The sequence below is a fragment of the Pseudomonas sp. NPDC089392 genome (assembly GCF_044749595.1).
In the GTDB taxonomy this organism is placed as follows: Bacteria; Pseudomonadota; Gammaproteobacteria; order Pseudomonadales; family Pseudomonadaceae; genus Aquipseudomonas.
This window is the reverse complement of sequence record NZ_JBIVIF010000001.1, coordinates 284396-340390: the sequence shown is the minus strand read 5'-3', so window position 1 is coordinate 340390 and position 55995 is coordinate 284396. Positions and strand designations below refer to the sequence as shown.

The following is a 55995-nucleotide window of genomic DNA, read 5'->3' as shown; positions in this document are numbered from 1 at the left end:
TGGCACGATTTACCCGGTCAAAACCACTAGACGTCGAAAAAAGCAAGTGTTACATTCGGCCTCGCACTGCTTCTCCAGTGCCCTCTAAATGCCGTCGCCGAAGCATCCCTAATTCGAATCAGTACGCGATCTTGTCGCCATCTAGCGGCGCGGCCTCATTAAGCCAGAAGCTTAATTCTCCCTTCTTACATGATTACGTCACTCCCCTTATGAACCTGACTGAACTCAAGCAAAAGCCGATTACCGATCTTTTGGAAATGGCCGAACAGATGGGCATCGAAAACATGGCCCGTTCGCGCAAACAGGACGTGATTTTCGCCCTGCTGAAGAAGCACGCGAAAAGCGGCGAAGAGATCTCGGGTGACGGCGTGCTGGAGATTCTCCAGGATGGTTTCGGTTTCCTGCGTTCGGCTGATGCGTCCTACCTGGCCGGCCCCGACGACATCTACGTCTCGCCTAGCCAGATCCGCCGCTTCAACCTGCGTACCGGCGACACCATCGTCGGCAAGATCCGCCCACCGAAGGAAGGGGAGCGTTACTTCGCCCTGCTGAAGGTCGACACCATCAACTTCGACCGCCCGGAAAACGCGAAGAACAAGATCCTCTTCGAAAACCTGACGCCGTTGTTCCCGAACAAGCGCCTGAAGATGGAAGCCGGTAACGGCTCCACCGAAGACTTGACCGGCCGCGTTATCGACCTGTGCGCCCCGATCGGCAAAGGCCAGCGTGGCCTGATCGTCGCTCCGCCGAAAGCCGGTAAGACGATCATGCTGCAGAACATCGCGGCCAACATCACCCGCAACAACCCCGAGTGCCACCTGATCGTCCTGCTGATCGACGAGCGCCCGGAAGAAGTGACCGAAATGCAGCGCACCGTGCGCGGCGAAGTGGTTGCCTCTACCTTCGACGAGCCGCCAACCCGCCACGTGCAGGTTGCCGAAATGGTGATCGAAAAGGCCAAGCGCCTGGTCGAGCACAAGAAGGACGTGGTCATCCTGCTGGACTCCATCACCCGTCTGGCGCGTGCCTACAACACCGTGATCCCGAGCTCCGGCAAGGTGCTGACCGGTGGTGTCGACGCCCACGCCCTGGAGAAGCCGAAACGCTTCTTCGGCGCCGCGCGTAACATCGAGGAAGGCGGTTCGCTGACCATCATCGCCACCGCGCTGGTCGAAACCGGCTCGAAGATGGACGAAGTGATCTACGAAGAGTTCAAGGGCACCGGCAACATGGAGCTGCCGCTGGACCGCCGCATCGCCGAGAAACGTGTGTTCCCGGCCATCAACATCAACCGCTCCGGTACCCGCCGCGAAGAGCTGCTGACCGCCGACGACGAACTGCAGCGCATGTGGATCCTGCGCAAGCTGCTGCACCCGATGGACGAAATCGCCGCCATCGAGTTCCTGGTCGACAAGCTCAAGCAGACCAAGACCAACGACGAGTTCTTCCTGTCGATGAAGCGCAAGTAAGCTTCGTTCGATCAAGCAAAAAGCCGGGGAAACCCGGCTTTTTGCTGTTTGTCACAAAAGACCGTTCGCCAGCACCCTGAACGCAGGCCACCATGCTGCCTGCGGGCTGCCATGCCCCTCGTGGCACTCTGCCTTCCGCCGAAAATCAGCTCGCCTAGCCGGCTGACCAAAAATCGACACGGAATTGTCTCTTTTAAGGTACAGTATGGATGTACGCAGTTCATCACGTTTTATCCGCCAATGGCGTGGAAAGACCGGCAGCAGGCCGACATTGATCAAGCCAGATCACTTTGGCGCAGGCACAAGGTAAAACTATGACCGGCACACGTCCCCATGAAGAAAGTGTTCTCGAAATGCTCCGCAACGACGAATCCTTCGCCATCGATTATCTCGCCGTGGCGCTTGAGGAGATCGATGAGCCTGGTGGCGCTGCAGGGTTTTTGACGGCGGTTCGGCGTGTGGCTGAAGCGCGTGGAGGCATGGGCAACCTTTCTCAGGCTACCGGGCTTGCTCGTCCCAACCTTTATCGGGCGTTGGCGGCGGACGGCGACCCAAAGTTGTCGACTGTGCTGAAGGTGCTGCAAGCGCTTGGCATCGGGCTGTCGAAGGTGGTTGCGCATAATCGGTGAAGCGCAAGTAAGCGTTTCAAGCCGGTATTGGTTGGGGCTGCTTCGCAGCCCATCGCGACACAAGGCCGCTCCTACAGGATTACGCATTCCCTGTAGGAGCGGCCTTGTGTCGCGATGGGGCGCGAAGCGGCCCCAAGTCATTTTTGGCCATTGGACACCGAACGGCGCTACACTCTGCACCCCCGACCGATACGGCCAACACGAGGCTCTTGCATGCAGTATCGCGATTTGCGCGACTTCATCCGTGGCCTGGAGCAGCGCGGTGAACTCAAGCGCATCCAGGTTCCGATTTCCCCTGTCCTGGAAATGACCGAGGTCTGCGACCGCACCCTGCGCGCCAAAGGTCCGGCCTTGTTGTTCGAAAAGCCTACCGGCTTCGACATCCCGGTACTGGGCAACCTGTTCGGCACGCCAGAGCGCGTGGCCATGGGCATGGGCGCCGAGTCGGTCGACGAACTGCGCGAGATCGGCAAGCTGCTGGCCTTCCTCAAGGAGCCCGAGCCGCCGAAAGGCCTGAAGGACGCCTGGTCCAAGCTGCCGATCTTCAAAAAGGTCGTGTCGATGGCGCCGAAAGTGGTCAAGGACGCGGTGTGTCAGGAAGTGGTGGTCGAGGGTGACGACGTCGACCTCGGCGCACTGCCGATCCAGCACTGCTGGCCGGGCGACGTGGCGCCACTGATCACCTGGGGCCTCACCGTGACCCGCGGCCCGAACAAGGACCGCCAGAACCTGGGCATCTACCGCCAGCAGGTGATCGGCCGCAACAAGGTCATCATGCGCTGGCTCAGCCACCGTGGCGGTGCCCTCGACTACCGTGAGTGGTGCGAGAAGAACCCCGGCCAGCCGTTCCCGGTCGCCGTGGCCCTGGGTGCTGACCCGGCCACCATCCTTGGCGCCGTGACCCCGGTGCCGGACACGCTTTCCGAATACGCCTTCGCCGGCCTGCTGCGCGGCAACCGCACCGAGCTGGTCAAGTGCCGTGGCAGCAACCTGCAGGTACCGGCCACTGCCGAAATCATCCTTGAAGGCGTGATCCACCCGGGCGAAATGGCCCCGGAAGGCCCGTATGGCGATCACACCGGCTACTACAACGAAGTCGACAGCTTCCCGGTGTTCACCGTCGAGCGCATCACCCACCGGCAAAAGCCGATCTACCACAGCACCTACACCGGTCGCCCGCCGGATGAGCCGGCGATCCTTGGTGTGGCGCTGAACGAAGTGTTCGTGCCAATCCTGCAGAAGCAGTTCCCGGAAATCACCGACTTCTACCTGCCGCCTGAAGGCTGCTCGTACCGCATGGCGGTGGTGACCATGAAGAAGCAGTACCCAGGCCACGCCAAGCGTGTGATGCTGGGTGTGTGGTCGTTCCTGCGACAGTTCATGTACACCAAGTTCGTTATTGTTACCGACGACGATATCAACGCCCGCGACTGGAACGATGTGATCTGGGCCATCACCACGCGCATGGACCCCAAGCGTGATACGGTGATGATCGACAACACCCCGATCGACTACCTCGACTTCGCGTCGCCGGTATCCGGGTTGGGGTCGAAGATGGGCCTGGACGCCACGCACAAGTGGCCGGGCGAGACTACACGCGAATGGGGACGGGTCATCGTCAAGGACGAAGCCGTCACCCGCCGTATCGATGAGCTGTGGGATCAGTTGGGAATAGATTGATGCAGGTAACGTTGCAGCCGTCCGGGGCGGTGCTGGCGCTCGAACCCGGGGAACGGATCCTGGATGGAGCGCGGCGGCTGGGCTATGACTGCCCGAACAGCTGCCGCAATGGCAATTGCCATGTTTGCGCCGCGTTGTTGGTCGAAGGCCGGGTATGCCAGGGCGGCGAAGTCCGTGACCATGGCGAGTTGTTTACCTGCATTGCCGAACCTCTGGAGGACTGCGTGTTGCTCTGGGATGGTGTGCTCGCCCTGGGTGAGCTGCCGGTACGCAAGCTGGCATGCAGTGTCAGCGAGTGCGTCGACGTCGGTGGCGACGTCTGGCGGGTGCGTTTGCGCGCCCCTGCCGGCAAGCCGCTGCGCTACCACGCCGGGCAATACCTGATGATCGAGCGTGAGGGCGGCAAGCCGGCCGCCTTCTCGCTGGCCTCGGCGCCGCATGCCGGGCGCGAGCTGGAGCTGCATGTGCTGGCGCGTGAGCCCAGTGCGCTGCAACTGATCGAGCAGCTCAAGCGTGACGGCCTGGCGCGCATCGAAATGCCGTTTGGCGATACCCACCTGGCCGAGTTGCCCGACGGGCCGCTGGTGCTGATTGCCGCTGGCACGGGCATGGGCCAGATGCACAGCCTGGTCGAGCACTGCCGAGCCCAGGGCTTCAAGCACCCGGTGCACCTGTACTGGGGCGTGCGCCGGCCCGAAGACTTCTACCAGATCGAACACTGGGACGAATGGCAGCGCCTGCCCAACCTGTTCCTGCACCAGGTGGTCAGCGACCTGTGCGGCTGGGAAGGCCGTTGCGGCATGCTGCATGAGGCGGTCTGCGAGGATATTGCCGACCTGAATACCGTGCATGTCTATGCCAGCGGCTCGCCGAACATGGTCTATGCCACCCTTGATGCGCTGGTCGAGGCGGGGATGGATGCACACCGCATGCGTGCGGATGTGTTTGCCTATGCCCCGCGCGGTTAATAACCGAAGTTTGAAAGTATGGGTATAAGGCGGTAATTGTTACCGCCTTGGCTAATAACTTTCACAGTTGCCGAAACAGTATTCCCCAGTCGTCGGAACCGCGCATGAAACACTGGCGCGGGGGCTTGAGTATTCCTGCAGTAATGTCCTATGGTTACTGAAAGCGCCCTTGGTACACAGGCCTTGGGCCACATCGTTATCGGATTTCGCTACATCCGTAGTTCACAGGGATAATGGCGGCAGCTTATGTCGGCAATTGAAAGTATGTCCTGGGAAGTTTCATATCCTCCGGCACTCGACTTCGGTCAACAACATACGCGCGAACAACTGTTCAACTCCATGAAGACGACCATGTCTCGCCATCAGGGCGGGCCGGTGTGGCTATTCGCCTATGGTTCGTTGATCTGGCGCCCCGAGTGCAACTCTGTGGAGCGTCAACGCGCGCGGGTACATGGTTATCACCGTGGCTTGTACCTGTGGTCACACGAACACCGCGGCACACCGGAAACCCCCGGCCTGGTGTTTGGCCTGGACCGCGGTGGTTCCTGCAGTGGCTTTGCCTATCGGCTGGATGAAAGCAACCTGGACGACTCGTTGATGGCCCTGTGGCAACGCGAGATGCCGTACCCGGCGTACCGGCCGCACTGGCTCAGCTGCCGGCTGGGTGATGGCAGCAAGGTGCAGGCCTTGGGCTTTGTGCTGGAGCGGCATTTGCCGTGCTATGCCGGCAACCTGCCGGATACCTTGCTCAGCCAGATCCTGGCCAGTGCCAAAGGGCGCTACGGCACCACGCGTGACTATGTCGAGCAGACCTTGAATGCCCTGCGCAGCCATCAGATGCCCGATCGCAACCTGGAGGCGCGGTTCAGGCGTTGCCATAACCTGCGTGAAGTGTGAATAGCCTGCGCCGGCCTCTTCGCGGGTAAACCCGCGCCTACACAGGTACAGCACACCCCTGTGGGCGACGCGATCCCTGTAGGAGCGGGTTCACCCGCGAAGAGACCGGACCTGCCAATAAAGATCTGAAACCTTACCTGGCCAGCACCACCAACTTGCCCACAGCCTGCCGCTGCCCCAGCTTCTCAATGGCAGCCCCGGCCTCGGCCAGTGGATAAGTCTGCGACACCAGCGGCTTCAACTTTCCCTCGGCATGCCAGGCAAACAGTTGCCGGAAGTTCGCCGCATTGTCCTCCGGCTGACGCTGCGCAAACGCCCCCCAGAACACCCCCAGCACTGCCGCGCCCTTGAGCAGCACCAGGTTGGCCGCCAGCTGCGGGATGCTGCCGCTGGCAAACCCCACCACCAGCAGCCGGCCATTCCAGGCTAGCCCGCGCACCGACTGCTCGAACAGCTCGCCACCGACCGGGTCGTAGATCACGTCCACACCTTGGCCGCCGGTCAGGCGCTTGATCTCGTCGCGCAGGCTGGCCTTGCTGTAGTCGATCAGCTCATCGGCCCCGGCCGCCTTGGCCACGGCCAGTTTTTCAGCACTGCTGGCGGCCGCGATCACCCGTGCGCCCATGGCCTTGCCGATCTCCACCGCTGCCAGGCCGACCCCGCCGGAGGCACCCAGCACCAGCAGCGTTTCGCCAGCCTGCAGCTGGCCACGCTGGCGCAGGGCGTGCATGGAGGTGCCGTAGGTCATGCCGAACGCCGCAGCGGTGGTGAAATCCATGCTCGCCGGGATCGGCAGCACGTTGTAGAACGGCACCGCCACCTGCTCGGCGAACGCACCCCAGCCGGTGAGTGCCATGACCCGGTCGCCGACCTTGAACGCGCCGGCCTTTTCCCCGGCTGCGGCCACCACACCCGCCGCTTCGCCACCGGGGGAGAACGGCAACGGTGGCTGGAACTGGTATTTGCCTTCGATGATCAGGGTATCGGGGAAGTTGACCCCGGCGGCCTGCACATCCAGCAGGATTTCGTTTTTCTTCGGCACCGGGCTGGCCACCTCTTCCAGCACCAGGTCGCGCGCCGGGCCCAGGGTTTTGCACAACACAGCTTTCATCGGGGCTATTCCTTTGCGGGTAGTGGCCGATAAGTGTAGGAGGGCCGCCTGCCGGGTCAACGAGCATGGCCCGCCCTGATGTGTAGGCATAAGTGGCGGCACAAGCCCGGGCTTGGGTTTGAGCGGTGTGCTGGGTAAGCTGGCGCCAACTGTATTGAGGAGTGAATTCGTGAAAGCGTGGATCATGATGGTGCTGGCGCTGCTGCTGCCGGCTGCGGCCATGGCCGAAGAAGCCAAGGAAGGGGCGCCCAAGGTCGCCTACATCAGCCTGAGCCCGCCCTTTGTTGGCAACTATGCCCTTGACGGCGGCCCACGGCTGCGCGTGTACAAGGCCGACGTGGCCCTGCGCGTGACCGGCGACGAAGCGGCCAAGGCGGTGCAGCACCATGAACCGTTGATCCGCAACCAGCTGGTGGCGCTGTTCACCCAGCAGACGGTGGACAGCATGAGCAACGTCGAGGCCAAGGAGCACCTGCGCCAGGAGGCGCTGAAACAGGTGCAGCAGGTGATGGAGGCGGAAGAGGGCAAGCCGGTCGTTGAAGACCTGCTGTTCAACAACCTGATTGTGCAGTAACCCGCTTTCACCGACTGGCGCGTTCCCCTGGAGCGGCCTTGTGTCGCGAAGGGCCGCGCAGCGGCCTCCGAATTTGGGATTTTGGTTGCCTGTCAGATCGAGCGCCGCCCGCGCGGCGCTCGATCGAATAGGCGCTGCTAAAGGTACGGAGAACACCTTGCCTTTTCTTAACTGACCGGCATTAGGGCTTTGCCAGCGTGAAAGCTGCAGTCGGCGCAATGCTTGGGTTCACACATTCAGCAACAGAGCGGCAGGTTGTCAGCGGTGGGCTTGATGCTTGATACTGGGGGCGTCCCCCAAGGGGTTTGGAAGACTCTGCAGATCCTGGTTTCTCCAGCAATCACAGAGCCGGGCAAGTGGATGGCGATAACAAGCTGACTTGCCTGTGAGTAGGGCGCCGAAAGGCGCCCTTTGTATTTTGATGCTGCATGATCGGGAAGTTCCCATTCACCCTGCCAGCGCAACAATCGCCGCCCACTGCTCCTCGGTCACGGGCATTACCGACAACCGCGTCCCTTTCTGCACCAGCGGTAACTCCTCCAGCGCGCCTTGCTGCTTCAGCAACCCCAGCCCCAGCACCTGACGGTAAGTCTTGACGTGGGCCACATCTACCGCACTCCACGGGTTCTTCTCGGCCGTGGCCTTGGCATCGTAGTAGTGGCTCTGCGGGTCCAGCGCGGTCGGGTCCGGGTAGGCCGCGCGGGTAATCCGGGCTATGCCGGCGATGCCCGGCTGCGGGCAGCTGGAGTGGTAGAAGAAAAATTCGTCACCCACGCTCATGGCCCGCAGGAAATTGCGTGCCTGATAGTTGCGCACGCCGTCCCAGCGCGCTTCGCCCAGCCGGCCGAGGGCCTCGATGGAGAGCTCGTCGGGCTCGGATTTCATCAGCCAGTAGGCCATGGATGCTGCTCCTGAAAAGGTTTGAAATAACCTGTTGCACGAAACCGACAGCCGGCTGGCGTCAAGGTTTGCGTGTCGACGCAGGTTGTCGGAAAATGCGCCCCGTTTAAAGCGCGACGCGCCGGCGGTGCCGAGAAAACCGCCGGGCACTGAACAGTTTGCCTGGGGGGCAATCTTCAATGAATCAACGCAAAAAGCCGGATCTGCTGTGGATCCTGGTGTTCATTTTTGGCTTGGGTGTGGTCACTACCGGTTATGCGCAAGGGTTCCTGGAGCGCAAACAGGACAACGCTTATCAGATGCCGGTAAACGCCAGCCAGCCACAACGTTGATGCCCCCGCTGGCGCCGCTCAACGCGGCGCCAGGTACCAGTCACGGTCCGAGACCGTGCCCTGCAGCGGTACATCCCAACTGGCCTGCGCCAGTCGCTCGACCTTCTGGCATTCATGCGCCAGCCCTAGCAGCAAAGGCTTCTTCCAGGTCTGCCGACGCGCCTGGTAAGCCAGGCTGCGATCATAGAAGCCACCACCCATCCCCAGGCGCCCGCCCACTTCGTCGAAACCGACCAGCGGCAGCAGGATCAGGTCCAGCGCCCAGATCGGCCGCTGGCGCTTGCGCTCGGTAACCGGCTCGGGAATACGGAAGCGGTTGGGTTTGAGCTTTTCACCCTGTTCGAAGCGCTGGAACACCATGCGCGTGCGCGGCCAGGCATGCAGCACTGGCAGGTAGGTGCGCTTGCCGCGGCGCTGGGCTTCACGCATCAGCAGGCAAGGGTCGATCTCGCCGTCGTTGGGCAGGTACAGGGCAATGTGCCGGGCGCGGCGGAACAGCGGGTGCTGCGCCAGCTGGCGGTACAGGCCGAGGGTGGCCTGGCGTTGCTGTGCAGGGGTAAGGGCGCGGCGGGCATTGCGAAGCAGGCGGCGGAGTTGAGGGCGGGTGAGCGGCACGGTGTCGGTCATGGCACGGGCGATCCCAGGTGTGCTGGCCGACACTCAAGTTCGGCCAATACGAATTGCCCGCCACAGGGGCGGGCAAGAAAATTCAGGCTCCCCGATAAGACCGCTATCGGTGTAGCCCTTGAACCCGAAAGTTCAAGGTGGAGATTGCAGGGGGCGTTAAGGCTTTCCGTCGGGCGGACATGCACACCGGCCCCAGCGTGCAACCCCCGTGGTTGTGCGTATCGGCTCAGGGACATAACCGACTGGCGCATCCCCCAGGGAGTGGCGCCAGTATACCAATCTCAGCCGATTTTGGTATCCGTGTCGTCGGACAAAGCCTGATCCACCCTTTCCAGCAAGTCGCGCACCTGCTCGCGGGTGGTGCCGCCGGCCGGCGCATCGTTGCGGTCTTCCTGGCGGTGCAGCATTTCGTGAGTGATGTTCAACGCTGCCATCACCGCGATGCGGTCGGCGCCAATCACCTTGCCGCTGCTGCGGATCTCGCGCATCTTGCCGTCCAGGTAGCGCGCAGCGCTGACCAGGTTGTTGCGCTCTTCCGGCGGGCAGATGATCGAGTACTCCTTGTCGAGAATCTGCACGGTGACGCTATTGCTTGAACTCATGAGTCTTGCTCCAGAGCCTTGAGGCGCAAAATCATCGACTCGACTTTGCGCTTGGCGATCTCGTTCTTTTCGATGAGGTGGGCGCGCTCTTCGCGCCAGGATTTTTCCTGAGCTACTAGGAGTGCATTTTGCCGTTTTAGTTGCTCGACACGTTCGATCAGCAACTCGAATCGGCTCATCAGTGCCTGCAGGTCGTTCTCTTGCGTGGGTTGCACTCGCTTCGCTCCGTCGTTGAGTCACCTGGTGATGATGCCTCTCCCTGGGCGGCAACGGCCAGTGCCGATGGTCTTGGCGCGCCTGCCGGTGCTAGGATACAAGGTCTCCATTCTAGTCATTGCGCCGTCTGGCGCCTAGCTGCCCATGCCCAATACCCAATCGCCCTACATCGCCTTCGCCATGCTGCTTTCGAGCAATGGCCACCCTGTCACCCCGGCCGAGCTGCACGGCCTGCTGATCGGCCGCAGCTGCGCCGGTGCCGGCTTTGACGCCGATGCCTGGCTGGCCGATGCCGCCCAATTGCTGGAAACCGAGCCCGGCGACACCGTACGCAACGCCCTGGTCGGCCTGCAGGAAATGGTCAAGGGCGAGCTGACCAGCGACGAGATGGCGATCGTCCTGCTGCTGCCCTCCGACGACGCCGCACTGACTGACCGCGCCACCGCGCTGGGCCAGTGGTGCCAGGGGTTCATTACCGGTTTCGGCCTGAACGCCGGTGGCAAGGACTTGTCCGACGAGGCCAAGGAAGTGCTGCAGGACCTGGTGGCCATTTCCCAGGTCCAGGAAGCCCTCGAAGAGTCCGAAGACGGCGAGAGCGACTACATGGAAGTCATGGAATACCTGCGCGTGGCGCCCCTGCTGCTGTTCTCCGAGCTGGCCAAGCCGGCCGCACCCGCGCCCAAGCCATCGCTGCACTGATCAACCGGGGGTAGTCTGCCCATGAGCCACATTCCCAAGGCCGAGTATGCCCGTCGGCGCAAGGCGCTGATGGCGCAGATGGTCCCCAACAGCATCGCCATCCTGCCCGCCGCCGCGGTTGCCATTCGCAACCGCGACGTCGAGCATGTGTACCGCCAGGACAGCGATTTCCAGTACCTCAGCGGCTTCCCTGAGCCAGAGGCGGTGATTGCACTGATACCGGGGCGCGAACATGGCGAGTACGTGCTGTTTTGCCGTGAACGCAACCCCGAGCGCGAGCTGTGGGACGGCCTGCGGGCTGGCCAGGAAGGCGCGGTGCGCGATTTTGGCGCCGACGATGCCTTCCCCATCACTGACATCGACGAGATCCTGCCGGGCCTGATCGAAGGCCGCGAGCGGGTCTACAGCGCCATGGGCAGCAACCCCGAGTTCGACCGCCGGCTGATGGACTGGATCAACGTGATCCGCTCCAAGGCGCGCCTGGGCGCCCAGCCGCCGAACGAGTTCGTTGCGCTGGATCATCTGCTGCACGACATGCGCCTGTATAAATCGGCGGCAGAAGTGAAGGTAATGCGCGTGGCCGCAGACATCTCGGCACGGGCCCACGTGCGGGCCATGCAGGCTTGCCGCGCCGGGTTGCACGAATACAGCCTGGAAGCCGAGCTGGACTACGAGTTCCGCAAGGGCGGGGCGAAGATGCCTGCCTATGGTTCGATTGTCGCGGCCGGGCGCAATGGCTGCATCCTGCACTATCAGCAGAACGACGCCCCGCTCAAGGATGGCGACCTGGTGCTGATCGACGCTGGCTGTGAAATCGACTGCTACGCCAGCGACATCACCCGCACCTTCCCGGTCAGCGGGCGCTTCTCGCCCGAGCAGAAGGCCATCTACGAGCTGGTACTCAAGGCCCAGGCGGCGGCATTTGCGGTAATCGCCCCCGGCAAACACTGGAACCACGCACACGAGGCAACCGTGCGGGTCATCACCGAGGGCCTTGTGGAGCTGGGCCTGCTGACCGGTGAGGTGCAGGCGCTGATCGACAGCGAGGCTTATCGCGCCTTCTACATGCACCGTGCTGGCCATTGGCTGGGCATGGATGTGCACGATGTGGGCGATTACAAGGTGGGCGGCGAGTGGCGGGTGCTGGAACCCGGCATGGCACTGACCGTCGAACCGGGTATCTACATTGGCGCCGACAATCAGGCCGTGGCCAAGAAATGGCGCGGCATTGGGGTAAGGATCGAGGACGACGTGGTAGTGACCAGGCAAGGTTGTGAAATCCTGACTTCCGGCGTGCCGCGCACGGTTGCCGAGATCGAGGCGCTGATGCAGGCGGCCCGCAAGGACGCGGCATGAATCGGGTGAACCTGGCGATCATCGGCGGTGGCCTGGTAGGTGCAAGCCTGGCCTTGGCCCTGCAGGCCGGGGCCAAGACGCGTGGCTGGAAGATCCTGCTGATCGAGCCGTTCGCCCCCGGCGACAGCTTCCAGCCTAGCTACGATGCACGCTCGTCGGCGTTGTCGTTCGGCACTCAGCAGATCTACCAGCATTTGGGCCTGTGGCAGGCGATTGGCCGCCGCGCCGAGCCGATCCGGCAAATTCACGTGTCCGACCGTGGCCGCTTTGGCGCGACCCGCCTGGATGCCCAGGAAGAGGGCGTGCCGGCACTGGGCTACGTGGTGGAAAACGCCTGGCTTGGCCAGTGCCTGTGGCAAGGGCTGGACAGCGAGGTGGTGAGTTGGCGCTGCCCGGCGGAAGTGACCTCGATGCAAGCCATCGAAGGCGGCTACCGCCTGCACCTGAACGACGACACCCAACTGGAGTGCGACCTGGCGATACTGGCCGACGGTGGCCGCTCTGGCCTGCGTGAGCAGCTGGGTATCCACGTGCGCCACACGCCTTATCAACAGAGCGCGTTGATCGCCAATATCACCCCAGGCGAAGCCCACGCAGGCCAGGCCTTCGAACGCTTCACCGAAGAAGGCCCCATGGCCCTGCTGCCACTGCCGGATAACCGCTGCGCCTTGGTCTGGACCCGTCAGGGCATGGATGCGCGGCGTTTGGCCGACATCGACGAGCGCAACTTCCTGCGCGAGCTGCAGGGCGTGTTCGGCTACCGCCTGGGCGCGCTGCGCCAAGTTGGCGCGCGGCATCTCTACCCACTGTCATTGATCGAGGCCCAGGAGCAGGTGCGCCCGCACCTGGTAGTACTGGGCAACGCCGCGCACAGCCTGCACCCCATCGCCGGCCAGGGCTTCAACCTGTCGCTGCGTGACGTGCAGTCGCTGGCCGAGGCGCTGCTGGCCGGCCCGCAGCAGCCTGGCGACCTGACCACGCTGCAGGCCTACCACCAGCGCCAGCGCCTGGACCAGGCCCTGACTATCGGCTTCTCCGACCAGGTCACCCGTCTGTTCGGCAGCAACCAGCCGTTGCTGGCCGCCGGGCGCAACCTTGGCCTGCTCGGCCTTGACCTGCTGCCACCGGCAAAAAGCTGGTTCGCCCGCCAGGCCATGGGCCTGGGCACCCGCCCCGATCCGCGGGGCCAGGCATGAGCAACCCGCGTAAACTGGCGCGCCGGGCGCGCATGCTGCGCTGGATATTGAACCTTTACCCGCCATACCTGGGCGCCGGTATCCGTGTGCAGCACATCAGCCCGGACCTGCGCAGCGTCAAGGTGGCGATGAAACTGACACGCTGGAACCGCAACTACGTCGGTACCCAGTTTGGTGGCAGCCTGTATGCGATGGTCGACCCGTTCTACATGCTGCTGCTGATCGAGCAGTTGGGGCGCGACTACATCGTCTGGGACAAGGCCGCCAGCATCGATTTCATTTCGCCGGGCAAAGGCCCGGTGTATGCCGAATTCCACGTCGATGACGCGCTGCTGGACGACATTCGCCAGCAGACCGCCACCGGCAAGAAGTGCCTGCCGCGTTTGCAGGTCGATATCCGCGATGGCGCCGGCGAGCTGGTGGCGCGGGTCGATAAAACCCTATACGTGCGGCTAAAGCCGCAAGCGAGGCTGGCGTAAGGCATGGAAATGCGCGCAGATCTGTTGATTGTCGGTGCCGGTATGGTCGGCAGCGCCCTGGCCCTGGCGTTGCGCCATAGCGGCCTGCAAATCCTGTTGCTCGATGGCGGCCCGCTGTCGGTCAAGCCGTTCGATGCCCAGGCCCCGTTCGAGCCACGCGTCAGTGCGCTGTCGGCCGCCAGCCAACGTATTCTCGAGCGCCTCGGCGCCTGGGACGGCATTGCCCAGCGGCGTGCCACGCCGTACTCGGACATGCATGTGTGGGATGGCAGCGGCACCGGCCAGATTCACTTCTCGGCGGCCAGCGTGCATGCCCAGGTGCTCGGCCATATCGTCGAGAACCGGGTGGTGCAGGACGGCCTGTTGGAGCGCCTGCACGACAGCGACATCGGCCTGCTGCCCAATGCACGGCTGGAGCAGCTGCGCCGCTCTGGCGATGAGTGGCTGCTGACCCTGGCCGATGGCCGGCAGCTGCGTGCACCGCTGGTGATCGCAGCCGATGGCGCCAACTCGGCAGTGCGGCGCCTGGCCGGTTGCGAAACCCGCGAGTGGGATTACCTGCACCATGCCATTGTCACTAGCGTGCGCTGCAGTGCCGGGCACCAGGCCACGGCCTGGCAGCGGTTTACCGATGAAGGGCCACTGGCTTTCCTGCCGTTGACCCGTGATGGCCAGCAGGACTGGTGCTCGATTGTCTGGTCGACCACGCCGGAGCATGCCGAGCAGCTGATGGCGCTGGATGAAGCGGCCTTCCTGAAGGCCTTGGAACGGGCCTTCGAGGGGCGCCTGGGCGATGTGCTGCAGGCTGACCCACGGGTGTGCGTGCCGCTGCGCCAGCGCCATGCCAAGCGCTATGTGGATGAAGGCCTGGTGTTGATCGGCGATGCGGCGCACACCATTCACCCGCTGGCCGGGCAGGGCGTGAACCTGGGCTTCCTCGATGCGGCGGTGCTGGCCGAGGTGCTGGTCAATGCCTGCGAGCGTGGGGAGCGGCTGGCGGACGTGAAGGTGCTGAGCCGTTACGAACGGCGGCGTATGCCGCACAATTTGGCGCTGATGGCGGCCATGGAAGGGTTCGAGCGGTTGTTCCAGGCCAACCCGCTGCCGTTGCGCTGGTTGCGTAACAGCGGCTTGAAGCTGGTGGAGCAGATGCCGGAAGCCAAGGCGCTGTTTGTGCGGCAGGCTCTCGGCTTGACCGGGGATCTTCCTGATCTCGCCAAGGCCTGAAGGCCGTGCGCGATCCCTTGTAGGAGCAGCCTTGTGCTGCGAAGAGGCCAGTCAAACCAACCAATTTATCAGATCGGGCTGGCGGCCCTTTCGCAGCACAAGGCTGCTCCTACAGGGGGCGGTGCAAGCTCTGCAACATCCAGTAACGGCTAGGTAGATGAGCCAGAAAATGGGATTCACTACCATTTGCACCTCTCAAACGATCCGAGGAGTGCTTTCCATGTTGCCACGCAAGCCCCTACTGGCCGCCCTGGCCCTGACTTTGTTCGCCGGCACCGCCCAGGCAGCGGACGAAGTGGTGGTGTACTCCTCGCGCATCGACGAGCTGATCAAGCCAGTGTTCGATGCCTATACCGCCAAGACCGGGGTCAAGGTCAAGTTCATCACCGACAAGGAAGCCCCGCTGATGCAGCGCATCAAGGCCGAGGGCGACAACGGCGTGGCCGACCTGCTGCTGACCGTCGATGCAGGCAACCTGTGGCAGGCCGAGCAAATGGGCATCCTGCAGCCGATCAAGTCCGACATCATCGACCAGAACATCCCGCCGCAGTACCGCGCCTCGTCCCATGACTGGACCGGCCTGAGCCTGCGCGCGCGCACCATCATCTACTCCACTGAGCGGGTCAAGCCGGCGGAACTGAGCACCTACGAAGCCTTGGCCGACAAGCAGTGGGAAGGCCGCCTGTGCCTGCGCACGGCGAAGAAGGTGTACAACCAGTCGCTCACCGCCACCCTGATCGAAACCCACGGCGAGGCCAAGACCGAGCAGATCGTCAAAGGCTGGGTCAACAACCTGTCCACCGACGTGTTCTCCGACGACAACGCGGTAATCCAGGCCATCGAGGCTGGCCAGTGCGACGTGGGCGTGGTCAACACCTACTACTACGGCCGCCTGCACAAGCAGAATCCGAACCTGCCGGTGAAGATCTTCTGGCCCAACCAGGGTGACCGTGGTGTGCACGTCAACTTGTCGGGGATTGGCCTGACCAAGCATGCGCCACACCCGGAGGCGGCGAAAAAGCTGGTGGAATGGATGACCGGCGAAGAGGCGCAGAAGCTGTTTGCCGACATCAACCAGGAGTTCCCGGCCAACCCGAAGGTCAAGCCATCGGATGAAGTGGCTGCGTGGGGCAGCTTCAAGGCCGACACCATTCCGGTGGAGATTGCCGGCAAGCGCCAGGCTGAGGCCATCCGCCTGATGGATCGGGCTGGCTACAACTAAGCGCCAGGCTTTATCCTTCCGAGGGCCTGCAAAGGCCCTTTCGCGGGTAAACCCGCTCCTACAGGGGACCGCACAAGGCTTGAATGCTGCGCGGTCCCTGTAGGAGCGGGTTCACCCGCGAACGACCGCAAAGCGGTCGCAAATCAGCCACAGAGACATCCAACTTGCCCCACACCCCCCAACGCCGCTGGTACCTCCCAGTCTCCCTGATCGCCGCCCTGGTCCTCCTGCCCCTCAGCGTCCTGCTGCTGTCGTGGCAAACCATCGACATGCAGATCTGGTCGCACTTGCTCGACACCCAGATGACCCGCCTGCTGGGCAATACCCTGACCCTGGTGGTCGGCGTGGGCATCGGCGTCACCGTGCTGGGTGTCAGCCTGGCCTGGCTCACCAGCCTCTGCGAGTTCCCCGGCCGGCGCTGGCTGGATTGGGCGCTGATGCTGCCGTTCGCCATCCCGGCCTACGTACTGGCGTTCGTCTTCGTCGGCCTGCTGGACTTCGCAGGCCCCGTGCAAAGTGCCCTGCGTGAAGTATTCGGGCCTATGCGCCTGCCGCGGGTGCGTTCCACCGGCGGGGTCATCATCGTCCTGGTGCTGGTGTTCTACCCCTATGTCTACCTGCTGGCGCGCACCGCCTTCCTGGCCCAGGGCAAGGGCCTGATGGAAGCCGCGCGGGTGCTGGGCCTGTCGCCCTTGCAGGCATTCTGGCGCGTGGCCCTGCCCATGGCGCGCCCAGCTATCGGTGCCGGTATCGCCCTGGCGCTGATGGAAACCCTGGCCGACTTCGGTGCGGTGGCGGTGTTCAACTTCGATACCTTCACCACCGCCATCTACAAGACCTGGTACGGCTTCTTCAGCCTGTCCAGTGCAGCCCAGCTGGCCAGCCTGCTGCTGCTGGCTGTGATGCTGGTGCTGTACGGCGAGCGCCGCGCCCGGGGCGCCAGCCGTAGCGGCAACGAGCGGCCACGGGCGCAGGCGCTGTACCACCTGCGCGGGCTCAAGGCGCTGCTGGCCAGTGGCTGGTGCCTGCTGGTGTTCGCCTGCGCCTTCGTCATCCCGCTGCTGCAACTGCTGGCGTGGTTCTGGCAGCGCGGTCGGCATGACCTGGACGAACGTTACGTCGGCCTGGTGTTGCACACCTTGTACCTCGGCGGTATGGCAGCGCTGGTCACAGTGTGCGTGGCACTGCTGCTGGCGTTTGCCCGGCGACAGGCGCCAACGGGCGGTATTCGCGCTGGTGTCGGCCTGGCCAACCTGGGCTATGCCTTGCCCGGTTCGGTGCTGGCAGTGTCGATCATGCTGGCCTTCAGTTACCTCGACAATCACCTGGTCATTCCACTGTCCAGTTGGCTGGGTGGGGCCGGCAAGCCGCTGCTGTTAGGTAGCCTCTCGGCGTTGTTGCTGGCCTATCTGGTGCGCTTCATTGCGGTGGCCTACGGGCCGCTGGAAAGCAGCCTGGAGCGTATTCGCCCATCACTACCCGAGGCATCGCGCAGCCTGGGCGTCGGTGGCGCGAGATTGTTTTTCAAGGTGTATCTGCCGCTGCTGGTGCCCGGTGCCCTGAGTGCCGCGCTGCTGGTGTTTGTCGACGTGCTCAAGGAGATGCCAGCCACCTTGCTGATGCGCCCGTTCGGCTGGGATACCCTTGCCGTACGCGTGTTCGAGATGACCAGCGAAGGTGAGTGGGCGCGTGCCTCGCTGCCGGCATTGACCTTGGTACTGGTTGGCCTGCTGCCGGTCATCGGCCTGATCCGCCGTTCGGCACGTCGACCCGGTCACAGCTACTGAGGATGCCAGCTTGCGACCTTGCGGCTACAATGCGCGGCATTCGCGCGGCGGGTGTTAAACAAGAAGAGCTGACGACCCACGTCATCGACCGCCGCCGCTTCGCCACGCCCGGAAGGAGAAACCCATGGGACAGCGCACGCTTTTGTATGACCTGCACCTGGCGCTAGGCGCCAAGACGGTCGATTTTGGTGGCTGGGACATGCCCCTGCACTATGGCTCGCAGGTCGAGGAGCACCATCAGGTGCGCAGCGACTGCGGCGTCTTTGATGTTTCCCACATGACCGTGATCGATGTCGACGGCACTGATGCCACCGTCTGGCTGCAGCGCTTGCTGGCCAACGACGTGGCCCGCCTCGACGAAACCGGCAAGGCGCTGTACAGCCCGCTGCTGCAAGAGCAGGGCGGGGTCATCGACGACCTGATCGTCTACCGCACGGAAACCGGCTACCGCCTGGTGACCAACGCCGCCACCCGGGCCAAGGTGCTCGACTGGCTGCAAGTGCAGCGCGGCGGTTTTGCCGTGGACTTCCAGGTTCGCCCCGACCTGGCCATCCTCGCCATCCAGGGGCCGCATGCCCGTGAAAAGGTCGCGGCCCTGCTCAGCCCCGCGCGCGCTGCGCTTATCCGCGAGTTGCGCCCGTTCGAGGGCGTTGCCGAAGGCGACTGGTTCATTGCCCGCACCGGTTATACCGGTGAAGACGGCCTGGAGATCATCTTCCCGGGTGAGCAGGCCGTGGCCTTCTTCAACGACCTGGTCGGCGCCGGTATCGCCCCCAGCGGCCTTGGCGCCCGCGATACCCTGCGCCTTGAAGCCGGCATGAACCTGTACGGCCAGGACATCGACGAAACTCACACCCCGCTCACCTCCAACCTGGGCTGGAGCATCGCCTGGGAGCCGGCCGAGCGCGACTTCATCGGCCGCGCCGGCCTGCTGGCGGAAATCGAGCACGGTGTGCAGGAAAAACTGGTTGGCCTGGTGCTGGAAGAGCGCGGCGTGCTGCGTGCCCACCAGGTGGTGCGTGTATCCGGCATTGGCGAAGGGGAGATCACCAGTGGTAGTTTCTCGCCTACGCTGAGCAAGTCCATTGCGCTGGCGCGCGTACCCATGGCTACCGGTGACCGGGCCGAGGTGGAAATTCGCGGCAAGTGGTACCCGGTGCGGGTGGTCAAACCGACCTTCGTGCGCCACGGCAAGATCCTGATTTGAACAACTTATAACCGGCGGGCGTACCGCTGAGCCAATCGAGGAATTCATTACATGAGCACTATCCCCGCCGAACTGCGTTTTGCCGAAAGCCACGAGTGGGCCCGCCTGGAGGCCGACGGCACTGTGACCGTGGGCATCAGCGACCACGCCCAGCAAGCCTTGGGTGACGTGGTGTTCGTCGAACTGGCCGAAGTCGGCAAGGTGTTCGCCGCTGGCGACGCTGCTGGTGTGGTCGAGTCGGTCAAGGCCGCTTCGGACATCTATGCCCCGGTTGGTGGCGAAGTGATTGCGGTCAACGAAGAGCTGGCCGATAGCCCGGAGCAGCTCAACGAAGAACCTTACGGCGCGTGGATCTTCAAGCTGAAGCCAAGCAACCCGGCCGAGCTGGACAAGCTGCTGGATGCTGATGCCTATAAGGCCGCGATCGGCGAGTAAGACCGCGTCGCCTGCTTCGCGGCTAAAGCCGCTCCTACACAGGTACAGCGCCGCATTCGAGACCGGTGCAGCCCTGTAGGAGCGGCTTTAGCCGCGAAGAGGCCAGCCCTGCAAACAAGTTTCCCCGCACAATCGGCAATCCCTTCCTAGACTTGTAAGTCTCCATGAGAGCTGGCCTAGGAAGAGAGCGTCGTCATGTCCCAGTCGCCATCCCTGCATCAACTGCAAGAGCTCAACCCGTTCCTGCGTCGCCACCTGGGCCCTGATGCCACAGAGCAGCAGGCCATGCTCAACGCGCTGGGCGTCGCCAGCCGCAACGAGCTGATCGAGCAGACCGTACCGCCAGACATCCGCCTCAATCGCCCCCTCGACCTGCCAGCGGCGCTGGACGAGCAGGCCGCGCTGGCCAAGCTCGCCGGCTACGCCGCACAGAACCAGGTCTGGACCAGCCTCATCGGCATGGGCTACCACGGCACCATCACCCCCACGGTCATCCTGCGCAACGTGCTGGAAAACCCCGGCTGGTATACCGCCTATACGCCCTACCAGCCCGAGATTGCCCAAGGCCGGCTGGAGGCGCTGCTGAACTTCCAGCAAATGGTCATCGACCTCACCGGGCTGGCCCTGGCCAATGCCTCGCTGCTCGACGAAGCCACCGCCGCCGCCGAGGCCATGGCCCTGGCCAAGCGGGTGGCGCGCAACAAGAGCAATGCCTTCTTCGCCGACGAGCATTGCCACCCGCAGACCCTGTCGGTACTGAAGACCCGCGCCGAGGGTTTCGGCTTCGAGCTGATCGTCGATTCTGTGGATAACCTTGGCAAACACGCGGTGTTCGGCGCTTTGCTGCAGTACCCCGACACCCACGGCGAAGTGCGCGACCTGCGCCCGCTGGTCGACCATCTGCACAGCCAGCATGCCCTGGCCTGCGTGGCCGCCGACCTGCTCAGCCTGGTGGTACTCACGCCACCTGGGGAGCTGGGTGCCGATGTGGTACTGGGCTCGACCCAGCGTTTTGGCGTGCCGATGGGCTACGGCGGCCCGCACGCGGCCTATTTTGCTTGCCGCGACGACTACAAGCGGGCCATGCCGGGGCGCATCATCGGGGTGTCGCGCGATGCCCGTGGCAACACCGCACTGCGCATGGCCCTGCAGACCCGCGAGCAGCATATCCGCCGCGAGAAGGCCAACTCCAACATCTGCACGGCCCAGGTGCTGCTGGCCAATATGGCTGGCTTCTACGCGGTGTATCACGGCCCGGAAGGCCTGCAACGCATCGCCCAGCGCGTGCACCGGCTGACCTTCATACTGGCCGCCGGCCTTGAAGCCAAAGGCATCAAGCGCCTCAACCAGCATTTCTTCGACACCCTTACCCTGGATGTCGGCGGTGCCCAGGCGGCCATCATCGAAAGCGCCGAAGCCGCGCAGATCAACCTGCGCATCCTCGGCCGCGGGCACCTGGGCGTGAGCCTGGACGAAACCTGCAACGAACAGACGGTGCTGCGCCTGCTCGACATCTTCCTGGGGGTGGATCACGGCCTGCAGATCGATGCCCTCGATCAGTTGGCCCTGCCCGAAGGTATTCCCGCCAATCTGGTGCGGCGCACGCCGTTCCTGGCCCACCCGGTGTTCAACCTGCACCACAGCGAAACCGAAATGCTGCGCTACCTCAAGCAGCTGGAGAACAAGGACCTGGCGCTGAACCAGTCGATGATCCCGCTGGGCTCATGCACCATGAAACTCAACGCCACCAGCGAGATGATCCCCATCACCTGGCCTGGGTTTGCCCAGCTGCACCCGTTCGCCCCGGCGGGCCAGGCCACCGGCTACAAGGCGATGATCGACGAACTGGAAAGCTGGCTGTGCGCGATCACCGGCTTCGATGCCATCTGCATGCAGCCCAACTCCGGTGCCCAGGGCGAGTATGCAGGCCTGATGGCAATTACCCGCTATCACCGCAGCCGCCACCAGCCGCTACGCACGCTGTGCCTGATCCCGTCGTCGGCCCACGGTACCAACCCGGCGTCGGCGCAAATGGCCGGCATGGAGGTAGTGATCGTCGACTGCGACAACGATGGCAACGTCGACCTGGCCGACCTCAAGGCCAAGGCCCATGCAGCCGGTGAGCGTTTGTCGTGCCTGATGATTACCTACCCGTCGACCCACGGCGTGTACGAAGAGGGCATTCGCGAAATCTGCGAAGTGGTGCACCAGCACGGCGGCCAGGTGTACATGGATGGCGCCAACCTCAATGCCCAGGTGGGCTTGGCGCGCCCGGCCGACATCGGTGCCGACGTTTCGCACATGAACCTGCACAAGACGTTTTGCATCCCCCACGGCGGTGGCGGCCCGGGCATGGGGCCGATCGGTATCCGTGCGCACCTCAAGCCGTTCGTCGCCAGCCACCCGGTGGTGCCGGTGCCCGGCCTGGACCCGAACAACAGCGCGGTCAGCGCCGCGCCCTGGGGCAGTGCGAGCATCTTGCCGATCAGCTGGATGTACATCGCCATGATGGGCCCGCAGCTGGCCGATGCCAGCGAGGTGGCGATCCTTTCGGCCAACTACCTGGCCAGCCAGCTGGGCGGTGCCTTCCCGGTGCTCTACCGCGGGCGCAACCAGCGCGTGGCACATGAGTGCATCCTCGACCTGCGGCCATTGAAGGCGCTGACCGGCATCACTGAAGAAGACGTGGCCAAGCGCCTGATGGATTACGGCTTCCACGCGCCGACCATGTCGTTCCCGGTGCCGGGCACGCTGATGGTGGAGCCGACCGAGAGCGAGTCCAAGGCCGAACTGGACCGGTTTGTCGAGGCGATGCTGGCGATCCGGGCGGAAATTGGCGAAGTGCAGGAGGGTAACTGGCCGGCGGAGAACAACCCGCTCAAGCATGCGCCGCATACCCTGGCAGATGTGCTGGCGGTGTGGGACAGGCCGTATAGCCTGGAGCAGGCGGTGGCGCCCAGTGCTCACGTGCGCCAGCACAAATACTGGCCGGCGGTGAACCGGGTCGATAACGTGTATGGGGACAGGAACCTGTTCTGTGCTTGCGTGCCGGTGGAGGCTTATCGCTGAGATCGGGGGCCGCTTTGCGGCCCATCGCGACACAAGGCCGCTCCTACAAGGGTACGCGATCCCCTGTAGGAGCGGCCTTGTGTCGCGAAAGGGGTGCAAAGCACCCCCAAGGATTTAATCGGCTACCGCATTCTTGGCCAAGATGGCATTGGCCAGCTCCATGTCGGAAGCCTGCAGCCCCGGGTTCTCCGCCCGTGCCTGGCGCATTGCCGCTTCCAGGAACGGCCCGCGGATCGCGCCCTCGCTGGCGACGAAGCTGCTGGCGTCATCCTGCGCGGCCAGGACCAGCTTGTGATCACCCGAAGTCAGGTAGCTCGATGCCGTGGTAGCACCGGTAGTCATCACGTTACGCCAGAAGGTATCGGCCATGGCCGAGCCAATAGGCAGCGAAAGCAAGGCAGCGGCGGCGATGGCAGTTTTGAGACGCATGTTGAAACACCTCGAAGGGTGAGGGTTGAAGATGCGCGTTTGGATCTTTTCAAGCGAGGCAAGTTCCTGAATACAAGAGGCTTTTCGTCAGTTGCAGACGCGCAGCACTTCTTCCGCACGCGTTTGCCCACTGGCCACTTTGGCCTCGCCGCAACGGCGCAGGTCTACCAGGCCATCGGCCAGTGCCTGGCGCCGTAAACGGGTCAGGTCGGCGCTCGGGCCGATCAATGCCCGCAGGCTTTCGCTGGGCTTTAGCAGTTCGAACAAACCCGAGCGCCCATGAAAGCCGGTGCCACGGCAGGTTCGGCAGGTGGCTGATGTATCCGCCTGGCAGTCCGGGCAGACGGTGCGCACCAGCCGCTGGGCCATGACCCCAACCAGTGTCGCCCTGATCAGGTAGTCGGCCACACCCAGCTCTTGCAGGCGGGTGATTGCCGAACAGGCGTCGTTGGTATGCAGGGTCGACAGCACCAGGTGCCCGGTCAGGGCCGCCTGTACGGCCACCAGGGCGGTCTCGCGGTCGCGAATTTCGCCGATCATGATGATATCAGGGTCCTGGCGCAGCATGGCCCGCACACCGTTGGCAAAGCCCAGGTCCAGGGCAGGCTGCACCTGCAGCTGGTTGAACGCCGGCTCCAGGCGTTCGATCGGGTCTTCGATGGTGCACAAGTTGACCTGCGGCGTGGCCAGCAGCTTGAGGCTGGCGTAAAGCGTGCTGGTCTTGCCGGAGCCAGTGGGGCCGGTGACCAGGATGATGCCCTGGCGCTGGCGCAGCAGGCTCTGCCACTGGGCCAGTTGCTGGCCATCCAGGCCCAGGCGGTCGAACCCCTCGTTCAACTGTTGCGGGTCGAACAGGCGCAGTACCAGCTTTTCGCCAAACGGAGTAGGCAAGGTCGACAAGCGCAGCTCCACCTCGCCACCGCCTGGCAGGCGGCTTTGCAGCCGGCCATCTTGCGGGCGGCGCTTTTCCGCGACGTCCATGCGCCCCAGGTGTTTCAGGCGGCTGACCAGCGCCAGGGTTACCCCGGCGGGGAAGGCATACACACTGTGCAGCAGGCCGTCGATGCGGTAGCGCAACTGGCCCTGCCCGCGGCGTGGCTCCAGGTGGATATCGCTGGCGCGCTGCTCGATCGCGTACTGCAACAGCCAGTCGACGATATGCACGATGTGCGCGTCATCGGCGCTGGCCTCGGTTTGGCGCTTGCCCAGTTCCAGCAACTGTTCAAGTTCACCCAGGCTGGCCGACTGCTGGTATTGCGCACCTTTTACCGACTGCGCCAGGCGCTGGAACGACTGCCCTGACTGGCGAATCTGCAGCGGGCTGGCCAGCACGCGACGGATCGGCCTGCCGAGGCTGCGGGCCAGGTCTGCCTGCCAGTCATCCTGATAGGGCTGGGCGCTGGCGACGCTGACGCTGGAGGCGTCGGCGGCGACGATGAGGATGCCGTGGCGCTGGGCGAAGGCGGGGGATATCAGGCCGGCGACCTGGGGTAAATCGAGTTGCATCGGGTCGATGCGCAGGTAGGGCTGGCCGACTTTGTTGGCCAGCCATTGGCATAGGCGGTCCAGGTCCAGAAGCTGGCCGGGGTGTTGGCGGTCTTCCAGACCACTGGCGGCGATCTGCTCCAGTGGGTGGCCGGTGGGGTGGGCAGCGGCGTGTTCAAGTACACGCTGGGCGTCGTTGGCGTACAGGTGCTGGTCGGCGAGCAGGGCCTGGAGCACGCGCTTGAGGTCGAGTGCCGGGTTTTCGGGGGTGTGCATGATGGGCGTCCGTGCCTGATGGGGGAGTGCTGATCAAGGCTAGCCGGGAGGGGGGAGGTTGGTGGCGGTGAAGGGTTTCGGGATTTTGCGTTGCCTGTACCGGCCCTTTCGCGGGTAAACCCGCTCCTACAAGGTACTGCACAGCATTCAAGGCCTGTGCGATCCCTGTGGGAGCGGGTTTACCCGCGAAGAGGCCCGAACAGGCGCAGCAAAAGGCTCAGACCACCGCCAACTCCACCCGCTGCAAATTGCTCAAGCTCACCTCACCCACACACACCAGGTTACGCAGTTTCTGCGCAATCACCTCGGCCCGGTGCCAGCTCAGGCCGCCGATACCCACTTCGATATCCAGCCAGTCATCCTGCTGGCTGACCTGCACGCTGTGCGGGGTCAGAAACTGCAGGGCAAACAGGTTGAGCACCCGGCACAGGCTGTCGGGCTCGGCTTCCGCCTGCAGGCGGTAGTGCACAGTGCTGTGGGCGTTGTTGGCGGCCCAGGCGTCGGTACGGGGCTGTGCGTTCATGCTGGTCTCCGCAAATGTGGGAGAAATTCTTGCAGGTTGGCGGCGGTATTTTTTCGCTATGATTTGATCATTTCGCTTCAGTGTCGAATTGATCAATTCAAAAGCCAATGTAATGGAGAATTAATAATGCACAGCGAGCTGGATGCCTACGACCGGCGCATTCTCGAACTGCTGCAAGAGGACGCTTCGCTGTCCAGCGCACAGATCGCCGAGCGTGTGGGGTTGTCACAATCGCCGTGCTGGCGGCGCATTCAGCGCTTGAAGGAGGAGGGGGTGATACGCGGGCAGGTGACCTTGCTGGACCGCAAGAAGGTCGGCCTGAACACGCAGATTTTCGCCGAGGTGAAACTGAACGCCCACGGGCGCTCCAATTTCACCGAGTTCACCGAGGCGATCCGCGGGTTTCCGGAGGTGCTGGAGTGTTATGTGCTGATGGGGGCGGTGGACTTCTTGCTGCGCATCGTTACCTCGGATATCGAGGCTTATGAGCGGTTCTTCTTCGAAAAGCTGTCGAACGTGCCGGGGATTCAGGAGGTGAACTCGATTGTGGCGCTTTCAGAGATCAAGTCCACCACTAGCCTGCCACTTTCGCGGTGAGGCCGCTTCGGACCCGCTGACGCGGCCCCCTGTAGGAGCGGCCTTGTGTCGCGAAAGGGCCGCAAAGCGGCCCCAGCAATATCTGCTTGATGCACATATCCTGGGGGCGCTTCGCACCCCTTTCGCGACACAAGGCCGCTCCTACAGGGGACCGCGTCAGCTTTCAGAAGGGCTCAAGCCTTGAGCAGGTGCTTCCAGCCGCGGCTCTGATCCACTGCCCGAGCCTGTTCGATACGCGCCTCCAGCACTTCATCGCTGATCGGCAGCTCAGCCAGCTCATGCAGCTTTTTCAGGTCGCCATACAGGCGGTCCATCTGCGGTGCTTCCAGTACCTGGCGAGCGTGGTGCAGCCAGGCCAGCAGCTGTTCGATACGCGGCAGCTGCTCGGCCAAGTCTTCCGGGCGCTGGGTATACAGAGGCAGCTTCAAGGCACGGCCTTCCTCGCCCAACAGGTGCGCCATCCAGCTGGCCAGCTGCGCCTTGCCCTGGCGTTCGCCACGGCCCTTGCGCTCCACGGTCCAGGCACGGGCCAGCAGCCAGCGCGAGGTTTCCAGCGAGAACTGGCCCCAGCGCACGTCTTCAAGCTCTTCGGCGAACTGCTCGGGTGCAGCGCGGCGGATGTCTTCGTCATCGTTGCCGGCCTGTACCAGCGGGCGCCAGTCTTCCAGCAGGGCATCAAGGCTGCTGCGCAGGTCGCGGGTGGTGGCGCGCGGTGCGGCCTGGCCCAGGCTGGCGGTGAGGGCGCGCAGCTCGCTCAGGCACTCGACCCAGTCCTGCAGCAGGCGCCAGTGGCCGTTGTGGCGGTATTGCTCGGCCAGGCGCTGGCTGCTGCCCAGCAGTTGCAAGGCCAGGGCGGCGTAGGCGTGGTCCACGGCCATTTCGGCTTCCAGCTCGGTGTGCGGCAGGCCCAGCTCGTAGCTGTCCGGCTCCAGCAGGCGGTAGCCACGCTCGGCCTTGCTGATGTCGCAAGGCATCAGCGGCAGGCTGGCGGCCAGCTCGGCGGCCAGCTCCAGCAGTGCCTGCGGCTCACCTTCGCGCAATTCCAGCTCCAGCTCGCAGATTTCTTCCTTGCGCTTGCCGGCAACCACAAAGCCCTGGTCCAGCGCGGCCTCGATCACCACCTTGCTCTTGCCACGGCCCCAGGCGATTTCGGCGAATTCACGGGTGAAGTCGGTGGTGAACAGTGGCTTGATGGTCTTTTTGTCCAGCTCAGCCAGTTGCTCGGGCCAGCAGGTGGCGTCGAGCTTTTTCAGGTCGAGCTTGGCCTTGTCCAGGTTCCACTCGTACTCGTTGCGCTCGGACAGGCCCGCCACGCTGGTGCCGCGGCACTTGAGGGTCTGGATGACCACATCGCCATCGCGGCGCAGGCGCAGGGCGACACGCGCGGCAGACAGCTCGCGCTCGGGGGTGTCGAAGTACTGGTTGGTCAGTTCGCGGGTCTGCCAGCCGGACTTGTTGCGCTTTTTCAGCAGAGGGTGCTCGCGCAGGGCGGCAAGGGTCTCGCGGCTGGCGCGGAGCTTGAGTTCGGTTTCTTTGTGCATCACAGACTCGAAGGAGGGGGCGTGGTTGGCAAGGAGTTTACAGCAGTCGGCTGAGGTCTGTTGGATCGTGGTGGTTTCTTCGCGGGTAAACCCGCTCCCACAGGTAATGTGCTGCCCTCAGGTACTATGCGATCCCTGTGGGAGCGGGTTTACCCGCGAAGAAGCCCACACGGTGGGGCGGCATTGCTATGATGGGCAACGCTTCCGAGGAGTACGCGCATGCCGTTGCCGACGCTGAAAGACCAGTTTGCCGCCTTGATCGCCGCGCCTTCGGTCAGTTGCACCCAGCCTGCGCTGGACCAGTCCAACCGCCAGGTCATCGACCTGCTGGCCGGCTGGCTGGGCGACCTGGGTTTCAAATGCGATATCCAGCAGGTTACGCCCGGCAAGTTCAACCTGCTGGCCAGCCGTGGCACCGGGCCGGGCGGCCTGGTACTGGCCGGGCACAGCGACACCGTACCCTATGACGAACAACTGTGGGCCAGCGACCCGCTGAAGCTGACCGAGACCGATGGCCGTTGGATTGGCCTGGGCAGCTGCGACATGAAGGGCTTCTTCGCCCTGGTCATCGAAGCGGTCATCCCGCTGCTGGAGCACGACTTCAAGCAGCCGCTGCTGATCCTCGCCACCTGTGACGAAGAAAGCTCCATGTCCGGCGCCCGTGCCTTGGCCGAGGCCGGCCAGCCACTCGGCCGTGCGGCGGTGATCGGCGAGCCTACCGGGCTGCGGCCAATTCGCATGCACAAGGGCATCCTCATGGACCGCATCGACATCCTCGGGCGCAGCGGCCATTCGTCGGACCCAAGCCTGGGCCGCAGCGCCATGGAGGCCATGCACGCGGTAATGGGCGAGTTGATGGGCCTGCGCCAGCAATGGCAGCAAACCTTCCGCAACCCGCAATTCACCGTGCCGACCCCGACCATGAACTTCGGCTGCATTCACGGCGGCGACAACCCCAACCGCATCTGTGGCCAGTGCGCCCTGGAGTTCGACCTGCGGCCACTGCCGGGCATGGACGTTGAGCAGCTGCGTGCTGCCATTCGCGAGAAGCTGGTGCCGGTGGCCGAGCGCCATGACGTGCGCATCGACTATGCACCGCTGTTCCCCGAGGTGCCGCCATTCGAGCAGGCCGCTGACGCCGAGCTGGTGCAAGTGGCGGAACGCCTGACCGGCCATCGCGCCGAAGCGGTGGCATTCGGCACCGAAGCGCCTTATCTTCAGCAGCTGGGCTGCCAGACCATCGTGCTGGGCCCCGGCGATATCGCCTGTGCCCACCAGCCTGGCGAATACCTTGAAATGTCACGAATCGAGCCTACCGTGCGTCTATTGCGTGACCTGATCCGGCACTATTGCCTGCACTAAACGTCAATCGAACTGATTCGTTCCTGCCTAGAGGAGACCGCGCGTGACCGCAAGCCTGTTCCGACGATGATCCTGAACGCCCCGTAATCGCCGTTCTCCGTCCACTTATCCACAGGCCCTGTCATGCCCGACTACGTCAACTGGCTGCGTCATGCCTCCCCGTACATCAATGCCCATCGCGACTGCACCTTCGTGGTCATGCTCCCCGGTGATGGGGTGGAACACCCTAATTTCGGCAACATCGTCCACGACCTGGTGCTGCTGCACAGCCTGGGCGTGCGCCTGGTGCTGGTGCATGGTTCGCGCCCGCAGATCGAAAGCCGCCTGGCCGAGCGCGGCCTGACCCCGCACTACCACCGTGGCATGCGCATCACCGATGCCGCCACCCTGGACTGCGTGATCGATGCTGTCGGCGCTTTGCGCCTGGCCATCGAGGCGCGCCTGTCGATGGACATTGCCGCCTCGCCGATGCAGGGTTCACGCCTGCGCGTGGCGTCCGGCAACCTGGTCACGGCGCGGCCGATTGGCGTGCTGGAAGGGGTGGACTACCACCACACCGGCGAAGTGCGCCGGGTCGACCGCAAGGGCATCAGCCGCCTGCTCGACGAGCGCTCCATCGTGCTGCTGTCGCCGCTGGGCTACTCGCCAACCGGGGAAATCTTCAACCTGGCTTGCGAAGACGTCGCCACCCGCGCCGCCATCGAGCTGGGGGCCGACAAGCTGCTGTTGTTCGGTGCCGAGCCGGGCCTGCTGGACGCCGACGGCAAGCTGGTACGCGAGCTGCGCCCGCAGCAGGTTGCCCCGCACTTGCAGCGCCTGGGCAGCGATTACCAGGGTGAGTTGTTGGATGCCGCTGCCGAGGCCTGCAAAGGCGGTGTGGCGCGTAGCCATATCGTCAGCTATGCCGAGGACGGCGCGCTGCTGACCGAGCTGTTCACCCGGGGTGGTGGCGGTACGCTGGTGTCGCAGGAGCAATTCGAAGTGGTGCGCGAGGCGACCATCGAGGACGTCGGTGGCTTGCTGGAGCTGATCAGCCCGCTGGAAGAGCAGGGCATCCTGGTGCGCCGTTCGCGTGAGGTGCTGGAGCGGGAGATCGAGCAATTCAGTGTGGTTGAGCGCGAAGGCATGATCATCGCCTGTGCGGCGCTGTACCCGATTGCCGATTCCGAGGCCGGGGAGCTGGCGTGCCTGGCGGTGAACCCGGAATACCGCCATGGCGGGCGAGGGGACGAGCTGCTGGAGCGCATCGAGAGCAGAGCGCGGCAGATGGGGCTGAATACCTTGTTTGTGCTTACCACGCGGACAGCGCACTGGTTCCGTGAGCGTGGGTTTGCGCCGAGTGGGGTTGAGCGGCTGCCGGCGGCGCGGGCATCGCTGTACAACTACCAGCGTAATTCGAAGATTTTCGAGAAGTCCCTGTAGGGATCCAGACTGTTGTGCGGTCCCTGTAGGAGCGGCCTTGTGTCGCGATAGGGGTGCGAAGCGCCCCCAGGATTTGTGCATCAAGCTGATATTGCCGGGGCCGCTTTGCGGCCCGATCGCGACACAAGGCCGCTCCTACAGGGGACCGAGTCGCCTGGAAACCAATGAAAAACGCCGCCCTTGGGGGCGGCGTTTTTGTTTACACGGTATGCAGGTACCAGTTGTACTCGAGGTCGGAGATCGAATGCTCGAACTCCTCCAGCTCGCTCTCCTTGCACGCGACGAAGATGTCGATGTACTTCGGATCGATGTACTTGTTCAGGATCTCGCTGTCGTCCAGCTCGCGCAGGGCATCGCGCAGGTTGTTCGGCAGGCTCTGCTCCAGCTGCTCGTACGAGTTGCCTTCGATTGGTGCGCCAGGCTCGATCTTGTTGGTCAGGCCATGGTGCACGCCCGCCAGCACGGCAGCCATCATCAGGTACGGGTTGGCGTCGGCACCGGCTACGCGGTGTTCGATGCGCACGGCATCGGCCGAGCCGGTCGGCACGCGCAGGGCCACGGTACGGTTGTCCAGGCCCCAGCTTGGCGCATTCGGTACGTAGAACTGCGCGCCAAAGCGGCGGTACGAGTTGACGTTCGGGCAAAGGAACGCCATGGACGCAGGCAGGGTCTCGAGCACACCGCCGACAGCGTGACGTAGCGCGGCGTTCTGCTCGGGATCCTCGCTGGTGAAGATGTTGTTGCCATCTTTGTCCAGCACGGAAATGTGTACATGCAGGCCGTTGCCTGCCTGGCCCGGGTAGGGCTTGGCCATGAAGGTGGTGTCCATTTCATGGTCGTAGGCGATGTTCTTGATCAACCGCTTGAGCAGTACCGCGTAGTCGCAGGCCTTGAGCGGGTCTGCCACGTGGTGCAGGTTGACTTCGAACTGCGCCGGGGCGCTTTCCTTGACGATGGCGTCGGCCGGGATGCCTTGCTCTTTCGCGCCTTCCAGGATGTCCTGCAGGCAGTCGGCATATTCGTCGAGGTCGTCGATCAGGTACACCTGGGTCGACTGCGGGCGCTTGCCCGAAATTGGCGAGCGTGGTGGCTGCGGGCGGCCATTCACGTTCTCCTGGTCGATCAGGTAGAACTCCAGCTCGAATGCGGCGCAGATGGTCAGGCCCATATCGGTGAACTTGCTCACCACCTGACGCAGCACTTCACGCGGGTCAGCGAAGAACGGCTCGCCTTCGATCTCGTGCATGGTCATCAGCAGCTGGGCGGTAGGGCGTTTTTGCCACGGCTCATTACAGAGCGTGTCGGGGATTGGATAGCAGATGCGGTCAGCATCGCCGATGTCCAGGCCCAGCCCGGTGCTTTCGACGGTGGAACCGTTGATGTCCAGGGCGAAGAGGGAGGCAGGCAGGTTGATGCCTTTCTCGTAAACCTTGTGGAGGCTGGTGCGCTCGATGCGCTTGCCACGCACCACACCATTCATATCTGCAATCAGAAGGTCAACGTAGAGAACCTCAGGATGTTCCTTAAGGAACGCGTTCGCTTCGTTAAGCTGAACGGCACGCGGGGGTACCGACATGATGCAACACCTTTGTTGTTAAAAATATCAATCAAGGGGGGCTTGCAAGACCAGTCAATCGAAAAGCCCTACTGATGTCAAGCCAACCCCATGATGCCCTGAAATGGCACATCTACGGCAGATTTGCTGCATATCGGGGCGTGCCATTATCCGCTATTTCCGCTTGAAAGGGTGATTTCAAGCGTGCCGTGTTTTATTTTTTACGCGGGTGTTGTGTAAAAAAATGAACAAGGCTAAGCTCGGATACAACCCAGAACACAATAATACGAGGGTCACATGGTCCGCTTGCCGCGACCTGAAAGCACTGCCTGCGCAGTGCCATCGGGTACATCCATCGTTTTTGCAAGCTTCGTCAATGGTGTGGCCGCCCTGGCCGCAATAATTGACGTTTGGTGCTCCCAGACCCGCCCTCGTAGCGGCTTGCCGCCCTTCGCTTCGTCTTCCTGCCTTTCCAACTCATTACGGATGCACCTGTTTTCAGTGTATCCACTGTGGCTGTGCGCGGGGGTTTTTGCTTTAGCAATGTACTCCATACAGAATCAGAGCGCGGACCTCCTTACCTCCTGAGGTATTTATGAGTAATAACCTCGACCAGCTCACCGATTGGTTGAAAGAGCACAAGATCACCGAAGTCGAATGCATGATCAGTGACCTGACCGGCATCACGCGCGGCAAGATTTCGCCCACCAACAAATTCATCGCCGAAAAAGGCATGCGCCTGCCCGAGAGCGTGCTGCTGCAGACCGTGACCGGCGACTACGTCGACGACGACATCTATTACGAACTGCTCGACCCGGCGGACATCGACATGATCTGCCGCCCCGACGAGAACGCCGTGTTCCTGGTGCCGTGGGCCATCGAGCCGACTGCCCAGGTGATCCACGACACCTACGACAAGAAGGGCAACCCGGTCGAACTGTCGCCGCGCAACGTGCTGAAAAAGGTCCTCAAGCTCTACGCCGACAAGGGCTGGCAGCCGATTGTCGCGCCTGAGATGGAGTTCTACCTGACCAAGCGCAGCGAAGACCCGGACTTCCCGTTGCAGCCGCCGGTAGGCCGTTCGGGCCGCCCGGAGACTGGCCGCCAGTCGTTCTCGATCGAAGCCGCCAACGAATTCGACCCGCTGTTCGAAGACGTCTATGACTGGTGCGAACTGCAGCAGCTGGACCTCGACACGCTGATCCATGAAGACGGCACGGCGCAGATGGAAATCAACTTCCGTCACGGCAACGCCTTGCACCTGGCCGACCAGATCCTGGTGTTCAAGCGCACCATGCGCGAGGCGGCGCTCAAGCACAACGTGGCCGCCACCTTCATGGCCAAGCCCATGACCGGCGAGCCAGGCAGTGCCATGCACCTGCACCAAAGCGTGGTCGACGTGGTCACCGGCAAGAACATCTTCAGCAACGACGACGGCAGCATGAGCGAGCTGTTCCTGCACCACATCGGCGGCCTGCAGAAGTTCATCCCCGAAGCGCTGCCGCTGTTCGCCCCCAACGTCAACTCGTTCCGCCGCTTCCTGCCGGATACCTCGGCGCCGGTGAACGTGGAGTGGGGCGAAGAAAACCGCACCGTCGGCCTGCGCGTGCCGGATGCCGGCCCGCAAAGCCGTCGGGTCGAGAACCGCCTGCCGGGCGCCGACGCCAACCCGTACCTGGCCATCGCCGCCAGCCTTCTGTGCGGCTACATCGGCATGGTCGAAGGCATCGAGGCCAGCGCGCCGGTGCAGGGCCGTGGCTACGAACGCCGCAACCTGCGCCTGCCACTGACCATCGAAGACGCCCTGGAGCGCATGGAAAACAGCCGTGCGCTGGTGCAGTACCTGGGCAAAAAATTCATTACCGGGTATGTCGCCACCAAGCGCGCCGAGCACGAAAACTTCAAACGCGTCATCAGTTCCTGGGAGCGTGAGTTCCTGCTGTTTGCTGTCTGATCAACCCTGGTGCCGCTGGAGCGCGGCTGTCGAATAACGGAGAAGCACATGAGCGTCAACAACCCGCAAACCCGTGAATGGCAAACCCTGAGCGGGGAGCATCACCTCGCACCTTTCAGTGACTACAAGCAACTGAAGGAGAAGGGGCCGCGCATCATCACCAAGGCCCAGGGTGTGCATTTGTGGGACAGCGAGGGGCACAAGATCCTCGACGGCATGGCCGGCCTGTGGTGTGTCGCAGTCGGCTATGGCCGTGAAGAACTGGTGCAGGCGGCCGAGAAGCAGATGCGCGAGCTGCCGTACTACAACCTGTTCTTCCAGACCGCCCACCCGCCAGCGCTGGAGTTGGCCAAGGCAATCACCGACGTGGCGCCCGAGGGCATGACCCATGTGTTCTTCACCGGCTCCGGCTCCGAAGGCAACGACACCGTGCTGCGCATGGTTCGCCACTACTGGGCGCTGAAGGGCAAGCCGCACAAGCAGACCATCATCGGCCGCATCAACGGCTACCACGGCTCAACCGTGGCCGGTGCCAGCCTGGGCGGCATGAGCGGCATGCACGAACAGGGCGGCCTGCCGATCCCGGGTATCGTGCATATCCCGCAGCCGTACTGGTTCGGTGAGGGCGGCGACATGACCCCGGATGAATTCGGTGTCTGGGCCGCCGAGCAGCTGGAGAAGAAAATCCTCGAAGTCGGCGAAGACAACGTCGCCGCCTTCATCGCCGAGCCGATCCAGGGCGCAGGCGGCGTGATCATCCCGCCTGAGACCTACTGGCCGAAGGTGAAGGAGATCCTCGCCAAATACGACATCCTGTTCGTCGCCGACGAAGTGATCTGCGGTTTCGGCCGTACCGGCGAGTGGTTCGGCGCCGACTACTACGGCCTCAAGCCTGACCTGATGACCATCGCCAAGGGCCTGACCTCCGGTTACATCCCCATGGGCGGTGTGATCGTGCGTGACACCGTGGCCAAGGTTATCAGCGAAGGCGGCGACTTCAACCACGGCTTCACCTACTCCGGGCACCCGGTGGCGGCTGCCGTGGGCCTGGAAAACCTGCGCATCCTGCGCGACGAGAAAATTGTCGAGAAGGCGCGCACCGAAGCGGCACCGTATTTGCAAAAGCGTTTGCGTGAGCTGCAGGACCACCCGCTGGTGGGCGAGGTACGCGGCCTGGGCCTGCTCGGCGCCATCGAGCTGGTCAAGGACAAGGCCACCCGCAGCCGTTACGAAGGCAAGGGCGTGGGCATGATCTGCCGTAACTTCTGCTTCGAAAACGGCCTGATCATGCGTGCGGTGGGTGACACCATGATCATCGCGCCGCCGCTGGTGATCAGCCATGCGGAGATCGACGAGCTGGTGGAAAAGGCGCGCAAATGCCTCGATTTGACCCTTGAGGCGATCAACTGAGCACCTGCTAGGCTAGCGATGTGACATTAAGTCGTTACAAGGCCCTGCTTTCCTTGATACAGGGCCTTGTAACTTGCCAGACTAGCGACTGTTTCAGTCGCCGCGCGCTCTGCACCGTGGGTCCTGGCTGCTGGACAGTTGCTAAATAAAAATTCTGGAGCATTACGCATGAATAAAATGGGCAAGACGTTGCTGGCCGCCGCCTTGATGGGTGCCATGGCCTCCGCTGTTCAGGCTGAAGACAAAGTGTTGAACGTCTATAACTGGTCGGACTACATCGCTCCGGACACCATCGCCAAGTTCGAGAAGCAGACCGGTATCAAGGTCAAGTACGACGTCTTCGACAGCAACGAAACCCTCGAAGCCAAGCTGCTGGCCGGCAAATCGGGCTACGACATCGTGGTCCCGTCCAACAACTTCCTGGCCAAGCAGATCAAGGCTGGCGTGTACGAGGAACTGGACCGTTCCAAGCTGCCGAACTGGAAGAACCTCGACCCGGACCTGCTCAAGGCCGTGGGCGATGCCAGCGACAATGGCAACAAGCACGCCTTCCCGTACATGTGGGGCTCGATCGGCATCGGCTACAACCCGGAGAAGGTCAAGGCCGCGCTGGGCGTGGACAAGATCGACTCGTGGGACGCCGTGTTCAAGCCTGAGAACATCGCCAAGCTCAAGAGCTGCGGCGTAAGCTTCCTGGATGCCCCGACCGAAATGCTGCCGGCCGCGCTGCACTACCTGGGCCTGCCAAGCAACAGCACCAAGAAAGAAGACCTGAAGGCCGCCGAGGACCTGTTCCTCAAGATCCGTCCTTCGATCACCTACTTCCACTCGTCCAAGTACATCGGCGACATGGCCAACGGCAACATCTGCGTGGCCGTCGGTTACTCGGGTGACCTGGAGCAGTCCAAGGCCCGTGCCCACGAAGCCGGCGACAAGGTCAAAGTGGACTACATCATTCCGAAAGAAGGTGCCGGTACCTTCTACGACATGGTCGCCATCCCTAAGGATGCAGAGCATAAAGACGCTGCCTACCAGTTCATGAACTTCCTGATGCAGCCGGAAATCATGGCTGAAATCACCAACGCCGTGCGCTTCCCGAACGGTAACGAGGCCGCGACCCCGTTGGTCGACAAAGACATCACCAGCGACCCGAGCATCTACCCGCCGGCCGAAGTGAAGAAGCAGCTGTACGCGATCGCTGCGCCTGACGCTTCCGTGCAGCGTGTGATCACCCGCAGCTGGACCAAGATCAAGTCGGGCAAATAACCCCGATGCGGCACCTCTGGGCCGGGGCTTTCCGGCCCAGAGCCAGTGAAAGGCAATTGATGATTGCGGCATCGAAGCTGCGAAGGTAAGTTGCGCGCCGGTTTTGCGTGTGCGGCAGCATTGTCGCTACCCAGGCACTGATTGTGAGGACCACCCACTTGTCTATTTCTGTATTCCGCAAGGCCTTGATGGCCGGCGCGGGCCTGACGCTGGCATGCAGCGTCCAAGCGGCGCCAACGGTGCACTTCTATAACTGGTCCGACTACATCGGCCCGACCACACTCGCGGACTTCGAGAAAGCCACGGGCATCAAGCCCGTGCAGGACGTTTTCGACTCCAACGAAACCCTGGAAGGCAAGCTGCTGGCCGGCAACACCGGCTATGACGTGGTAGTGCCGTCCAACCATTTCCTTGGCAAGCAGATCAAGGCGGGCGCGTTTCAGAAGCTCGACAAGAACCTGCTGCCCAACTATGCCAACCTCGACCCGGCGCTGATGAAGCGCCTGGAAAAGAACGACCCGGGTAACCAGTACGCGGTGCCTTACCTGTGGGGCACCAACGGCATCGGCTACAACGTCGACAAGGTCAAGGCCGCGCTGGGCGTGGACACCATCGACTCCTGGGCCGTGCTGTTCGAACCCGAGAACATGAAGAAGCTCTCCAAGTGTGGTGTGGCCTTCCTCGACTCGGCGGACGAAATGCTCCCGGCGGTGCTCAACTACATGGGGCTGAACCCCAACAGCACCGACCCCAAGGATTACGCCAAGGCCGAGCAGAAGCTGCTGGCAGTACGCCCGTACGTGACCTACTTCCACTCGTCCAAGTACATCACCGACCTGGCCAATGGCGACATCTGCGTCGCGGCGGGCTTCTCCGGTGACATCTTCCAGGCCAAGGCCCGCGCTGAAGAAGCGAAGAAGGGCGTGAACCTGGCCTACGCCATTCCCAAGGAAGGCGGCAACCTCTGGTTCGACGTGCTGGCGATCCCCAAGGACGCCAAGAACGTTAAAGAGGCGCATGCCTTCATCAACTATTTGCTGAAACCTGAGGTTATCGCCCAGGTCAGTGATTACGTCGGTTACGCCAACCCGAACCCCAAGGCTGGCGACCTGATGGACCAGGCCGTGAGGACTGACGCCGCGGTTTACCCACCGCAGGAAGTGCTGGACAAGATGTTCGTGAACTCAGAGTTGCCACCCAAGGTGCAACGGCTGATGACCCGTAGCTGGACCAAGGTCAAGTCGGGCAAGTAAAAATCCAGACCCGCGCCGGCACCTGCAGAACAGGCCACGCGGGCACAAAAATCTTGTTGGGAGTTTCACTCATGGCAGTTGCCTCCGGTGCCTATAAAAAAGCCCTCGAGGGTGGCCAGCAACCCAAGCAGGTGCTGGTCAAGATCGACCGGGTCACGAAAAAGTTCGACGAAACCATAGCCGTGGACGATGTGTCCCTGGAAATCCGCAAGGGCGAGATCTTTGCCCTGCTGGGTGGCTCCGGCTCCGGCAAGTCCACCTTGCTGCGCATGCTGGCCGGCTTCGAGCGCCCGACTGAAGGGCGGATTTTCCTCGATGGCGTCGACATCACCGACATGCCGCCCTACGAGCGGCCCATCAACATGATGTTCCAGTCCTATGCGCTGTTCCCGCACATGACCGTGGCGCAGAACATCGCCTTCGGCCTGCAGCAGGACAAGATGCCCAAGGCCGAGATCGACGCCCGCGTGGCCGAGATGCTCAAGCTGGTACACATGACCCAGTACGCCAAGCGCAAGCCGCACCAGCTGTCCGGTGGCCAGCGCCAGCGCGTGGCCCTGGCCCGCTCGCTGGCCAAGCGCCCCAAGCTGCTGCTGCTCGACGAGCCAATGGGCGCGCTGGACAAGAAACTGCGTTCGCAGATGCAGCTGGAGCTGGTAGAGATCATCGAGCGCGTGGGTGTGACCTGCGTGATGGTGACCCACGACCAGGAAGAGGCCATGACCATGGCCCAGCGCATTGCCATCATGCACCTGGGCTGGATCGCCCAGATCGGCTCGCCGGTGGACATCTACGAGACGCCTACCAGCCGCCTGGTGTGCGAGTTCATCGGTAACGTCAACCTGTTCGAAGGTGAAGTGGTCGACGACGCCGAAGGCCACGCGATCATTTCCAGCCCGGAGCTGGAGCGCAAGATCTACGTCGGCCACGGCATCACCACCTCGGTGGAAGACAAGCACATCACCTACGCCCTGCGCCCGGAGAAGATGCTGGTCACCTCCCAGCAACCGACCTGCGAGCACAACTGGTCACGCGGCAAGGTGCACGACATTGCCTACCTCGGTGGCCACTCGGTGTTCTACGTCGAGCTGCCGAGCGGCAAGGTCGTGCAGTCGTTCGTCGCCAACGCCGAACGCCAGGGCACCCGCCCAACCTGGGGCGATGAAGTGTACGTGTGGTGGGAAGACGACAGCGGCGTGGTACTGCGGTCATGAAACTGCGCAAGCTCAAGCGAGCCTTCCAGCGCCTGACCCCGCAGGGGCGGCACGTGGTGATCGGCGTGCCGTTCATCTGGCTGTTCCTGTTCTTCATGCTGCCGTTCTTCATCGTGCTGAAGATCAGCTTTGCCGAAGCCGACGTGGCGATCCCGCCGTATACCGAGATCTACAGCTACGTCGAAGACAAGATCCAGCTGGTACTCAACCTGGCCAACTATGGCCTGCTGACCGAGGATGAGCTGTACCTCTCGGCCTACCTGGGTTCGTTGAAGATGGCCTTCTTCAGCACCCTGCTGTGCCTGCTGATCGGCTTCCCGATGGCCTATGCCATCGCCAACGCCAAGAAGGAGACGCAGACGGTATTGCTGCTGCTGATCATGATGCCGACCTGGACCGCGATCCTGATCCGCGTCTATGCCTGGATGGGCATCCTCAGCAACAACGGCCTGCTCAACGGCTTCCTGCTGTGGACCGGGTTGATCGACCAGCCGCTGCAGATCCTCAACACCAACCTGGCGGTATACATCGGCGTGGTCTATTCGTACCTGCCGTTCATGATCCTGCCGCTGTTCGCCAACCTGGTGAAGCATGACCCGGCGTTGCTGGAAGCGGCTTCGGACCTGGGCTCTAGCACCTTCAACAGCTTCTGGAAAATCACCGTGCCGCTGTCGAAAAACGGCATCATTGCCGGCTGCATGCTGGTGTTCATCCCGGTGGTGGGCGAGTTCGTGATCCCGGAACTGCTCGGCGGCCCGGAAACCCTGATGATCGGTAAAGTGTTGTGGCAAGAGTTCTTCAACAACCGTGACTGGCCGGTGGCATCTGCCCTGGCAGTGGTGATGCTGGCGATCCTGATCGTACCGATCCTGCTGTTCAACCGTAGCCAGGCCAAAGAGATGGAGGGCCGCGCATGAAACGCTTCAGTTTCTCCAAGCTGATGCTGGTGCTCGGCTTGCTGTTCATCTACCTGCCGATGCTGATCCTGGTGATCTACTCGTTCAACGCCTCCAAGCTGGTGACGGTGTGGGGTGGCTGGTCGATCAAGTGGTACGTCGGCCTGCTCGACAACACCCAGCTGATGGGTTCGGTGATGCGCTCGCTGGAAATCGCCTGCTACACGGCGGTGGCGGCGGTGGCGCTGGGTACCTTGGCAGCGTTCGTACTGACCCGGGTCACCCGCTTCAAGGGCCGCACGCTGTTCGGTGGTCTGGTCACCGCGCCGCTGGTAATGCCTGAAGTGATCACCGGTCTGTCGCTGTTGCTGCTGTTCGTGGCCATGGCGCAGATGATCGGCTGGCCGCAGGAGCGTGGCATCGTCACCATCTGGATCGCCCACACCACGTTCTGTGCGGCGTATGTGGCGGTGGTGGTGTCGGCTCGCCTGCGTGAGCTGGACCTGTCGATCGAAGAAGCGGCGATGGACCTGGGTGCCAAGCCGTGGAAGGTGTTCTTCCTGATCACCATCCCGATGATCGCGCCATCGTTGGCGGCGGGCGGCATGATGTCGTTTGCCCTGTCGCTGGATGACCTGGTGTTGGCCAGCTTCGTGTCTGGCCCGGGCTCGACCACCTTGCCGATGGAAGTGTTCTCGGCGGTGCGGTTGGGCGTGAAACCGGAGATCAACGCCGTGGCCAGTTTGATCCTGCTGTCGGTGTCGTTGGTGACCTTCTTCGTCTGGTTCTTCAGCCGCCGTGCCGAAGAGCTTCGCCGCAAGGCGATTCAGCAGGCCATCGAAGAGGGGGCGGCGGCCAATGCCTCGCAGCCACAGGTCAAGCGCCCGGCGCAGGTTGCGGCTTCGGCCTGATCGGGCCTCTTCGCGGGTGAACCCGCTCCCACAGGAATATCACTGCCTCGGGCCTGTGTTAATCCCTGTGGGAGCGGGTTCACCCGCGAATGCCCCAGCACAGATTCAAAGCCAGACTGCATCCCAATGTGGATAGTCTCTGACACTTTTGACCAGGCCAGCCCGCAACGGATTGGCAACGATATATCTGGCGAAATGCACCATGCTTTCTTCCCTTCTTAGTGCCCGGTCCTGATACCCAGGTTGCCAAACCGGATCATGCTCAACCCCTGCCCGATGCAACACCAGACTGGACCTGGATTTGAATCTCCGCATCAAGGTCCCCAGCGTCGTACCTTTCAACTCGATCAGCCAGTGCAGATGATCCGGCATCAGTACCCAGGCCAGTGACCGACAGGCGTGCTCCTCATCTGACTGGCGCAATTGGTGAATGACCAGCCGGGCATGGTGGAAGTCGTGGAACAGTGGCTTGCGCTCATGGGTGACGGTGGTCAGCAGATAGAGCCGGCCAAGTTCTGAATAGCGACCACGGCGCAGTAAATGGGATTGGGCCCGAGACATTCGCTTCTTCCTTGAAAAGCAGGTGAGCTCTGAAAGGTAGTGGCTGGGAGGCAGGTGCGGTGTAGAGGATGGTTTCTGGATATGGCAGAAATTTTGAGGTGGCAGTACCGGCCTCTTCGCGGGTGAACCCGCTCCCACAGGTATGGTGCACATCTTGAAATCTGGCGCTCCCCCTGTGGGAGCGGGTTCACCCGCGAAGAGGCCGACATGGCGTACGACTTTTCATCAACTCAAACCCAAAGCTTCAATCGGATCAGCTTGGGAATTATCCTACGAGCCGTGTGGAAGCTGCTCTGTTGTAGGGGAAATGCCCCAGGGATAACGTCGTTGGGTCGCCATTCATGGTGATCGGGTGTGAGAACCCGAACGATGTTGAACGGGCTTCCAGTCATGGCAGCCTACGTGGGCAGGTTTCGGCCTGGCCGGGTTCAATGTCCTCGGTTTCTCACCCCGCGTATGGCTGCCACCCCTTGTCCGTGAGAAAGACGAGTTGGCGGTTCAATCAACGACATTGGATTCCAACCATGACCAAGCACGACCTTGATACTGCTCATCCGAGCAACAGCAGCACTGTCGGTAACGAAACCTGCATGGACCTTTTCCGCGTCCAAGCCAACATCCCCTTCAACCACGCCTTCTCCGAACTTTCCGTCATGCTCGGCTGCATCAACCACCTGACGACCGAAGCCGAGATGGAAAATGACCGGCTGGCTGGTAGTGCGGCCAGAATCCTCAGTGGCTTTGCCAAAGCACTGATTGATGACATTGAGCTTGGGCTGAACAAGGCTTCAGTTCAGGTTTGACCTGTACCGGCCTCTTCGCGGGTAAACCCGCTCCCACAGGTATGGCGTAAGCCCCTCAGGACTGCGCATGCCTCTGTGGGAGCGGGTTCACCCGCGAAAGGGCCCGCACAGGCACCGAAAATGCCGAACTGATCCCCATCAGTGCCGTTTATCCAACCCTGATCTACGCTAACAGTCGCATCCCAAGAATCATTTGCGCGCAAGCAAGGAGCCTGCATGACGTTGATGCGTCCGCTGTTGGTCGTTTGCCTGGGGCTGGTGTCCCTGCTGTCAGGCTGTAGCAAGGAAGAAACAACCGAAACGCTGCCACGTGTAGGCGTACAGCAGGTGGCCCCGACTGATTTCGCTGCCAGGGTCACCCTGACCGGCGACGTACAGGCGCGGGTGCAGACCGACCTGTCGTTCCGCGTGGGTGGCAAGATCATTTCGCGCAGCGTCGATGTGGGCGACCACGTCAAGGCTAACCAGGTGCTGGCGCGCCTGGACCCGAAAGACCTGCAGAACAACGTCGACTCGGCCAAGGCCGAAGTGTTCGCCGCGCAGGCGCGGGTCACCCAGACCAGCGCTGCCTTCGTGCGCCAGCAAAAGCTGCTGCCCAAGGGCTACACCAGCCAGAGTGAATACGACTCCGCTGAAGCCGCGCTGCGCAGCAACCAGAGCGCGCTCAAGGCCGCCCAGGCGCAACTGGCCAACGCCAACGAACAACTGAGCTACACCGCACTGGTTTCGGAGGCCGACGGGGTGATCACCGAGCGCCAGGCCGAAGTGGGCCAGGTGGTGCAGGCGACCATGCCAATTTTCAGCCTGGCGCGTGACGGCGACCGTGATGCGGTGTTCAACGTCTATGAATCGCTGCTGGTGGCGCCACCGAGCGACTCGGGCGTAATCGTCAGTCTGTTGGATGACCCCAAAGTGCAGGCTCACGGCTTTGTCCGCGAAATCACCCCCACGGTGTCGGCGCAAAGCGGCACGGTGCAGGTCAAAGTGGCCCTGAAGGACGTGCCCAAGGGCATGCAGCTGGGTGCGCCGGTCACCGCCAGCACCAATGCGGTGGGGCGGCCAAGCATCGAGCTGCCGTGGTCGGCGTTGACCAAGGCGCTGCATGAGCCAGCAGTATGGGTGGTGGGCGAGGGCGACAAGGTCGAGCTGCGCAAGGTCGAAGTCAGCCGCTACCTGACCGGCAAGATCGTGGTCGCCAGCGGCCTGAAGGCGGGCGAGACCGTGGTGGTCAACGGTAGCCAGTTGCTGCACCCGGGCATGCAGATAGAAAAGATCGATGCCAAGGCCCAAGGGGGTGAGCTATGAAGCGCCTGCTGCTGATGCTGTCGGCCGGCATGCTGCTGGCCGCCTGCGGTAGCGAGGAGCAAGCGCCCGAGCCGATCCGGCCGGTGCTGTCGGTCAAGGTGGAGCCGCAGGTGCAGTCGCAGCTGGGTCGTTTCGCTGGCCTGATCGAGGCGCGCTTCGAAAGCACCCTGGGCTTCCGGGTTGGCGGGCGCATTGCCCGGCGTTGGCTGGATGTGGGCGCTCAGGTCAAACCAGGCGACACCCTGGCCACGCTCGACCCCACCGACCAGCAGAACCAGCTGCGCGCCGCCGAAGGCGACCTGGCCAAGGTGCAGGCACAGTGGATCAACGCCCAGGCCGATGCCCGCCGCCAGCAACAGCTGTATGACCGGGGCGTTGGCGCCCAGGCCCAGCTGGATATCGCCCAGACCAACCTGAAAACCACCAGCGCGGCGTTGGAGCAGGCGCGCTCTGCGCTCAGCCAGGCCCGTGACCAGCTCGACTACAGCACCCTGCGCACCGACCACGCGTCGGTTATCACCGCTTGGCAGGCCGAAGCCGGGCAGACCGTCACCGCCGGCCAGGCCGTGGTGACCCTGGCGCGGCCCGATATCAAGGAAGCAGTGATCGACCTGCCGATCGGCCTGGCTGAGCAATTGAGCAAGGGCCTGACCTTCACTGTCGCCTCGCAGCTCGACCCGACCATCAACACCACCGCCACCCTGCGCGAGCTGGAGCCGCAGGCCGACCCGACCACCCGTACCCGCCGTGCGCGCCTGACCTTGGCAAGCACCCCGGCGGCATTCCACCTGGGCACCGCGATCAGTGTGACCTTGAGTTCGGAGGTGACCCCGCGCAGCGAGCTGCCCCTGAGTGCCTTGCTCGAACGCGACGGCAAGACGCAGGTCTGGGTGATCGACACCCAGCAGAAAACCGTGGCCACCCGTGACGTGGCCCTGATCGACCGCACCGCCGACAGCATCGTGCTGACCTCTGGCGTGCAGCCCGGTGAGCGTGTGGTTACCGCAGGCGTGAACAGCCTCAAGCCTGGCCAGAAGGTCGCCTTCGACGAGGATGCGCAATGAAAGGAAGCTTCAACCTGTCCGAATGGGCACTCAAGCATCAATCGTTCGTCTGGTACCTGATGTTCGTTGGCCTGCTGATGGGGATTTTCTCCTACTTCAACCTCGGCCGTGAGGAAGACCCGTCGTTCACCATCAAGACCATGGTCATCCAGACCCGCTGGCCCGGCGCGACCCAGGACGAAACCCTGTACCAGGTGACCGACCGTATCGAGAAGAAGCTCGAGGAACTCGACTCCCTCGACTACACCAAGAGCTACACCCGCCCGGGCGAGTCCACGGTGTACGTGTACCTGCGCGACACCACCAAGGCCAAGGACATCCCGCAAATCTGGTACCAGGTGCGCAAGAAGATCTCCGACATACGCGGCCAGTTCCCTGCGGGCATCCAGGGGCCTGGCTTCAACGATGAATTCGGCGACGTGTTCGGTACGATCTATGCCTTTACTGCCGACGGCCTGACCCTGCGCCAGCTGCGCGACTATGTGGAGCAGGCGCGCGCCGAGGTGCGCGATGTACCCAACATCGGCAAGATCGAGCTGGTCGGCACCCAGGACGAAGTGCTGTACCTGAACTTCTCGACCCGCAAGCTGGCTGCCCTGGGCATTGACCAGCGCCAGGTCATGCAGGCCCTGCAATCGCAAAACGCGGTGACCCCGGCCGGGGTGATCGAGGCCGGCCCGGAACGCATTTCGGTGCGTACCACCGGGCAGTTTGCCTCGGAAAAGGACCTGCAGACCGTCAACCTGAAGATCAACGACCGCTTCTTCCGCTTGGCCGATATCGCCGATATCCAGCGCGGCTACGTCGACCCGCCGTCACCGATGTTCCGCTACAACGGCCAGACCGCCATCGGCCTGGCCATCGGCATGAAGTCCGGTGGCAACATGCAGGTATTTGGCGCGGCGCTGAAAAAGCGCATGGACCGGGTGGTCGAAGACCTGCCGATCGGCGTCGGGGTCCACACCGTGTCGGACCAGGCCGTAGTGGTCAAGCAGGCGGTCGGCGGCTTCACCAGCGCGCTGTTCGAAGCGGTGGTAATCGTGCTGGCAGTGAGCTTCGTCAGCCTTGGCATGCGCGCCGGCCTGGTGGTGGCCTGCTCGATTCCGCTGGTGCTGGCGATGGTGTTCGTGTTCATGGAATACAGCGGCATCACCATGCAGCGGATTTCGCTGGGTGCGCTGATCATCGCCCTCGGCTTGCTGGTGGATGACGCGATGATCACGGTCGAGGTGATGGTCACGCGGCTGGAAATGGGCGAGAGCAAGGAGCAGGCCGCCACGTTCGCCTATACCTCGACGGCGTTCCCCATGCTGACCGGTACCTTGGTGACGGTTGCCGGCTTCGTGCCTATCGGCCTCAACGCCAGTTCTGCCGGTGAATACACCTACACGCTGTTCGCGGTGATTGCTGTGGCGCTGATGGTGTCGTGGGTGGTGGCGGTGTTCTTTGCCCCGGTTCTGGGCGTGCACATTCTCAACAGCTCCAAGCTCAAGGCCCATGAAGCCGAGCCAGGGCGCGTCGGCCGGGCCTTCGAGCATGGCCTGCTGTGGTGCATGCGCAACCGCTGGCTGACCATCATCGGCACCATCGTGCTGTTTGCCCTGGCAATCTTCTGCGAGCGCTTCGTGCAGAACCAGTTCTTCCCATCCTCGGACCGCCCGGAAATCCTCGTCGACCTCAACCTGCCGCAGAACGCCTCGATCGAGGAGACGCGCAAGGTGGTCGACCGCTTCGAGGCGCGGATCAAGGACGACCCGGACCTGGTGAGCTGGAGCACCTACATCGGCCAAGGCGCCATTCGCTTCTACCTGCCTCTCGACCAGCAGCTGCAGAACCCGTACTACGCGCAGCTGGTGATCGTCAGCAAGGGCTTCGAAGAGCGCAAGGGCATGATGCAGCGGCTGCAGAAGATCCTGCATGAAGACTTCATCGGTATCGGCGTCAACGTGCAATCGCTGGAGATGGGCCCGCCGGTGGGCCGGCCGATCCAGTACCGGGTCAGTGGCGCCAACATCGACGCGGTGCGCAAGCACGCCATCGACCTGGCCACCTTGCTCGACCAGAACGAGCACATCGGCGAGATGATCTACGACTGGAACGAGCCGGGTAAGGTGCTGCGCGTGGAAATCGCCCAGGACAAGGCACGTCAGCTGGGGCTGTCGTCGGAGGACGTGGCCAATGTGATGAACAGCATCGTCAGTGGCGTGGATATCACCCAGGTCAACGACAACATCTACCTGGTCGACGTGGTTGCCCGCGCCGAGGACAGCGAGCGTGGCTCGCCCGATACCCTGCAGAACCTGCAGATCCTCACCCCCAACGGCACCTCGATCCCGCTGCTGTCGTTCGCCACCGTGCGCTACGAGCTGGAGCAGCCGCTGGTATGGCGCCGCGACCGCAAGCCGACCATCACCATCAAGGCCTCGGTCAACGGCGACATCCAGCCCACTGACCTGGTGGCCCAGCTGAAGCCGAAGATCGACGAGTTCGCCAGCAAGCTGCCGGTGGGCTTCGAAGTGGCCACCGGCGGTACGGTGGAGGAGAGTGCCAAGGCGCAAGGGCCGATCCGCAAGGTAATCCCGCTGATGCTGTTCCTGATGGCGACCTTCCTGATGATCCAGCTGCACAGCGTGCAGAAGCTGTTCCTGGTGGTCAGCGTGGCGCCGCTGGGGCTGATCGGCGTGGTGCTGGCGCTGGTGCCGACAGGGACGCCGATGGGCTTTGTGGCGATCCTCGGTATCCTCGCGCTGGCGGGAATCATCATTCGTAACTCGGTGATCCTGGTGACCCAGATCGACGAGTTCGAGGCCCAGGGCTTGTCGCCTTGGGATGCGGTGGTGGAGGCTACCAACCACCGGCGCCGGCCGATCCTGCTGACTGCGGCAGCGGCGAGCCTGGGCATGATCCCGATTGCCCGCGAGGTGTTCTGGGGGCCGATGGCCTACGCCATGATTGGCGGGATCATTGTGGCGACGCTGCTGACGCTGCTGTTCCTGCCGGCGCTGTATGTGGCCTGGTACAAGATCCGCGAGCCACAGAAACATTCCTGAAGGCCAACACGGCTCTTTGTAGGAGCGGGTTTATCGGAGCGCCGAACCGCCGCGAATGCGATGGTGGATTCACCGCCGCATTCGCGGGTAAACCCGCTCCTACATTGGTCTGCGTAGATTTTTCAAAATGGTTATATAAACATTCTTAAACAGTATTTTTAAGAATAACCCCGCCTCACTACTATTGCCCTCAAGCCAGGCAATAACCCCCCTTCAAATCCCTGCCCGGCATCTCACTCCAAGGAGAACGAGCATGAGTGCATCTCTGCGTAGCATCGACGGTCAGGACGAAGCCACCATTCTGCGGGAAATTCAGAGCGCCCTGCGCGACCTGCGTTTCGGTGCGGTGGAGATCACTGTGCACAACGCTCAGGTCGTACAGATCGAGCGCAAGGAGAAGTTCCGCCTGCAACAGCCGGGCAACAAGCCCGGCTGATTCGCGCCACACCATTCAAAACTAGAAAAATGCCAATCGGGAGCTTCACCATGTCCATTCGCCGTTATGCGCTCGCCGCCCTGGCCAGTGCTGTTTTTGCCGGTTCCGCCATCGCCAAGGACTACGAACTGCTGAACGTGTCCTACGACCCGACCCGTGAGCTGTACCAGCAGTACAACGCCGAGTTCATCAAGCACTGGCAGCAGGCCCACCCAGGCGACAAGGTGAAGATCCAGCAATCCCACGGTGGCTCGGGCAAACAGGCCCGTGCGGTGATCGACGGCCTGCGTGCCGACGTGGTGACCCTGGCCCTGGCTGGCGATATCGACGAAGTCGCCAAGCTCGGCAAGACCCTGCCGGACAACTGGCAGGCCCGCCTGCCAGACGCCAGCACCCCGTACACCTCGACCATCGTGTTCCTGGTACGCAAGGGCAACCCGAAAGGCATCAAGGACTGGGGCGACCTGATCAAGAAGGACGTGTCGGTCATCACTCCCAACCCGAAAACCTCCGGCGGTGCGCGCTGGAACTTCCTCGCCGCCTGGGCCTATGGCCTGAAGGCCGGCGGTAGCGAGGACAAGGCCAAGGCCTACGTGCAGGAGCTGTTCAAGCACGTACCGGTGCTGGATACCGGCGCCCGTGGCTCGACCATCACCTTCGTCAACAACGGCCAGGGCGACGTGTTGCTGGCCTGGGAAAACGAAGCCTTCCTGGCCTTGAAGGAAGACGGTGGCGCCGACAAGTTCGATATCGTCGTGCCGTCGCTGTCGATCCTCGCCGAACCGCCGGTGGCGGTGGTGGACAAGAACGCCGAGAAGAAGGGCAATACCGAGATTGCCACTGAGTACCTCAAGCACCTGTACAGCCCGGCCGGGCAGAAGATTGCCGCCGAGAACTTCTACCGCCCGCGTGACGAAAATGTCGCTGCGGAGTTCGGCAAGCAGTTCCCGAAACTCGACCTGGTGACCATCGACAAGGACTTTGGTGGCTGGAAGACTGCACAGCCGAAATTCTTCAATGATGGCGGTGTGTTCGACCAGATCTATCAGGCACAGTAAGGGCCAAGGAAAAGCGGGGCCGCCCTGCGGCCCATTCGCGGCGCAAGGCCGCTCCTACAGGGGATACGCGATCTACTTGTAGGAGCGGCCTTGCGTCGCGATGGGCTGCGCAGCAGCCCCAGGATTTCAGAAGCTAGCACCGGCCCGGGATCGCTCCCGGGCCAAGTGCGTTCACCCAGGGATATTTATGTCACGTCGCATCTCCCCCGTCATACCCGGCTTCGGGCTGACGCTGGGCTACACCTTGGTGTACCTCAGCCTGATCGTGCTGATACCGCTGGCGGCCATGTTCATCCATGCCTCGCAGCTGACCTTCGAGCAGTTCTGGACCATTATCAGCGCGCCGCGGGTGATCGCTGCGCTCAAGCTGAGTTTCGGCACCGCCCTGTTCGCCGCCATCATCAACGGCGTGATCGGTACCCTGCTGGCCTGGGTGCTGGTGCGCTACACCTTCCCCGGGCGCAAAGTCATCGATGCAATGATCGACCTGCCGTTCGCCTTGCCCACCGCCGTCGCCGGTATCGCCTTGACCGCCCTGTACGCGCCGGCGGGCTGGGTTGGCCAGTTCGCCACCGACCTGGGCTTCAAGATTGCCTACACGCCGCTGGGCATCACCCTGGCGCTGACCTTCGTCACCCTGCCGTTCGTGGTGCGCACGGTGCAGCCGGTACTGGCCGACATCCCCCGTGAAGTGGAAGAAGCCGCTGCCTGCCTGGGTGCCAAGCCGCTGCAGGTGTTCCGCCACATTCTGGCGCCGGCGCTGCTGCCGGCCTGGCTCACCGGCTTTGCCTTGGCCTTCGCCCGTGGCGTGGGCGAGTATGGTTCGGTGATCTTCATCGCCGGCAACATGCCGATGAAGACCGAGATCCTGCCGCTGCTGATCATGGTCAAGCTTGACCAGTACGACTACACCGGCGCGACCGCCATCGGCGTGCTGATGCTGGTGGTTTCCTTCATCCTGCTGCTGCTGATCAACCTGCTGCAGCGCCGCATCGAAACCCCTTGAAGGAGGCCGGCATGTCCAGTTCAACCCTGAGTACCAGCGCCGCCGCCAACGCTGCCCGCCGTGGCAGCGCAACTTCGCGGCGCATTCTGATCGGCCTTGGCTGGCTGGTGTTCGCGCTGTTCCTGCTGCTGCCGCTGGTGATCGTGGTGTCGCAGGCGCTGAAGAACGGTTTTGGTACCTTCTTCGAGGCGATCTTCGAGCCCGATGCACTGTCGGCGTTGAAGCTGACCCTGCTCGCGGTGGTCATTTCGGTGCCGCTGAACCTGGTGTTCGGCGTCAGCGCCGCCTGGTGCGTGAGCAAGTACACCTTCCGCGGCAAGAGCATCCTGGTCACCCTGATCGACCTGCCGTTCTCGGTATCGCCAGTGATCGCCGGCCTGGTCTACGTGCTGATGTTCGGCGCCCAGGGCCTGTTCGGGCCGTGGCTGCAGGACCACGACATCCAGATCGTGTTTGCCCTGCCGGGCATTGTCCTGGCGACCATCTTCGTCACCGTGCCGTTCGTCGCCCGTGAACTGATCCCGCTGATGCAGGAGCAGGGCACGCAAGAGGAGGAGGCCGCACGCCTGCTCGGCGCCAACGGCTGGCAGATGTTCTGGCACGTGACCCTGCCGAACATCAAGTGGGGCCTGATCTACGGCGTGGTGCTGTGTACCGCGCGGGCCATGGGCGAGTTTGGCGCTGTGTCGGTGGTGTCCGGCCACATTCGTGGCGTGACCAACACCTTGCCGCTGCACGTGGAGATCCTCTACAACGAGTACAACCACGTCGCGGCCTTCAGCGTGGCCAGCCTGTTGCTGATCCTGGCGCTCTTCATCCTGCTGCTCAAGCAGTGGAGCGAGAACCGTATTAACCGCCTGCGCCACAGCGCCGCGGAGGAATGATTCATGTCGATCGAAGTTCGTAACGTCAGCAAGCGCTTCAACAGCTTCCAGGCCCTGGACAACATCAACCTGGACATCAACAGCGGCGAGCTGGTGGCCCTGCTCGGCCCGTCCGGCTGTGGCAAGACCACCCTGCTGCGCATCATTGCCGGCCTGGAAACCCCGGACCAGGGCAACATCGTGTTCCATGGCGAGGATGTGTCTGGCCATGACGTACGTGACCGCAATGTCGGTTTCGTGTTCCAGCACTACGCGCTGTTCCGCCACATGAGCGTGTTCGACAACGTTGCCTTCGGCCTGCGCATGAAGCCCAAGGGCGAGCGCCCGAGCGAGAGCAAGATTGCCGAGAAGGTGCATGAGCTGCTGAACATGGTGCAGCTGGACTGGCTGTCCGACCGCTACCCCGAACAGCTGTCTGGCGGCCAGCGCCAGCGTATCGCCCTGGCCCGTGCATTGGCGGTAGAGCCCAAGGTACTGCTGCTGGACGAGCCGTTCGGCGCGCTCGACGCCAAGGTGCGTAAAGAGCTGCGCCGCTGGCTGGCGCGGCTGCACGAGGACATCAACCTGACCTCGGTGTTCGTTACCCACGACCAGGAAGAAGCCATGGAAGTGGCCGACCGCATCGTGGTGATGAACAAGGGCGTGATCGAGCAGATCGGCTCGCCGGGCGAGGTGTACGAGCAGCCGGCCAACGATTTCGTCTACCACTTCCTCGGTGACTCCAACCGCCTGGCCTTGAGCGAAGGGCACCACGTGCTGTTCCGCCCGCATGAGGTGTCGCTGTCGCGGCATGAGACCGAAGGCCACCATGCGGCCGAGGTGCGGGATATACGGCCGTTGGGCGCTACTACGCGGGTGACCTTGAAGGTGGAAGGGCAGAGCGAGCTGATCGAGGCCGAGGTGGTCAAGGACCATGACAGCCTGACCGGGTTGGCGCGGGGGGAGACGCTGTTCTTCCGGCCGAAGGTTTGGCAGAAGGTGGCGGATATCTGAGTCGTTTTTGCTGATGAAAAGCCCAGGGTTGGTCCTGGGCTTTTTTTATGCCTGATGGATTGCCGGGGCTGCTTTGCAGCCCATCGCGACACAAGGCCGTTCCTACAGGGGATCGTGTAATGCCTGGGCTTGCGCGGTCCGTGTAGGAGCGGCCTTGCGTCGCGATCGAGGGCGCAGCCCTCGCGGCAATCCCATGCCTTGCGCGAATATTTTGCATGCCCGCAATGCATCGCCTTGAACCGGCCCGGCTACAGCCCACGAAATCCAAGGCATTGAGAGAATCGATAAAAATCAATATTCACTAAAGTTCTAACCATAATTTTAAACATTACTTTAAGAGATAAGCCCCTGCCCCCGATGATTCAGCCACACACCTGAATCAAGAACCCCCAGGAGTTTGATCAATGGGTAATGTCCAGTCGGCCGTCAGGGCCTACGACCAGCCATGGCACCCGGCCCCGGGCGACCTGGTCGAGCTTGGACGCACGCTTCGCCTGCCGCTTGGCCAACTGCGCCTGCAACGCACGCCGGTCAGCGGGCTGAAGCGCCGCGACAAGCTGGTGCTTGGCCTGCTGGTGCTGGCGCTGCATGGCGCTGCCGCGTACTGGGTCAGCCAGGCACCAACGCCTGAGCTGCCGGTGGTACCGCCACAGGTGCCGCCCATGACCATCGAGTTCGCCGCGCCGGCACCGCCTGTGGTCGAGCCACCACCGCCAGCTCCTGCGCCGCCCGTGGTCGAGCCGCCACCGCCGCCACCGGTAGTGGACGAGCTGGCCGCCAAGCCCAAACCCAAGCCGAAGCCCGTGCCCAAGCCGGTGGTCAAGCAAGCGCCGAAACCGCAGCCCAAGCCGTTCGAAGCGCCGCCACCAGCGCCGGTGGCCGCCCCGGCACCACCCGCGCCAGCGCCACCCGCGCCGGCCCCGATCACACCGGCCTCGGCCAACGCCGCGTACCTGAAGAACCCGGCACCGGAGTACCCGCAGATGGCCCAGCGCCGTGGCTGGGAGGGCAACGTGCTGCTGCGCGTGGAGGTACTGCCCAGCGGCAAGCCCGGGCAGATCCAGATCCAGAAGAGCAGCGGCCGCGATGCCCTGGATGCCGCCGCACTGGCCGCGGTCAAGCGCTGGAGCTTCGTGCCTGCCAAGCAGGGCGACGTGGCCCAGACCGGCTGGGTCAGCGTGCCGATCGATTTCAAGCTTCGCTAACTTTTTCGCAGAACACAGGAAGACATCATCATGAGCCTGCTGGCATCCCCCCTCGAATCCGTTGAAAGCGCAGTCATCTGGCTGCTGGTTGGTTTCTCTGTCGTTACGTGGGGCCTGGCCCTGGTCAAGGTCGCGCAGTTTGTGCGGCTGAAGAACCAGGACAAGCGCTTCCACCAGCAGTTCTGGGCCGCTTCCAGCCTGGACTCGGCTGCCGAGCTCAGCCACCACCTGCCTGGCCCGGCTGCCCGCGTCGCCCAGTCCGGCTATGCCGCCATCGCCGTTGGTGACACCCAGGCCAATGACCTGAGCCACGCCATCAACCACCAGGACCGTCTGGAGCGCGCCCTGCGCCAGCAGATCGTGCGTGAGCGGCGCTCGCTGGAAACCGGCCTGGCAGTGGTCGCCAGTATCGGCAGCACCTCGCCCTTCATCGGCCTGTTCGGTACCGTGTGGGGCATCATGGAAGCACTCAAGGGCATCAGCGCGGCCGGCTCCGCCAGCCTGGAAACCGTGGCCGGGCCCATCGGTGCTGCGCTGGTGGCAACCGGCGTGGGTATCGCCGTCGCGGTGCCAGCAGTGCTGGTTTACAACTACTTCCTACGCCGCCTCAAGCTGACTGCCGCCGACCTCGATGACTTCGCCCACGACTTCTACAGCCTGGCGCAGAAGAGTGCCTTCCGTGTGTTGGTGCACCCCGCTGTGCACAAGGCCCAGGCCGGTTTCACCCAGCCGGTGAAGGAGGCGTCCTGATATGGCCTTTTCGACCCAGGACAGCGACGAAGTCCTCAGTGAAATCAACGTCACCCCGTTGGTGGACGTCATGCTGGTGCTGCTGGTGGTGTTCATCGTCACCGCACCGCTGCTGACCAACGCCATCCCCATCAACCTGCCCAAGACCGAGGCCGTGGCCCCGGTGGAGCAGAAGGACCCGCTGGTGGTCAGCATCGATGGCGAGGGCAAGCTGTTCATCAACAAGGATCAGATCCAGCCCGACCTGCTGGAAAGTAACCTCAAGGCCGCCAAGGACAAGGACGCGGATCTGCGCGTGCAGCTGCAGGCCGATGACGGCGTGAACTACGGCGAAGTGGCGCGGGCCATGGCGGCCATCGAACGTGCGGGGATCAGCAAATTGGCGGTGATTACGGCGCGCTGAGCCGCTTCAACCCTCTTCAGGCAAGTGCTTAAGGGCCATATCTCTTGGCAGGGGATGGCCCATTTTTTTTGCCTATTCACGTTCCCCTGTAGGAGCGGCCTTGCGTCGCGATGGGCCGCATAGCGGCCCCTATATCAGCCAGTGCGGTCTGTCAGGAATACTTCGCTTGCAGGTTTTGGGGCCGCTTTGCGGCCCATCGCGACACAAGGCCGCTCCTACAGGGGGACCGTGCAAGGATCGATATTTTGGTTATTAATAAATAGCTTCTTATTCCTTTACGAATATAACTCCCTCCCTATACTTGTCTCCAAGCACGCAAACTTACTGGAGGCGTCCCCATGCGCAATGAGTCGATTCGCTACCTGATTGTGCCGGGCTGGCAAGGATCGCCAGACAACCATTGGCAAAGTCACTGGCAGCGCACCTTGCCCAACAGCGTGCGGGTCGAGCAGCACGACTGGCTCACCCCGCAACGCCAGGACTGGGTGCAGGCGCTGGAGCAGGCAATTGCCGCCGAGCGCTCGCCGGTGATTCTGATCGCCCACAGCCTGGGCTGCATCACCGTCGCCCATTGGGCCGCGCAGGCCAACCCGGCCTTGCTGCAGCAAGTGCGCGGTGCGCTGCTGGTGGCCCCCGCAGACGTCGAGCGGCCAACCTGCGCGCCGGCCCTGCGCAACTTCGCACCGATCCCGTCCGAAACGCTGCCGTTCCCCAGCCAGGTGGTCAGCTCGGACAACGACCCAGCCGTGAGCGTACCGCGGGCGCTGTACTTGGCCCAAGCCTGGGGCGCCGAGGCGGGTTTGCTGAGCAACGCCGGGCACATCAACGTCAAGTCCGGCCACGATCGCTGGGAACAAGGCTTCGCCTACTTGTATCGCTTGCAAAGCCGGGTGGAGCAGCGCGCACTGCGCCGCGCCTGATCGCCCTTACTGTTTACCGTTTGCCTGACGCCCGGCCATTGCAGGCCTGGGGCGGGAGTTCGTCATGACTTTTCAAAACCCGTTTGGCCAGCCGTTGCTGACCTTCCCCGAACTGGACAAGAGCCCGCTAAGCATCCGTGCCAAGGCGCTGGTGTTCATCGACCCGCGCTCGCAGCAGCTGCGCGAGGACCTTGAACGCCTGGCGCCGCAACCTCTGCCGGTGCTGATCCGTGGCGAGACCGGTACCGGCAAGGAGCTGCTGGCGCGGCAGATTCACCGCGCCAGCGACCGGGGAGGGCTGTTCGTCTCGGTCAACTGCGCGGCCATCAGCCCAACCTACGCCGATGCCGAACTGTTCGGCTACAGCGCCAGCAGCCATGGCGGCACGGCCAGCAGCCGCGCCGGCTGGTTCGGCTCGGCCAACGGCGGCACGCTGTACCTGGACGAGATCGCCGACTTGCCGCTGGCCATCCAGGGCAAGCTGCTGGCGGCCCTTGAAAACCGCGAGGTCACCCGGGTGGGCGCGCAGCAGCCGCAGCCGGTGGATGTACGCCTGGTGGCCGCCACCAGCATCGACCTGGCGCGGGTGGTGCGCGCGGGGCGCTTCAACGAACGCCTGTACCAGTACCTGCGCGAGGGTGCGCTGGAGCTGCCGCCATTGCGCGAGCGGCCGGGCGATATCCTGCCGCTGGCCGAGTACTTCGTGGGCATCTACAGCGTGCGCCTGCAGCGCCCTGTGCCACTGGTCAGCGAGGCGGCGCAGCAGGTGCTGGAAGCTCAC

Annotated in this window: 53 protein-coding genes and 1 other RNA gene (1 of these 54 running past the window's edge); 41 read left to right on the top strand and 13 right to left on the bottom strand. The window is 63.0% G+C overall.

The genetic code is table 11. The features are described from left to right. Positions 1 to 209: 209 nt before the first annotated feature. The 5 genes from rho to ACIP1G_RS01470 all read left to right on the top strand — a co-directional run bounded on the left by rho (position 210) and on the right by ACIP1G_RS01470 (position 5643). A complete protein-coding gene (gene rho / locus ACIP1G_RS01490; protein ID WP_003253661.1) occupies positions 210 to 1469 on the top strand; it encodes a transcription termination factor Rho in 1260 nt (419 codons plus the stop codon). Positions 1470 to 1783: 314 nt separating this feature from the next. Then, positions 1784 to 2098, top strand: coding sequence for an addiction module antidote protein (locus ACIP1G_RS01485; RefSeq protein ID WP_400732940.1), 315 nt, complete (start codon positions 1784 to 1786; stop codon positions 2096 to 2098). Positions 2099 to 2311: 213 nt separating this feature from the next. Further along, complete coding sequence (gene ubiD / locus ACIP1G_RS01480; RefSeq protein WP_016489755.1) at positions 2312 to 3778, top strand: 4-hydroxy-3-polyprenylbenzoate decarboxylase; 1467 nt, start codon at positions 2312 to 2314, stop codon at positions 3776 to 3778. After that, complete coding sequence (locus ACIP1G_RS01475) at positions 3778 to 4746, top strand: CDP-6-deoxy-delta-3,4-glucoseen reductase (RefSeq protein ID WP_400732937.1); 969 nt, start codon at positions 3778 to 3780, stop codon at positions 4744 to 4746. Before ubiD ends, ACIP1G_RS01475 begins: the two co-directional genes overlap by 1 nt. A 246-nt stretch (positions 4747 to 4992) precedes the next feature. Beyond that, positions 4993 to 5643: a gamma-glutamylcyclotransferase gene (locus tag ACIP1G_RS01470; RefSeq protein ID WP_400732934.1), complete on the top strand. Its 651-nt coding sequence runs from the start codon at positions 4993 to 4995 to the stop codon at positions 5641 to 5643. 133 nt (positions 5644 to 5776) lie between these two features. Here the strand turns inward: ACIP1G_RS01470 and ACIP1G_RS01465 are convergent, their stop codons facing one another. Further along, entirely contained in the window at positions 5777 to 6754 is a 978-nt protein-coding gene (locus ACIP1G_RS01465; RefSeq protein WP_400732931.1) for an NADPH:quinone oxidoreductase family protein, read from the bottom strand. A gap of 169 nt (positions 6755 to 6923) precedes the next feature. Here ACIP1G_RS01465 and ACIP1G_RS01460 point away from each other — a divergent pair, with 169 nt between their 5' ends. Continuing rightward, positions 6924 to 7328: a flagellar basal body-associated protein FliL gene (locus ACIP1G_RS01460; protein WP_400732928.1), complete on the top strand. Its 405-nt coding sequence runs from the start codon at positions 6924 to 6926 to the stop codon at positions 7326 to 7328. A 447-nt stretch (positions 7329 to 7775) separates the two neighbouring features. Here the strand turns inward: ACIP1G_RS01460 and ACIP1G_RS01455 are convergent, their stop codons facing one another. Further along, positions 7776 to 8228 (bottom strand): EVE domain-containing protein, encoded by a 453-nt coding sequence (locus tag ACIP1G_RS01455; protein WP_400732926.1) that lies wholly within the window; start codon positions 8226 to 8228, stop codon positions 7776 to 7778. 179 nt (positions 8229 to 8407) lie between these two features. Here ACIP1G_RS01455 and ACIP1G_RS01450 point away from each other — a divergent pair, with 179 nt between their 5' ends. Then, positions 8408 to 8560, top strand: a complete 153-nt coding sequence (locus ACIP1G_RS01450; RefSeq protein ID WP_400732924.1) for a hypothetical protein — start codon at positions 8408 to 8410, stop codon at positions 8558 to 8560. Positions 8561 to 8578: 18 nt separating this feature from the next. Here the strand turns inward: ACIP1G_RS01450 and ACIP1G_RS01445 are convergent, their stop codons facing one another. The 4 genes from ACIP1G_RS01445 to ACIP1G_RS01430 all read right to left on the bottom strand — a co-directional run bounded on the left by ACIP1G_RS01445 (position 8579) and on the right by ACIP1G_RS01430 (position 9968). Beyond that, a complete protein-coding gene (locus ACIP1G_RS01445; RefSeq protein ID WP_400732921.1) occupies positions 8579 to 9187 on the bottom strand; it encodes a 5-formyltetrahydrofolate cyclo-ligase in 609 nt (202 codons plus the stop codon). An 84-nt stretch (positions 9188 to 9271) separates the two neighbouring features. Further along, positions 9272 to 9451: non-coding RNA, 6S RNA (gene ssrS / locus ACIP1G_RS01440), on the bottom strand. Between the two features lie 17 nt (positions 9452 to 9468). Next, a complete protein-coding gene (locus ACIP1G_RS01435) occupies positions 9469 to 9789 on the bottom strand; it encodes a cell division protein ZapA (RefSeq protein ID WP_346644961.1) in 321 nt (106 codons plus the stop codon). Further along, positions 9786 to 9968, bottom strand: a complete 183-nt coding sequence (locus ACIP1G_RS01430; protein WP_029886233.1) for a TIGR02449 family protein — start codon at positions 9966 to 9968, stop codon at positions 9786 to 9788. Before ACIP1G_RS01430 ends, ACIP1G_RS01435 begins: the two co-directional genes overlap by 4 nt. A gap of 181 nt (positions 9969 to 10149) precedes the next feature. On the opposite strand from ACIP1G_RS01430, the gene ACIP1G_RS01425 reads away from it, so the two are divergent. The 10 genes from ACIP1G_RS01425 (at position 10150) to gcvP (ending at position 22682) form a co-directional block, all read left to right on the top strand. Then, the gene (locus ACIP1G_RS01425) at positions 10150 to 10704 is read left to right on the top strand and encodes a YecA family protein (RefSeq protein WP_400732918.1); all 555 of its coding nucleotides are present in this window, start codon (positions 10150 to 10152) and stop codon (positions 10702 to 10704) included. Positions 10705 to 10725: 21 nt separating this feature from the next. Beyond that, positions 10726 to 12060 carry a Xaa-Pro aminopeptidase gene (gene pepP / locus ACIP1G_RS01420; RefSeq protein ID WP_400732915.1) on the top strand — a complete coding sequence of 445 codons (1335 nt, stop codon included), beginning with the start codon at positions 10726 to 10728 and terminating at the stop codon, positions 12058 to 12060. Continuing rightward, entirely contained in the window at positions 12057 to 13256 is a 1200-nt protein-coding gene (ubiH, locus tag ACIP1G_RS01415) for a 2-octaprenyl-6-methoxyphenyl hydroxylase (protein ID WP_400732913.1), read from the top strand. Before pepP ends, ubiH begins: the two co-directional genes overlap by 4 nt. Continuing rightward, positions 13253 to 13735 carry a DUF4442 domain-containing protein gene (locus tag ACIP1G_RS01410; RefSeq protein ID WP_400732911.1) on the top strand — a complete coding sequence of 161 codons (483 nt, stop codon included), beginning with the start codon at positions 13253 to 13255 and terminating at the stop codon, positions 13733 to 13735. The genes ubiH and ACIP1G_RS01410 overlap by 4 nt, the downstream gene beginning before the upstream one ends. A 9-nt stretch (positions 13736 to 13744) precedes the next feature. Further along, positions 13745 to 14962, top strand: coding sequence for a 2-octaprenyl-3-methyl-6-methoxy-1,4-benzoquinol hydroxylase (locus tag ACIP1G_RS01405; protein ID WP_400733145.1), 1218 nt, complete (start codon positions 13745 to 13747; stop codon positions 14960 to 14962). 220 nt (positions 14963 to 15182) lie between these two features. Continuing rightward, positions 15183 to 16184: an extracellular solute-binding protein gene (locus tag ACIP1G_RS01400; RefSeq protein ID WP_400732908.1), complete on the top strand. Its 1002-nt coding sequence runs from the start codon at positions 15183 to 15185 to the stop codon at positions 16182 to 16184. Positions 16185 to 16348: 164 nt separating this feature from the next. Further along, the gene (locus ACIP1G_RS01395) at positions 16349 to 17971 is read left to right on the top strand and encodes an ABC transporter permease (RefSeq protein WP_400732906.1); all 1623 of its coding nucleotides are present in this window, start codon (positions 16349 to 16351) and stop codon (positions 17969 to 17971) included. 124 nt (positions 17972 to 18095) lie between these two features. Beyond that, positions 18096 to 19178: a glycine cleavage system aminomethyltransferase GcvT gene (gene gcvT, locus ACIP1G_RS01390; RefSeq protein WP_400732904.1), complete on the top strand. Its 1083-nt coding sequence runs from the start codon at positions 18096 to 18098 to the stop codon at positions 19176 to 19178. A 51-nt stretch (positions 19179 to 19229) separates the two neighbouring features. Next, complete coding sequence (gcvH, locus tag ACIP1G_RS01385) at positions 19230 to 19613, top strand: glycine cleavage system protein GcvH (RefSeq protein ID WP_400732902.1); 384 nt, start codon at positions 19230 to 19232, stop codon at positions 19611 to 19613. A gap of 195 nt (positions 19614 to 19808) precedes the next feature. Continuing rightward, a complete protein-coding gene (gcvP, locus tag ACIP1G_RS01380) occupies positions 19809 to 22682 on the top strand; it encodes an aminomethyl-transferring glycine dehydrogenase (protein ID WP_400732900.1) in 2874 nt (957 codons plus the stop codon). 114 nt (positions 22683 to 22796) lie between these two features. Here gcvP and ACIP1G_RS01375 read toward each other — a convergent pair whose 3' ends face one another. The 3 genes from ACIP1G_RS01375 to ACIP1G_RS01365 all read right to left on the bottom strand — a co-directional run bounded on the left by ACIP1G_RS01375 (position 22797) and on the right by ACIP1G_RS01365 (position 25395). Then, positions 22797 to 23111, bottom strand: a complete 315-nt coding sequence (locus ACIP1G_RS01375; protein ID WP_400732897.1) for a DUF2388 domain-containing protein — start codon at positions 23109 to 23111, stop codon at positions 22797 to 22799. A gap of 87 nt (positions 23112 to 23198) precedes the next feature. Further along, positions 23199 to 24872, bottom strand: a complete 1674-nt coding sequence (locus ACIP1G_RS01370) for a GspE/PulE family protein (protein ID WP_400732895.1) — start codon at positions 24870 to 24872, stop codon at positions 23199 to 23201. 217 nt (positions 24873 to 25089) lie between these two features. Beyond that, on the bottom strand, positions 25090 to 25395 hold the full coding sequence (locus ACIP1G_RS01365) for a hypothetical protein (RefSeq protein WP_346644949.1): 306 nt from the start codon (positions 25393 to 25395) through the stop codon (positions 25090 to 25092). 126 nt (positions 25396 to 25521) lie between these two features. Here ACIP1G_RS01365 and ACIP1G_RS01360 point away from each other — a divergent pair, with 126 nt between their 5' ends. Then, the gene (locus tag ACIP1G_RS01360) at positions 25522 to 25992 is read left to right on the top strand and encodes an Lrp/AsnC family transcriptional regulator (protein WP_003253717.1); all 471 of its coding nucleotides are present in this window, start codon (positions 25522 to 25524) and stop codon (positions 25990 to 25992) included. A 173-nt stretch (positions 25993 to 26165) separates the two neighbouring features. On the opposite strand, the gene ACIP1G_RS01355 is transcribed toward ACIP1G_RS01360, so the two are convergent. Beyond that, positions 26166 to 27533, bottom strand: coding sequence for a CYTH domain-containing protein (locus tag ACIP1G_RS01355; protein ID WP_400732892.1), 1368 nt, complete (start codon positions 27531 to 27533; stop codon positions 26166 to 26168). A gap of 219 nt (positions 27534 to 27752) precedes the next feature. Here ACIP1G_RS01355 and argE point away from each other — a divergent pair, with 219 nt between their 5' ends. Together argE and argA are read left to right on the top strand one after the other, a co-directional pair. Next, complete coding sequence (gene argE / locus ACIP1G_RS01350) at positions 27753 to 28895, top strand: acetylornithine deacetylase (RefSeq protein WP_400732890.1); 1143 nt, start codon at positions 27753 to 27755, stop codon at positions 28893 to 28895. Between the two features lie 123 nt (positions 28896 to 29018). Next, positions 29019 to 30317: an amino-acid N-acetyltransferase gene (argA, locus tag ACIP1G_RS01345; protein WP_400732888.1), complete on the top strand. Its 1299-nt coding sequence runs from the start codon at positions 29019 to 29021 to the stop codon at positions 30315 to 30317. Positions 30318 to 30516: 199 nt separating this feature from the next. On the opposite strand, the gene ACIP1G_RS01340 is transcribed toward argA, so the two are convergent. Next, entirely contained in the window at positions 30517 to 31893 is a 1377-nt protein-coding gene (locus ACIP1G_RS01340; protein ID WP_400732886.1) for a glutamine synthetase family protein, read from the bottom strand. Between the two features lie 272 nt (positions 31894 to 32165). Next, the gene (locus ACIP1G_RS01335; protein ID WP_400732884.1) at positions 32166 to 32426 is read right to left on the bottom strand and encodes a hypothetical protein; all 261 of its coding nucleotides are present in this window, start codon (positions 32424 to 32426) and stop codon (positions 32166 to 32168) included. Between the two features lie 41 nt (positions 32427 to 32467). Between ACIP1G_RS01335 and ACIP1G_RS01330 the strand changes: the two genes are divergently transcribed. From ACIP1G_RS01330 to ACIP1G_RS01300, 7 genes are all read left to right on the top strand, one after another. Continuing rightward, entirely contained in the window at positions 32468 to 33826 is a 1359-nt protein-coding gene (locus ACIP1G_RS01330; RefSeq protein WP_346644944.1) for a glutamine synthetase family protein, read from the top strand. A 48-nt stretch (positions 33827 to 33874) separates the two neighbouring features. Continuing rightward, a complete protein-coding gene (locus ACIP1G_RS01325; protein WP_400732881.1) occupies positions 33875 to 35236 on the top strand; it encodes an aspartate aminotransferase family protein in 1362 nt (453 codons plus the stop codon). A 168-nt stretch (positions 35237 to 35404) separates the two neighbouring features. Continuing rightward, positions 35405 to 36502, top strand: a complete 1098-nt coding sequence (locus ACIP1G_RS01320) for a polyamine ABC transporter substrate-binding protein (RefSeq protein WP_400732878.1) — start codon at positions 35405 to 35407, stop codon at positions 36500 to 36502. Positions 36503 to 36660: 158 nt separating this feature from the next. Then, positions 36661 to 37755, top strand: a complete 1095-nt coding sequence (locus ACIP1G_RS01315; protein ID WP_400732875.1) for a polyamine ABC transporter substrate-binding protein — start codon at positions 36661 to 36663, stop codon at positions 37753 to 37755. A gap of 71 nt (positions 37756 to 37826) precedes the next feature. Continuing rightward, positions 37827 to 38969, top strand: coding sequence for a polyamine ABC transporter ATP-binding protein (gene potA, locus ACIP1G_RS01310; protein WP_400732873.1), 1143 nt, complete (start codon positions 37827 to 37829; stop codon positions 38967 to 38969). After that, positions 38966 to 39886, top strand: a complete 921-nt coding sequence (locus ACIP1G_RS01305; RefSeq protein WP_391130555.1) for an ABC transporter permease subunit — start codon at positions 38966 to 38968, stop codon at positions 39884 to 39886. The genes potA and ACIP1G_RS01305 overlap by 4 nt, the downstream gene beginning before the upstream one ends. Beyond that, positions 39883 to 40776 (top strand): ABC transporter permease subunit, encoded by an 894-nt coding sequence (locus ACIP1G_RS01300; RefSeq protein ID WP_400732870.1) that lies wholly within the window; start codon positions 39883 to 39885, stop codon positions 40774 to 40776. Before ACIP1G_RS01305 ends, ACIP1G_RS01300 begins: the two co-directional genes overlap by 4 nt. Before the next feature lie 105 nt (positions 40777 to 40881). Here ACIP1G_RS01300 and ACIP1G_RS01295 read toward each other — a convergent pair whose 3' ends face one another. Continuing rightward, a complete protein-coding gene (locus tag ACIP1G_RS01295; RefSeq protein WP_400732868.1) occupies positions 40882 to 41337 on the bottom strand; it encodes an REP-associated tyrosine transposase in 456 nt (151 codons plus the stop codon). Positions 41338 to 41861: 524 nt separating this feature from the next. Here ACIP1G_RS01295 and ACIP1G_RS01290 point away from each other — a divergent pair. From ACIP1G_RS01290 to ACIP1G_RS01225, 14 genes are all read left to right on the top strand, one after another. Further along, positions 41862 to 42140, top strand: coding sequence for a DUF3077 domain-containing protein (locus tag ACIP1G_RS01290; RefSeq protein ID WP_400732865.1), 279 nt, complete (start codon positions 41862 to 41864; stop codon positions 42138 to 42140). A gap of 216 nt (positions 42141 to 42356) precedes the next feature. After that, entirely contained in the window at positions 42357 to 43445 is a 1089-nt protein-coding gene (locus ACIP1G_RS01285; protein ID WP_400732863.1) for an efflux RND transporter periplasmic adaptor subunit, read from the top strand. After that, positions 43442 to 44509, top strand: a complete 1068-nt coding sequence (locus ACIP1G_RS01280; protein WP_400732860.1) for an efflux RND transporter periplasmic adaptor subunit — start codon at positions 43442 to 43444, stop codon at positions 44507 to 44509. The genes ACIP1G_RS01285 and ACIP1G_RS01280 overlap by 4 nt, the downstream gene beginning before the upstream one ends. Then, the gene (locus ACIP1G_RS01275) at positions 44506 to 47559 is read left to right on the top strand and encodes an efflux RND transporter permease subunit (RefSeq protein WP_400732858.1); all 3054 of its coding nucleotides are present in this window, start codon (positions 44506 to 44508) and stop codon (positions 47557 to 47559) included. Before ACIP1G_RS01280 ends, ACIP1G_RS01275 begins: the two co-directional genes overlap by 4 nt. A 253-nt stretch (positions 47560 to 47812) precedes the next feature. Further along, positions 47813 to 47995 (top strand): sulfur starvation response protein OscA, encoded by a 183-nt coding sequence (gene oscA, locus ACIP1G_RS01270; protein WP_003248957.1) that lies wholly within the window; start codon positions 47813 to 47815, stop codon positions 47993 to 47995. A gap of 50 nt (positions 47996 to 48045) precedes the next feature. Further along, entirely contained in the window at positions 48046 to 49053 is a 1008-nt protein-coding gene (locus ACIP1G_RS01265) for a sulfate ABC transporter substrate-binding protein (RefSeq protein ID WP_400732855.1), read from the top strand. Between the two features lie 187 nt (positions 49054 to 49240). After that, the gene (gene cysT / locus ACIP1G_RS01260) at positions 49241 to 50059 is read left to right on the top strand and encodes a sulfate ABC transporter permease subunit CysT (RefSeq protein ID WP_400732852.1); all 819 of its coding nucleotides are present in this window, start codon (positions 49241 to 49243) and stop codon (positions 50057 to 50059) included. Between the two features lie 11 nt (positions 50060 to 50070). Further along, positions 50071 to 50943, top strand: coding sequence for a sulfate ABC transporter permease subunit CysW (cysW, locus tag ACIP1G_RS01255; RefSeq protein ID WP_400732850.1), 873 nt, complete (start codon positions 50071 to 50073; stop codon positions 50941 to 50943). Between the two features lie 3 nt (positions 50944 to 50946). After that, positions 50947 to 51936: a sulfate/molybdate ABC transporter ATP-binding protein gene (locus ACIP1G_RS01250; protein ID WP_019098644.1), complete on the top strand. Its 990-nt coding sequence runs from the start codon at positions 50947 to 50949 to the stop codon at positions 51934 to 51936. A gap of 404 nt (positions 51937 to 52340) precedes the next feature. Beyond that, a complete protein-coding gene (locus ACIP1G_RS01245) occupies positions 52341 to 53141 on the top strand; it encodes an energy transducer TonB (protein ID WP_400732848.1) in 801 nt (266 codons plus the stop codon). 30 nt (positions 53142 to 53171) lie between these two features. Beyond that, positions 53172 to 53891 carry a MotA/TolQ/ExbB proton channel family protein gene (locus ACIP1G_RS01240; RefSeq protein ID WP_400732846.1) on the top strand — a complete coding sequence of 240 codons (720 nt, stop codon included), beginning with the start codon at positions 53172 to 53174 and terminating at the stop codon, positions 53889 to 53891. A gap of 1 nt (position 53892) precedes the next feature. After that, on the top strand, positions 53893 to 54294 hold the full coding sequence (locus ACIP1G_RS01235) for an ExbD/TolR family protein (RefSeq protein ID WP_400732843.1): 402 nt from the start codon (positions 53893 to 53895) through the stop codon (positions 54292 to 54294). Positions 54295 to 54632: 338 nt separating this feature from the next. Next, a complete protein-coding gene (locus tag ACIP1G_RS01230; RefSeq protein WP_400732841.1) occupies positions 54633 to 55214 on the top strand; it encodes an alpha/beta hydrolase in 582 nt (193 codons plus the stop codon). Between the two features lie 64 nt (positions 55215 to 55278). Continuing rightward, positions 55279 to 55995 carry the 5' portion of a sigma 54-interacting transcriptional regulator gene (locus ACIP1G_RS01225; protein ID WP_400732838.1) on the top strand. The gene runs 114 nt beyond the window's last position, so the window shows 717 of its 831 coding nt (coding positions 1-717); its start codon is at positions 55279 to 55281; the stop codon falls past the right edge of the window.

Excerpts from the sequence above, each read along its gene's own strand:
- ACIP1G_RS01365 (WP_346644949.1), bottom strand. The coding sequence starts at position 25,395 with ATGAACGCACAGCCCCGTACCGACGCCTGGGCCGCCAACAACGCCCAC.
- ACIP1G_RS01430 (WP_029886233.1), bottom strand. The coding sequence starts at position 9,968 with ATGAGCCGATTCGAGTTGCTGATCGAACGTGTCGAGCAACTAAAACGG.
- ACIP1G_RS01245 (WP_400732848.1), top strand. The coding sequence starts at position 52,341 with ATGGGTAATGTCCAGTCGGCCGTCAGGGCCTACGACCAGCCATGGCAC.
- gcvP (WP_400732900.1), top strand. The coding sequence starts at position 19,809 with ATGTCCCAGTCGCCATCCCTGCATCAACTGCAAGAGCTCAACCCGTTC.
- ACIP1G_RS01300 (WP_400732870.1), top strand. The coding sequence starts at position 39,883 with ATGAAACGCTTCAGTTTCTCCAAGCTGATGCTGGTGCTCGGCTTGCTG.
- ACIP1G_RS01265 (WP_400732855.1), top strand. The coding sequence starts at position 48,046 with ATGTCCATTCGCCGTTATGCGCTCGCCGCCCTGGCCAGTGCTGTTTTT.
- ACIP1G_RS01290 (WP_400732865.1), top strand. The coding sequence starts at position 41,862 with ATGACCAAGCACGACCTTGATACTGCTCATCCGAGCAACAGCAGCACT.
- pepP (WP_400732915.1), top strand. The coding sequence starts at position 10,726 with ATGAGCCACATTCCCAAGGCCGAGTATGCCCGTCGGCGCAAGGCGCTG.
- ACIP1G_RS01230 (WP_400732841.1), top strand. The coding sequence starts at position 54,633 with ATGCGCAATGAGTCGATTCGCTACCTGATTGTGCCGGGCTGGCAAGGA.
- ACIP1G_RS01475 (WP_400732937.1), top strand. The coding sequence starts at position 3,778 with ATGCAGGTAACGTTGCAGCCGTCCGGGGCGGTGCTGGCGCTCGAACCC.
- ACIP1G_RS01370 (WP_400732895.1), bottom strand. The coding sequence starts at position 24,872 with ATGCACACCCCCGAAAACCCGGCACTCGACCTCAAGCGCGTGCTCCAG.
- ACIP1G_RS01485 (WP_400732940.1), top strand. The coding sequence starts at position 1,784 with ATGACCGGCACACGTCCCCATGAAGAAAGTGTTCTCGAAATGCTCCGC.
- argA (WP_400732888.1), top strand. The coding sequence starts at position 29,019 with ATGCCCGACTACGTCAACTGGCTGCGTCATGCCTCCCCGTACATCAAT.
- ACIP1G_RS01330 (WP_346644944.1), top strand. The coding sequence starts at position 32,468 with ATGAGTAATAACCTCGACCAGCTCACCGATTGGTTGAAAGAGCACAAG.
- ACIP1G_RS01285 (WP_400732863.1), top strand. The coding sequence starts at position 42,357 with ATGACGTTGATGCGTCCGCTGTTGGTCGTTTGCCTGGGGCTGGTGTCC.
- cysW (WP_400732850.1), top strand. The coding sequence starts at position 50,071 with ATGTCCAGTTCAACCCTGAGTACCAGCGCCGCCGCCAACGCTGCCCGC.
- ACIP1G_RS01335 (WP_400732884.1), bottom strand. The coding sequence starts at position 32,426 with ATGGAGTACATTGCTAAAGCAAAAACCCCCGCGCACAGCCACAGTGGA.
- ACIP1G_RS01405 (WP_400733145.1), top strand. The coding sequence starts at position 13,745 with ATGCGCGCAGATCTGTTGATTGTCGGTGCCGGTATGGTCGGCAGCGCC.
- ACIP1G_RS01360 (WP_003253717.1), top strand. The coding sequence starts at position 25,522 with ATGCACAGCGAGCTGGATGCCTACGACCGGCGCATTCTCGAACTGCTG.
- ACIP1G_RS01305 (WP_391130555.1), top strand. The coding sequence starts at position 38,966 with ATGAAACTGCGCAAGCTCAAGCGAGCCTTCCAGCGCCTGACCCCGCAG.
- ACIP1G_RS01280 (WP_400732860.1), top strand. The coding sequence starts at position 43,442 with ATGAAGCGCCTGCTGCTGATGCTGTCGGCCGGCATGCTGCTGGCCGCC.
- ACIP1G_RS01410 (WP_400732911.1), top strand. The coding sequence starts at position 13,253 with ATGAGCAACCCGCGTAAACTGGCGCGCCGGGCGCGCATGCTGCGCTGG.
- ACIP1G_RS01235 (WP_400732843.1), top strand. The coding sequence starts at position 53,893 with ATGGCCTTTTCGACCCAGGACAGCGACGAAGTCCTCAGTGAAATCAAC.
- gcvH (WP_400732902.1), top strand. The coding sequence starts at position 19,230 with ATGAGCACTATCCCCGCCGAACTGCGTTTTGCCGAAAGCCACGAGTGG.
- ACIP1G_RS01470 (WP_400732934.1), top strand. The coding sequence starts at position 4,993 with ATGTCGGCAATTGAAAGTATGTCCTGGGAAGTTTCATATCCTCCGGCA.
- ubiH (WP_400732913.1), top strand. The coding sequence starts at position 12,057 with ATGAATCGGGTGAACCTGGCGATCATCGGCGGTGGCCTGGTAGGTGCA.
- ACIP1G_RS01435 (WP_346644961.1), bottom strand. The coding sequence starts at position 9,789 with ATGAGTTCAAGCAATAGCGTCACCGTGCAGATTCTCGACAAGGAGTAC.
- gcvT (WP_400732904.1), top strand. The coding sequence starts at position 18,096 with ATGGGACAGCGCACGCTTTTGTATGACCTGCACCTGGCGCTAGGCGCC.
- ACIP1G_RS01325 (WP_400732881.1), top strand. The coding sequence starts at position 33,875 with ATGAGCGTCAACAACCCGCAAACCCGTGAATGGCAAACCCTGAGCGGG.
- argE (WP_400732890.1), top strand. The coding sequence starts at position 27,753 with ATGCCGTTGCCGACGCTGAAAGACCAGTTTGCCGCCTTGATCGCCGCG.
- rho (WP_003253661.1), top strand. The coding sequence starts at position 210 with ATGAACCTGACTGAACTCAAGCAAAAGCCGATTACCGATCTTTTGGAA.
- ACIP1G_RS01465 (WP_400732931.1), bottom strand. The coding sequence starts at position 6,754 with ATGAAAGCTGTGTTGTGCAAAACCCTGGGCCCGGCGCGCGACCTGGTG.
- ACIP1G_RS01250 (WP_019098644.1), top strand. The coding sequence starts at position 50,947 with ATGTCGATCGAAGTTCGTAACGTCAGCAAGCGCTTCAACAGCTTCCAG.
- ACIP1G_RS01340 (WP_400732886.1), bottom strand. The coding sequence starts at position 31,893 with ATGTCGGTACCCCCGCGTGCCGTTCAGCTTAACGAAGCGAACGCGTTC.
- ACIP1G_RS01445 (WP_400732921.1), bottom strand. The coding sequence starts at position 9,187 with ATGACCGACACCGTGCCGCTCACCCGCCCTCAACTCCGCCGCCTGCTT.
- cysT (WP_400732852.1), top strand. The coding sequence starts at position 49,241 with ATGTCACGTCGCATCTCCCCCGTCATACCCGGCTTCGGGCTGACGCTG.
- ACIP1G_RS01275 (WP_400732858.1), top strand. The coding sequence starts at position 44,506 with ATGAAAGGAAGCTTCAACCTGTCCGAATGGGCACTCAAGCATCAATCG.
- ACIP1G_RS01240 (WP_400732846.1), top strand. The coding sequence starts at position 53,172 with ATGAGCCTGCTGGCATCCCCCCTCGAATCCGTTGAAAGCGCAGTCATC.
- ACIP1G_RS01455 (WP_400732926.1), bottom strand. The coding sequence starts at position 8,228 with ATGGCCTACTGGCTGATGAAATCCGAGCCCGACGAGCTCTCCATCGAG.
- ACIP1G_RS01355 (WP_400732892.1), bottom strand. The coding sequence starts at position 27,533 with ATGCACAAAGAAACCGAACTCAAGCTCCGCGCCAGCCGCGAGACCCTT.
- potA (WP_400732873.1), top strand. The coding sequence starts at position 37,827 with ATGGCAGTTGCCTCCGGTGCCTATAAAAAAGCCCTCGAGGGTGGCCAG.
- ubiD (WP_016489755.1), top strand. The coding sequence starts at position 2,312 with ATGCAGTATCGCGATTTGCGCGACTTCATCCGTGGCCTGGAGCAGCGC.
- ACIP1G_RS01295 (WP_400732868.1), bottom strand. The coding sequence starts at position 41,337 with ATGTCTCGGGCCCAATCCCATTTACTGCGCCGTGGTCGCTATTCAGAA.
- ACIP1G_RS01400 (WP_400732908.1), top strand. The coding sequence starts at position 15,183 with ATGTTGCCACGCAAGCCCCTACTGGCCGCCCTGGCCCTGACTTTGTTC.
- oscA (WP_003248957.1), top strand. The coding sequence starts at position 47,813 with ATGAGTGCATCTCTGCGTAGCATCGACGGTCAGGACGAAGCCACCATT.
- ACIP1G_RS01425 (WP_400732918.1), top strand. The coding sequence starts at position 10,150 with ATGCCCAATACCCAATCGCCCTACATCGCCTTCGCCATGCTGCTTTCG.
- ACIP1G_RS01320 (WP_400732878.1), top strand. The coding sequence starts at position 35,405 with ATGAATAAAATGGGCAAGACGTTGCTGGCCGCCGCCTTGATGGGTGCC.
- ACIP1G_RS01375 (WP_400732897.1), bottom strand. The coding sequence starts at position 23,111 with ATGCGTCTCAAAACTGCCATCGCCGCCGCTGCCTTGCTTTCGCTGCCT.
- ACIP1G_RS01450 (WP_400732924.1), top strand. The coding sequence starts at position 8,408 with ATGAATCAACGCAAAAAGCCGGATCTGCTGTGGATCCTGGTGTTCATT.